At 73.4% G+C, this 56,727-nt stretch carries 53 protein-coding genes and 1 other RNA gene (1 of these 54 cut by a window edge); 22 read left to right on the forward strand and 32 right to left on the reverse strand.

Annotated features, from left to right (window positions below):
• The first annotated feature begins 158 nt into the window (after positions 1-158).
• Positions 159-1,814 carry a monocarboxylate uptake permease MctP gene (mctP, locus tag ABT023_RS07300; RefSeq protein WP_350882670.1) on the forward strand — a complete coding sequence of 552 codons (1,656 nt, stop codon included), beginning with the start codon at positions 159-161 and terminating at the stop codon, positions 1,812-1,814.
• A gap of 59 nt (positions 1,815-1,873) precedes the next feature.
• Here mctP and ABT023_RS07305 read toward each other — a convergent pair whose 3' ends face one another.
• Complete coding sequence (locus ABT023_RS07305) at positions 1,874-2,350, reverse strand: MarR family winged helix-turn-helix transcriptional regulator (RefSeq protein ID WP_350882671.1); 477 nt, start codon at positions 2,348-2,350, stop codon at positions 1,874-1,876.
• 138 nt (positions 2,351-2,488) lie between these two features.
• A complete protein-coding gene (locus ABT023_RS07310; RefSeq protein ID WP_350882672.1) occupies positions 2,489-3,250 on the reverse strand; it encodes a sulfite exporter TauE/SafE family protein in 762 nt (253 codons plus the stop codon).
• 230 nt (positions 3,251-3,480) lie between these two features.
• Here ABT023_RS07310 and rnpB point away from each other — a divergent pair.
• Positions 3,481-3,897, forward strand: an RNA gene (gene rnpB, locus ABT023_RS07315) — RNase P RNA component class A.
• 356 nt (positions 3,898-4,253) lie between these two features.
• Here the strand turns inward: rnpB and ABT023_RS07320 are convergent.
• Positions 4,254-5,528, reverse strand: a complete 1,275-nt coding sequence (locus ABT023_RS07320; protein WP_350882674.1) for an MreC domain-containing protein — start codon at positions 5,526-5,528, stop codon at positions 4,254-4,256.
• Positions 5,521-6,042, reverse strand: coding sequence for a SigE family RNA polymerase sigma factor (locus ABT023_RS07325; RefSeq protein WP_350882676.1), 522 nt, complete (start codon positions 6,040-6,042; stop codon positions 5,521-5,523). Before ABT023_RS07325 ends, ABT023_RS07320 begins: the two co-directional genes overlap by 8 nt.
• Positions 6,043-6,372: 330 nt before the next feature.
• On the opposite strand from ABT023_RS07325, the gene ABT023_RS07335 reads away from it, so the two are divergent.
• The 4 genes from ABT023_RS07335 to ABT023_RS07350 all read left to right on the forward strand — a co-directional run bounded on the left by ABT023_RS07335 (position 6,373) and on the right by ABT023_RS07350 (position 9,257).
• Positions 6,373-6,738: a hypothetical protein gene (locus tag ABT023_RS07335; protein WP_350882956.1), complete on the forward strand. Its 366-nt coding sequence runs from the start codon at positions 6,373-6,375 to the stop codon at positions 6,736-6,738.
• A 465-nt stretch (positions 6,739-7,203) separates the two neighbouring features.
• Positions 7,204-7,422, forward strand: a complete 219-nt coding sequence (locus ABT023_RS07340) for a hypothetical protein (protein ID WP_350882678.1) — start codon at positions 7,204-7,206, stop codon at positions 7,420-7,422.
• 284 nt (positions 7,423-7,706) lie between these two features.
• A complete protein-coding gene (locus ABT023_RS07345; RefSeq protein WP_350882680.1) occupies positions 7,707-8,324 on the forward strand; it encodes a class I SAM-dependent methyltransferase in 618 nt (205 codons plus the stop codon).
• 327 nt (positions 8,325-8,651) lie between these two features.
• The gene (locus ABT023_RS07350; protein ID WP_350882682.1) at positions 8,652-9,257 is read left to right on the forward strand and encodes a hypothetical protein; all 606 of its coding nucleotides are present in this window, start codon (positions 8,652-8,654) and stop codon (positions 9,255-9,257) included.
• A 167-nt stretch (positions 9,258-9,424) separates the two neighbouring features.
• Here ABT023_RS07350 and ABT023_RS07355 read toward each other — a convergent pair whose 3' ends face one another.
• Complete coding sequence (locus ABT023_RS07355) at positions 9,425-9,796, reverse strand: DUF4259 domain-containing protein (protein WP_350882684.1); 372 nt, start codon at positions 9,794-9,796, stop codon at positions 9,425-9,427.
• Between the two features lie 243 nt (positions 9,797-10,039).
• On the opposite strand from ABT023_RS07355, the gene ABT023_RS07360 reads away from it, so the two are divergent.
• Complete coding sequence (locus tag ABT023_RS07360) at positions 10,040-10,414, forward strand: nuclear transport factor 2 family protein (protein WP_350882686.1); 375 nt, start codon at positions 10,040-10,042, stop codon at positions 10,412-10,414.
• A 25-nt stretch (positions 10,415-10,439) separates the two neighbouring features.
• On the opposite strand, the gene ABT023_RS07365 is transcribed toward ABT023_RS07360, so the two are convergent.
• The 7 genes from ABT023_RS07365 to ABT023_RS07395 all read right to left on the reverse strand — a co-directional run bounded on the left by ABT023_RS07365 (position 10,440) and on the right by ABT023_RS07395 (position 16,350).
• Positions 10,440-11,951 (reverse strand): SulP family inorganic anion transporter, encoded by a 1,512-nt coding sequence (locus ABT023_RS07365; protein WP_350882688.1) that lies wholly within the window; start codon positions 11,949-11,951, stop codon positions 10,440-10,442.
• 238 nt (positions 11,952-12,189) lie between these two features.
• The gene (locus ABT023_RS07370) at positions 12,190-12,654 is read right to left on the reverse strand and encodes a hypothetical protein (protein ID WP_350882690.1); all 465 of its coding nucleotides are present in this window, start codon (positions 12,652-12,654) and stop codon (positions 12,190-12,192) included.
• Between the two features lie 110 nt (positions 12,655-12,764).
• Entirely contained in the window at positions 12,765-13,076 is a 312-nt protein-coding gene (locus ABT023_RS07375; RefSeq protein ID WP_350882692.1) for a hypothetical protein, read from the reverse strand.
• A 115-nt stretch (positions 13,077-13,191) separates the two neighbouring features.
• Positions 13,192-14,415, reverse strand: a complete 1,224-nt coding sequence (locus tag ABT023_RS07380) for a S8 family peptidase (RefSeq protein ID WP_350882694.1) — start codon at positions 14,413-14,415, stop codon at positions 13,192-13,194.
• Positions 14,416-14,522: 107 nt separating this feature from the next.
• Complete coding sequence (locus tag ABT023_RS07385) at positions 14,523-15,371, reverse strand: nucleotidyltransferase domain-containing protein (protein ID WP_350882696.1); 849 nt, start codon at positions 15,369-15,371, stop codon at positions 14,523-14,525.
• Between the two features lie 107 nt (positions 15,372-15,478).
• Positions 15,479-15,982 carry a roadblock/LC7 domain-containing protein gene (locus ABT023_RS07390; RefSeq protein ID WP_350882698.1) on the reverse strand — a complete coding sequence of 168 codons (504 nt, stop codon included), beginning with the start codon at positions 15,980-15,982 and terminating at the stop codon, positions 15,479-15,481.
• Positions 15,979-16,350: a hypothetical protein gene (locus ABT023_RS07395; protein ID WP_350882700.1), complete on the reverse strand. Its 372-nt coding sequence runs from the start codon at positions 16,348-16,350 to the stop codon at positions 15,979-15,981. Before ABT023_RS07395 ends, ABT023_RS07390 begins: the two co-directional genes overlap by 4 nt.
• A 465-nt stretch (positions 16,351-16,815) precedes the next feature.
• Here ABT023_RS07395 and ABT023_RS07400 point away from each other — a divergent pair, with 465 nt between their 5' ends.
• The 4 genes from ABT023_RS07400 to npdG all read left to right on the forward strand — a co-directional run bounded on the left by ABT023_RS07400 (position 16,816) and on the right by npdG (position 20,263).
• Complete coding sequence (locus ABT023_RS07400; protein ID WP_350882702.1) at positions 16,816-17,019, forward strand: hypothetical protein; 204 nt, start codon at positions 16,816-16,818, stop codon at positions 17,017-17,019.
• An 82-nt stretch (positions 17,020-17,101) separates the two neighbouring features.
• Positions 17,102-17,929, forward strand: a complete 828-nt coding sequence (locus ABT023_RS07405) for a histone (protein WP_350882704.1) — start codon at positions 17,102-17,104, stop codon at positions 17,927-17,929.
• Positions 17,930-18,047: 118 nt separating this feature from the next.
• On the forward strand, positions 18,048-19,481 hold the full coding sequence (locus tag ABT023_RS07410) for an RNB domain-containing ribonuclease (protein WP_350882706.1): 1,434 nt from the start codon (positions 18,048-18,050) through the stop codon (positions 19,479-19,481).
• 83 nt (positions 19,482-19,564) lie between these two features.
• On the forward strand, positions 19,565-20,263 hold the full coding sequence (npdG, locus tag ABT023_RS07415; RefSeq protein WP_350882708.1) for an NADPH-dependent F420 reductase: 699 nt from the start codon (positions 19,565-19,567) through the stop codon (positions 20,261-20,263).
• Between the two features lie 101 nt (positions 20,264-20,364).
• Here npdG and panB read toward each other — a convergent pair whose 3' ends face one another.
• A complete protein-coding gene (panB, locus tag ABT023_RS07420) occupies positions 20,365-21,210 on the reverse strand; it encodes a 3-methyl-2-oxobutanoate hydroxymethyltransferase (protein ID WP_350882710.1) in 846 nt (281 codons plus the stop codon).
• Positions 21,211-21,362: 152 nt separating this feature from the next.
• Positions 21,363-23,123, reverse strand: coding sequence for an NAD+ synthase (locus tag ABT023_RS07425; protein WP_350882712.1), 1,761 nt, complete (start codon positions 23,121-23,123; stop codon positions 21,363-21,365).
• Positions 23,124-23,357: 234 nt separating this feature from the next.
• Between ABT023_RS07425 and glnA (ABT023_RS07430) the strand changes: the two genes are divergently transcribed.
• From glnA (ABT023_RS07430) to ABT023_RS07445, 4 genes are all read left to right on the forward strand, one after another.
• On the forward strand, positions 23,358-24,707 hold the full coding sequence (gene glnA / locus ABT023_RS07430) for a type I glutamate--ammonia ligase (RefSeq protein ID WP_350882714.1): 1,350 nt from the start codon (positions 23,358-23,360) through the stop codon (positions 24,705-24,707).
• A 103-nt stretch (positions 24,708-24,810) separates the two neighbouring features.
• A complete protein-coding gene (locus ABT023_RS07435; RefSeq protein ID WP_350882716.1) occupies positions 24,811-25,236 on the forward strand; it encodes a DUF350 domain-containing protein in 426 nt (141 codons plus the stop codon).
• A 61-nt stretch (positions 25,237-25,297) separates the two neighbouring features.
• On the forward strand, positions 25,298-25,990 hold the full coding sequence (locus tag ABT023_RS07440) for a helix-turn-helix transcriptional regulator (protein WP_350882718.1): 693 nt from the start codon (positions 25,298-25,300) through the stop codon (positions 25,988-25,990).
• A gap of 194 nt (positions 25,991-26,184) precedes the next feature.
• Positions 26,185-26,553 (forward strand): VOC family protein, encoded by a 369-nt coding sequence (locus tag ABT023_RS07445; protein WP_350882720.1) that lies wholly within the window; start codon positions 26,185-26,187, stop codon positions 26,551-26,553.
• Positions 26,554-26,600: 47 nt separating this feature from the next.
• Here ABT023_RS07445 and ABT023_RS07450 read toward each other — a convergent pair whose 3' ends face one another.
• On the reverse strand, positions 26,601-27,206 hold the full coding sequence (locus tag ABT023_RS07450; protein ID WP_350882722.1) for a TetR/AcrR family transcriptional regulator: 606 nt from the start codon (positions 27,204-27,206) through the stop codon (positions 26,601-26,603).
• Between the two features lie 101 nt (positions 27,207-27,307).
• Between ABT023_RS07450 and ABT023_RS07455 the strand changes: the two genes are divergently transcribed.
• Positions 27,308-28,234 carry an NmrA/HSCARG family protein gene (locus ABT023_RS07455; RefSeq protein WP_350882724.1) on the forward strand — a complete coding sequence of 309 codons (927 nt, stop codon included), beginning with the start codon at positions 27,308-27,310 and terminating at the stop codon, positions 28,232-28,234.
• A 127-nt stretch (positions 28,235-28,361) separates the two neighbouring features.
• On the opposite strand, the gene ABT023_RS07460 is transcribed toward ABT023_RS07455, so the two are convergent.
• Complete coding sequence (locus ABT023_RS07460) at positions 28,362-28,883, reverse strand: hypothetical protein (protein ID WP_350882726.1); 522 nt, start codon at positions 28,881-28,883, stop codon at positions 28,362-28,364.
• Positions 28,884-29,066: 183 nt separating this feature from the next.
• Between ABT023_RS07460 and ABT023_RS07465 the strand changes: the two genes are divergently transcribed.
• Complete coding sequence (locus tag ABT023_RS07465; protein ID WP_350882728.1) at positions 29,067-29,948, forward strand: Vgb family protein; 882 nt, start codon at positions 29,067-29,069, stop codon at positions 29,946-29,948.
• 4 nt (positions 29,949-29,952) lie between these two features.
• Here ABT023_RS07465 and ABT023_RS07470 read toward each other — a convergent pair whose 3' ends face one another.
• Positions 29,953-30,882 (reverse strand): S66 peptidase family protein, encoded by a 930-nt coding sequence (locus ABT023_RS07470; protein ID WP_350882926.1) that lies wholly within the window; start codon positions 30,880-30,882, stop codon positions 29,953-29,955.
• 120 nt (positions 30,883-31,002) lie between these two features.
• On the opposite strand from ABT023_RS07470, the gene ABT023_RS07475 reads away from it, so the two are divergent.
• Together ABT023_RS07475 and ABT023_RS07480 are read left to right on the forward strand one after the other, a co-directional pair.
• The gene (locus ABT023_RS07475) at positions 31,003-31,770 is read left to right on the forward strand and encodes a type 1 glutamine amidotransferase (protein ID WP_350882730.1); all 768 of its coding nucleotides are present in this window, start codon (positions 31,003-31,005) and stop codon (positions 31,768-31,770) included.
• A gap of 3 nt (positions 31,771-31,773) precedes the next feature.
• Positions 31,774-34,911, forward strand: a complete 3,138-nt coding sequence (locus tag ABT023_RS07480) for a bifunctional [glutamine synthetase] adenylyltransferase/[glutamine synthetase]-adenylyl-L-tyrosine phosphorylase (RefSeq protein ID WP_350882732.1) — start codon at positions 31,774-31,776, stop codon at positions 34,909-34,911.
• Positions 34,912-34,935: 24 nt separating this feature from the next.
• On the opposite strand, the gene ABT023_RS07485 is transcribed toward ABT023_RS07480, so the two are convergent.
• Positions 34,936-36,519 carry a hypothetical protein gene (locus ABT023_RS07485; RefSeq protein WP_350882734.1) on the reverse strand — a complete coding sequence of 528 codons (1,584 nt, stop codon included), beginning with the start codon at positions 36,517-36,519 and terminating at the stop codon, positions 34,936-34,938.
• 44 nt (positions 36,520-36,563) lie between these two features.
• Here ABT023_RS07485 and mptB point away from each other — a divergent pair, with 44 nt between their 5' ends.
• Positions 36,564-37,955: a polyprenol phosphomannose-dependent alpha 1,6 mannosyltransferase MptB gene (gene mptB / locus ABT023_RS07490; protein WP_350882928.1), complete on the forward strand. Its 1,392-nt coding sequence runs from the start codon at positions 36,564-36,566 to the stop codon at positions 37,953-37,955.
• A gap of 210 nt (positions 37,956-38,165) precedes the next feature.
• On the opposite strand, the gene ABT023_RS07495 is transcribed toward mptB, so the two are convergent.
• The 3 genes from ABT023_RS07495 to glnA (ABT023_RS07505) all read right to left on the reverse strand — a co-directional run bounded on the left by ABT023_RS07495 (position 38,166) and on the right by glnA (ABT023_RS07505) (position 41,098).
• A complete protein-coding gene (locus ABT023_RS07495; protein WP_350882736.1) occupies positions 38,166-39,164 on the reverse strand; it encodes a hypothetical protein in 999 nt (332 codons plus the stop codon).
• Positions 39,161-39,523: a PadR family transcriptional regulator gene (locus ABT023_RS07500; protein ID WP_350882738.1), complete on the reverse strand. Its 363-nt coding sequence runs from the start codon at positions 39,521-39,523 to the stop codon at positions 39,161-39,163. The genes ABT023_RS07495 and ABT023_RS07500 overlap by 4 nt, the downstream gene beginning before the upstream one ends.
• A 150-nt stretch (positions 39,524-39,673) precedes the next feature.
• Positions 39,674-41,098 (reverse strand): type I glutamate--ammonia ligase, encoded by a 1,425-nt coding sequence (glnA, locus tag ABT023_RS07505; protein ID WP_350882740.1) that lies wholly within the window; start codon positions 41,096-41,098, stop codon positions 39,674-39,676.
• Between the two features lie 253 nt (positions 41,099-41,351).
• Between glnA (ABT023_RS07505) and ABT023_RS07510 the strand changes: the two genes are divergently transcribed.
• The gene (locus ABT023_RS07510; RefSeq protein WP_350882742.1) at positions 41,352-41,768 is read left to right on the forward strand and encodes an RDD family protein; all 417 of its coding nucleotides are present in this window, start codon (positions 41,352-41,354) and stop codon (positions 41,766-41,768) included.
• A gap of 142 nt (positions 41,769-41,910) precedes the next feature.
• Here the strand turns inward: ABT023_RS07510 and ABT023_RS07515 are convergent, their stop codons facing one another.
• The 3 genes from ABT023_RS07515 to lipA form a co-directional block, all read right to left on the reverse strand.
• A complete protein-coding gene (locus tag ABT023_RS07515; RefSeq protein ID WP_350882744.1) occupies positions 41,911-42,600 on the reverse strand; it encodes a DUF4191 domain-containing protein in 690 nt (229 codons plus the stop codon).
• Between the two features lie 60 nt (positions 42,601-42,660).
• Positions 42,661-44,148 (reverse strand): NAD(P)/FAD-dependent oxidoreductase, encoded by a 1,488-nt coding sequence (locus ABT023_RS07520; protein ID WP_350882746.1) that lies wholly within the window; start codon positions 44,146-44,148, stop codon positions 42,661-42,663.
• Positions 44,149-44,254: 106 nt separating this feature from the next.
• Positions 44,255-45,262, reverse strand: a complete 1,008-nt coding sequence (gene lipA, locus ABT023_RS07525; RefSeq protein WP_350882748.1) for a lipoyl synthase — start codon at positions 45,260-45,262, stop codon at positions 44,255-44,257.
• A 458-nt stretch (positions 45,263-45,720) separates the two neighbouring features.
• Here lipA and aspS point away from each other — a divergent pair, with 458 nt between their 5' ends.
• Positions 45,721-47,007, forward strand: coding sequence for an aspartate--tRNA(Asn) ligase (aspS, locus tag ABT023_RS07530; RefSeq protein ID WP_350882930.1), 1,287 nt, complete (start codon positions 45,721-45,723; stop codon positions 47,005-47,007).
• Between the two features lie 462 nt (positions 47,008-47,469).
• On the opposite strand, the gene ABT023_RS07535 is transcribed toward aspS, so the two are convergent.
• The 8 genes from ABT023_RS07535 to sucB all read right to left on the reverse strand — a co-directional run.
• Positions 47,470-47,862, reverse strand: a complete 393-nt coding sequence (locus ABT023_RS07535; protein ID WP_350882751.1) for a VOC family protein — start codon at positions 47,860-47,862, stop codon at positions 47,470-47,472.
• Between the two features lie 52 nt (positions 47,863-47,914).
• Positions 47,915-48,562, reverse strand: coding sequence for a lipoyl(octanoyl) transferase LipB (gene lipB / locus ABT023_RS07540; protein ID WP_350882753.1), 648 nt, complete (start codon positions 48,560-48,562; stop codon positions 47,915-47,917).
• Positions 48,563-48,629: 67 nt separating this feature from the next.
• Positions 48,630-50,459, reverse strand: a complete 1,830-nt coding sequence (locus ABT023_RS07545; protein ID WP_350882755.1) for a DUF6311 domain-containing protein — start codon at positions 50,457-50,459, stop codon at positions 48,630-48,632.
• A gap of 127 nt (positions 50,460-50,586) precedes the next feature.
• On the reverse strand, positions 50,587-51,486 hold the full coding sequence (locus tag ABT023_RS07550) for a TIGR01777 family oxidoreductase (protein ID WP_350882757.1): 900 nt from the start codon (positions 51,484-51,486) through the stop codon (positions 50,587-50,589).
• Between the two features lie 621 nt (positions 51,487-52,107).
• The gene (locus ABT023_RS07555) at positions 52,108-53,058 is read right to left on the reverse strand and encodes an LLM class flavin-dependent oxidoreductase (RefSeq protein WP_350882759.1); all 951 of its coding nucleotides are present in this window, start codon (positions 53,056-53,058) and stop codon (positions 52,108-52,110) included.
• Positions 53,059-53,224: 166 nt separating this feature from the next.
• Positions 53,225-53,737 (reverse strand): hemerythrin domain-containing protein, encoded by a 513-nt coding sequence (locus ABT023_RS07560; protein WP_350882761.1) that lies wholly within the window; start codon positions 53,735-53,737, stop codon positions 53,225-53,227.
• Between the two features lie 203 nt (positions 53,738-53,940).
• A complete protein-coding gene (locus ABT023_RS07565; RefSeq protein WP_350882763.1) occupies positions 53,941-55,278 on the reverse strand; it encodes a low temperature requirement protein A in 1,338 nt (445 codons plus the stop codon).
• A gap of 123 nt (positions 55,279-55,401) precedes the next feature.
• On the reverse strand, positions 55,402-56,727 hold the 3' portion of the coding sequence (sucB, locus tag ABT023_RS07570) for a 2-oxoglutarate dehydrogenase, E2 component, dihydrolipoamide succinyltransferase (RefSeq protein ID WP_350882765.1). Its footprint extends 546 nt past the window's final position; only the last 1,326 of its 1,872 coding nucleotides appear in the window; its start codon lies off the right edge, out of view — the gene reads right to left on this strand; it ends in the stop codon at positions 55,402-55,404.

A 56,727-nucleotide genomic window follows, 5' to 3' on the forward strand; every position in this document is an offset into this window, starting at 1 on the left:
CTGCGAGCCCCGCAGTCGCGAACGAAGGTGATGCAGGTGAGCGCGAGGAGTGAGCCGGGCCTGCGAGCCCCGCAGTCGCGAACGAAGGTGATGCAGGTGAGCGCGAGGAGTGAGCCGGGCCTGCGAGCCCCGCAGTCGCGAACGAAGGTGATGCAGTGATGTGGCGCGACCACCTGACCGAGATCATTGTCTTCACGGTGCTGTTCCTGCTGGTCAGCGCCATGGGCTTCGTCGCGGCCCGGTGGCGGGCGCCGAAGGACATGGCGCACCTCGACGAGTGGGGGCTGGGCGGGCGCAGCTTCGGCGGCTGGGTCACCTGGTTCCTGGTCGGCGGCGACCTGTACACCGCGTACACCTTCGTGGCGGTGCCGGCGCTGATGTTCGGTGCGGGTGCGGCCGGGTTCTTCGCCGTGCCGTACACGATCGTGATCTACCCGCTGGTGTTCCTGGTGCTGTGCCGGCTCTGGTCGGTCTCGCACCGGCACGGTTTCGTCACCCCGGCCGATTTCGTCCGCAGCCGGTTCGACTCGCCGGTGCTGGCGCTGCTCATCGCGATCACCGGCATCGTCGCCACCATGCCGTACATCGCGTTGCAGCTCGTCGGCATCGAGGCGGTGCTCAAGACCATGGGGGTGACCGGGGACAGCGCGGTGGCCCGGCACCTGCCGATCATCATCGCGTTCGCGATCCTGGCCGCGTACACGTACCAGTCGGGGCTGCGCGCGCCGGCGCTGATCGCGTTCGTGAAGGACACGCTGATCTACGTCGTGATCCTGGTGGCGGTGATCTGGCTGCCGCAGAAGCTGGGCGGCTGGGGCAGCATCTTCGACGCAGCCGAGGCGAAGTTCGCCGCGTCGCCGAACCCGAACGACGGGATCCTGCTCAACGCCAACAACCAGCTCCAGTACGTCACCCTGGCGCTCGGCTCGGCACTGGCGCTGTTCCTGTACCCGCACAGCATCACCGGCGTGCTGGCCAGCCGGAACCGGGACGTGATCAAGCGGAACATGTCGGCGCTGCCCGCGTACAGCCTGGTGTTGGGGTTGATCGCGCTGCTCGGCTTCATGGCCATCGCGGCGGGGGTGAAGCCGCTGCCCGGGGCGACCGCCGGCTCCGTGGACAGCAACACGGTGGTGCCGGTGCTGTTCGACCAGCAGTTCCCGGACTGGTTCGCCGGGGTCGCGTACGCGGCCATCGGCATCGGCGCGCTGGTGCCGGCGGCGATCATGTCGATCGCGGCGGCGAACCTGTTCACCCGCAACATCTACAAGGAGTACCTGAAGCGGGACGCCACCCCCGCCCAGGAGGCGAACGTCTCGAAGATCACCTCGCTGGTGGTGAAGGTCGGCGCGGTGGCCTGCATCGTCTTCCTCGACCCGCAGTTCTCCATCGACCTCCAGCTCATCGGCGGCGTGATCATTCTCCAGACGCTGCCGGCGGTGGCGCTGGGCCTCTACACCCGCTGGTTCCACCGGGGCGCGCTGGTCGCCGGCTGGGCGGCCGGCATGGGGCTGGGCATGTGGATGCTCTACCAGATCCCCAACCTGGCGACGAAGCGGGCGCACTTCGGCGGCTCGGCGTTCCCGCTGGGCGAATTCGGCCTGGACACCACGAAGACGATCTACGTCGGCATCGTGGCCGTGCTGGTGAACCTCGTGGTCGCCGCCCTGGTCACCCTGGCCCTGCGGGTTGCGAAGGTGGCCGAGGGCGCCGACGGCACCACCCCGGACGACTACTTCGCCGACGAGGGCGACCCGCGCGTCACCCCCGGTGCCGCCCGGGACGCGGACGCCGCCCCCGAACCCGTCGCCTGAGCGGCGCGGAAGGGCCCCAGGTCGACCTGGGGCCCTTCCGCGTGCCCACTCGGCCGGGATCAGCGGCGGGTGTGGTTCTCCAGGGCCTCGTTGAGCCGGGCGAGCAGGTCGGCGAGGGTGCCCCGGTCCCCGGGCGTCCAGTCGGCGAGGATGTCCCCGTAGAGCCGGGTGCGGGCCGCCCGCACGGCCTCCATCCGGTGCAGCCCCGCCGGGGTGGGGGAGATGACCGTGCCCCGGCCGTCGGTCGGGTCGGGGGACCGGGCGATCAGGGCGTCCCGCTGCATCGCCGATACCTGGCGGGTGACCGTGGAGCCGTCGAGGTTGAGCCGGGCGGCCAGCGCCGACACGTTCTGCGGCCCGGCCACGGCCAGGTGCCGCAGGATCACGTACGCCGCGCGGTCCAGCACCCGGTGCTCGGCGGTGCCGGTGGCCCGCCGGGTCGCCTCGCCGAGGCGCATCAGCATCGCCACCTCGGTCTCGATGCGCGCGAGGGCGGTCTCGTCCGGCCCGCTTCCCGTGGTGTGGTCGTCGCTCATGACTGCATGATACAACCGAATTGTCTGTATCATGCAGCTATGTGGGAGCGGGGTGGAGCAGACCGGCGTACCTCTCGGCGGTCGGCGAGCGTACTGACCCGCCGCTGAGCCCACGTCCTGCCGGCCCCGGTTGCGGCCTCAGCGCAGCGCGCGCCAGAGCAGGTACAGGCCGATGCCGGTGCCGAACACCACGATCAGCGTCTTCAGCACCACCGGAGGCAGCCGGCGGACCAGCCGCGCGCCCGCGTACCCGCCGACCAGGGTCGCCGGGGCGACCACCGCGACGGCGGCCCAGTTGATCGGGCCGAACAGCGCGAAGACCACCAGCGTGGTCAGCCCCACCGTGGCGGAGAGCAGGTTCTTGACCGCCGATACCCGGGCCAGCGTCGCGTCCAGCACCAGGGCCAGGCCGGCCACCAGCATCACCCCCAGCGCCGCGCCGAAGTAGCCGCCGTACACCGCGCCGACCGCGACCATGGCCTGCACCGTCACGGTACGACGGCGCGGCGTCAGGTCGGCCGGGTGCCCGACGAGGCGGCGCAGCGGATCCTGGAAGGCGAGCACGGCGGTGGCCCCGAGCACCAGGAACGGCACCGTCAGCTCGAACGCGCGGGCCGGGGTGGCCAGCAGCAGCAGGCAGCCGACGATCGCGCCGGCGACGGTGGTCGGCAGCAGCAGCCACAGCGCCCGCCCGCGCGGCAGGTCCGCCCGGCTGCCCGCCACGCTGGCCACGTACCCGGGAAAGACCGACACGGAGTTGGTCACGTTCGCCGGCACCGGCGGCAGGCCGATCGCGATCAGGGCCGGGAAGGTGATCAGCGAACCGCCCCCGGCCACCGCGTTCACCGTGCCCGCGGCGAGACCGGCGGTGACCAGGAGCGCAGCGCTGGAGAGATCCACGATCCCCGAGGCTAGTACGTACGGCCACCCCCGGCCCGGCCCCGGTCGTGCCGGCGGGCTCGGTGGCCACGGGGCCGGGGCCGATCCGGACCGGGCTGTACGCCGGGCTGGGCATCGTGACGATCGGCATCCCCTGGCCGATCGGCATCCCCTGCGCGAAGGCGGACACTCACCGACGGGTGCGCGCAATAGACGCGCACGCCCCGTCGTTAGGATGGGCGAGCGACGGACGAGTCGACCGGGCGGTCGCGTCGACGGGCTCCGGCCCGTCGCCGAGGAACGTCCGGACTCCACAGGGCAGGGTGGTTGTTAACGGCAACCCGGGGCGACCCGCGGGACAGTGCCACAGAAAACAGACCGCCGACCCCAACGGGGACGGTAAGGGTGAAACGGTGGGGTAAGAGCCCACCAGCATCCCGGGTGACCGGGATGGCTCGGTAAACCCCACCCGGAGCAAGGCCAAAATGGGCCATCACCGCGAGGTGACGGCCCAGCGCAGACGCTTGAGGGCTGCCCGCCCGATGTCTGCGGGTAGGCCGCACGAGCCTGCCGGCGACGGCAGGCCTAGATGGATGGCCGCCGCCGGCGCGGACCCCGCGAGGGGTACGCGCCGGGCACAGAATCCGGCGTACAGGTCGACTCGTCCGTCGCCCACCAGCTCAGAGCCGTGATCAAGGCTCTGAGCTGGTTCTATGTCCGGGTGTCGATGGTCGTTCATGGTCAGCATCGGCCGACGTTTGACGCCCTGGAGGACGCCCTGGAGACGCCCTGAGCGCGGGTTCAGTTGACCTTGCCTCGGGCCGGGCCGGCTGCCGCCGTCGTGAGGGCCTTTCCGGGGGCGGCGTTCGGTGGTTCCGGAGCGGGGCTGCCGGAAGCCCCGACCACAAGACCAGACCAGCCCCGCCGGCTTCCGTCACGGCCCCTCTGGGCCTGGTTCCTGCCTGCGGTGGTGCGGTGTCCCGGCGGCTGTCGGTGGCTCACCGCCCCGTCGGCGGGGCCGCCGTCAGGGGGCGGATGGCGTCATGATCGACAATCTGGTCAGGTTGGCAAGGCCGGCTGTTGGCGTAAGCTCCACCGTGGTCCCGCCTGCCGCCTTGTCCGCAGATGCTCGCCCGATCGTGACAGCGCCAACCTGATTGCTCCGCTGGGACGGATCCGGCATCAAGACACGGTTGGTCTGGTAAACCTCACCATCTGCGGGAATGCCTTCCATGACCAGCTTTCCGCCGGTGCCACGTACGGAACCCGGAACATTACTGATATTGGTGTACACCTGGCCAGCGAATCCGGTGCTGGTAACGAGGTCGACAGTGGCTTCACCTCGGACGGCATCGACTGCCGTTACGCGTCCGACCAGACCTTCGGCGACAACGGCTAGTTGCCCTTGCCGGACTGCCTGATCCTTCGGAAACGCCACGATAATCTGTTGGCCGTTCCTGCCGACTACCTCAGCGGGTACGGCCCGCGCGTCGCCGTTAACACCGTCCTCACCAGGTACCTCGAACACCTTCGTGAGGCTGGCGAACGGTCGCTTCGGCTTGGTGAACCCCGCGATCGTCGTCGTCTGCGCGGTCACAGCGATCGGGAATCGCTTTACAACAAGACGACTGGTAGGTCCGTCCGGTTCTTGTATCATTTCATCATCGACTGCGGTACTCGACACCCGCACCGCTGTCACGCCCGGCATGGCGAGGGCAATGGCATAGGTTTCCCCGGAGTCATTACTAACCACGCCGGCGGCTCCGGACAACCGAGGACTGACCAGACTTATCACCTGAGTCTCCAGCGGGTCGGGCGCTGGCCGATCAACCCGCATCCGCAAGGCGTCCGCCGCACCGGAATCACCGGTGAAGAACGCCAACCGCGCGTCGCCCTGCTTGTCGTATCCCTGCAGGACGACCACCGTCGAGCGCAGGCGTGGATGGCGCGTCGCGACAAGGGCCCGAACATCAGTGTGTGGGCCGGCCGAGTTGGTACGGTCCCAGACGCCGGTGGCCTCACGTACCAGGCCAGCGTCCACATCTCCCACCGGGGACCAGCCCAGAAACGGGCCATCCGGCGGCGGTGCAGCGAGTTGCGGTGTGGACCCGAATCCGACAACCCGAAACATCGTGACCAGCACCGCCAAGCAGATTGCAGCTGCGGCTCCGGCGGCGATACGCCGCCGCCCGCGACGCCGGTCTGCCCGCCGCATGATCTTGCCTTCATAGCCCTCGGTCGGTACCACCGACTCGGCCAGATCCGCCAGGCCGTCACGCAACTCGGTCGTGTTATGCATAGCGCACCTCTTGATCAGCAACAGGGTCGGCCTCAACCCACTGCTTACGCAGAGTCTGCAGACCCCTTGATGAAAGACTCTTGACCGTGCCAACCGAACAACCCAGTACGCGCGCCGTGTCCTGCTCGGACAGGTCCTCGTAGAAGCGCAGTACGACGGCGGCACGCTGTCGTGCTGGCAGCCCGTCCAACGCCCGGCGGAGCAAGTCCCGCTGTTCCACCCCCACGTACTCGTCGCGTGCCTGACTCTCCACCAGCCGACCCAAGGGCTGTTCCCACCAGGATCGGCGCCGCCTCCAGGTCACGAAGGTGTTGACTAGAATGCGCCGAACGTAGTGATCGACGCCTTCTGAGCGTTGCAGCCGAGACCACGCCACAACCGTCTTGGCCAACGTCGTCTGGACAAGATCCTCGGCTTTCCCTCGGTCTCCGCACAGCAGGAAGGCGGTCCGGAGTAGCGATCCGTAACGCGCCCGTACAAAGGCTGTCACCTCCTTATCCTCGCGATCATGCATCAGCCACCCGCACCCTCAGTTTCAATCTCACGGCCACTACTTACGTTCTCGACCCCAGCAAACGTTGCCGTGACTCCGGAACTTTTTGACGATCGATCATCTCGACCCTTGGGTCGGTGAGGGTGACGACCAGCCCGGTTTCCTCGGTCAGATCCCGGGCCTCGGTGGCGTGGCGGTCACTGCGGCGTCGGCGATCATGGCGGATCGCACTGCGCCTCGCCCCAGTGTCCGAGGCGGTTGCGGCCGTAGCGGACGTGGGCGCGCTCGCCCGGGTTGACCGGCCGGCCGTTGACGACCCGGAACGGGATGGCGGCTGCGGCCTGCCGGGTCGTGCTCCTCGATGACGGAGCCGACGCCCGGATGACCTCCGCCGACGGGGTGAACACCTTGCACGCAATGCTCGGCAACGCGGCGCTTGATTCCGCGATCGAGGCCCCGGTGCTCCGGCGGCTGATCGATGGAGGCGCTGATGTCAACGGTGTCGCCAAGGAGTTCGGCACGCCGTTGCAGGTGTTGTTTGTGCAGTTCAGGTACACCGACGAGATGCTGGCGCCGTTCTACGACGTCCTCTTCTCCTGCGGCGACCTGGACCTGCTGAGGATCGGCGCGTGCGACAAGTCGGCGTACGCCATGGCGGTGAAGCGCGGCGACAGGCGCTCCGGACCCGCATGGAGCAAGTACCTACGGGCCCGGTAGCCCCGACGGCTCGGCGACGGCCCACAGCGGTCGGGGCCGGGCTCCTGTTCCAGGTCAACGGGACCGAACCGTACGGCGGGTGACGTGGTGACACCCGGGGTGACCGTTTGGTTCCAAGGGGTGTGGGATTCGCTGGGTGACGACGTTCATCGCGTGGATGCTCCAGGCCCGCTGTAATTCTGGCAATCCGGATATTGGGGCCACGCGATGCCCTGTCGCGCGGCGGCAGGGCGGCGCCCCGGCAGTTTGCTGTCCGTTGCAAAACCCCAGGTCGGTGGCTACTGACTGTGAGTGTTTCGGCCGCGCGTCAGATGGACCATCGACTGTTCGTGTCGGGCCGCGGACTCTGTGCCGAACAAGCCGGGAGCGGGCGAGGGGTCGGGGTGCGGATGCGGGGGCTCGTCCCGGGCCGGGGGGCAGGGACACGATCCTGGCGGTATCGGCGTCTCCTGGTACGGTCGCGAGGTGAACGTCGAGGAGCATTGGTGGAACGGGGAGGCGACGCCGCGGGGACGTCGCGACATCTACATCCGTACTGATGGTCAGCGCTGGGAAGTTCAGGCGCAGATCGGTGGCGCGCAGGGCCGTTCGAAGGTGCTGGAGTGTTCCAGCCGCAGCTCGGCGAGCATCCTCGCCGGGGCTTGGCGCGGGAGCAGCCCGACCTGGCGCGAGCTGCCGCACTGAGTGTCATTTTCGTCAAACTGGCAGTAGCGGCAGTGGTCGGAGGCCGCACGCGGGGCGGCAGTCCGCAGGCGTGCGGCTGGCCGGCTGTGCGGCACGCAAAGCCGGGATCGTCGGCGTACCCGAGTGGCAGACGGCACTACCTGCCGTCGCTGTGAGCCACCGGCAACGGACGAACCGGCTCACCGGGTAGCCCCCCCGGGCACAGCCGGACGCGTGAGTGGAGGAGCCGAGCCGCCGTAGAAACCGGATCGGCAACCGGCATCGGGACTCGTAGTCTCACCGGGATGGGCGACGACGAGCGGGACCTGGTCCGACGAGGTTACGACGTGCTCTCCTACCACTACCGCGCGGACGATGCCGGCGACGGCCAGTACGCGCCCTGGCTCGTCGACCTGCACCAGCGCCTGCCGGCCTCGGCGGCGGTCCTCGACCTCGGCTGCGGCTGCGGCGTGCCGGTCGCCCGCTTCCTCGCCCACGCCGGGCACCAGGTCACGGGCGTCGACATCAGCGACGTGCAGGTCGAACGGGCCCGCCGTCTGGTGCCCACCGCCACCTTCCTGCGTGCGGACGCCACCCAGCTCGACCTGGCACCGGAGTCGTTCGACGCCGTGGTCTGCCTCTACGCCCTAATCCACATGCCCCTGCCCGACCAGCCGCGTCTGGCCGAGCGGATCGCGACGTGGCTACGCCCCGGCGGCTGGCTGCTGGCCACCGTCGGCCACGACGCGTGGACCGGCACCGAGGACGCCTGGCTCGGCGGTCCCGCCGCCATGTGGTGGAGCCAGGCGGACGCCCCCACCTACCGGTCCTGGCTGCGGCGGGCCGGACTGACGATCGCCGCGGAGGAATTCGTCCCCGAGGGCACCAGCGGACACACCCTGTTCTGGGCACGGCGACCGTGAGCTGATCGGGCGGGCCGGTCGTTCCGCGATCCGGGCAAAGTCCGCTGCGCGCCCCGCCGGCATCGGCACGTGACGCGTGCTCTCCGATCGTGACCTCCGCCGGCAGCGGGGTGGGGGTCGGGTGGTTGTTACGATCTTGCTGTGCCTCACCACCCCACCCCACCAGGCCGAATGCAGCCTGGCCCCTGGCGACCAGTCGACGGGGGAGCCGGCCGGCCGGGGCCGGCCCATCCCCATGCCCAGCCCCATCCCCATGCCCAGCCGCAGCCGTATCCGTATCCGTACGGCGTCGCTCAGGCCGGAGGCCCCCCGACCGGTCGCGTTCCGGTGGCGGGCGCATGGTCGGCCGGCAGGTCGGTCCGGAGGACCCTGCTGGTGGTGCTGCTCGGCCTGGCCGTCGTCGGGCTGAGTACCGCCGTCGCGTACGCCACGGTCGGTTGGCCGAAGGCGGTGCCGATCATCGCCGGCCTCGCCCTCTGCGTCGTCTTCGCGTCGGTCGTGGGTGTGTTGCACCGGGCGGCGTGGCTGGCCTTCCTCGCAATGGTTCCCGCCCTGTTCGTCCTCGTGGGGTCGGTGCAGCTCGCCCCCGAGGCGGTGCTGGAGGCGCGCGGCGTCCGTCAGCAGGTGACCATCGTCAACGTCGAGGTCGTCGGTAAGCGACACGCGTTCAATCTCCGGGGCGAGGACGGGCCGCTCGCCGAGCAAATGATCTATCGGGGCAGCAACCCGGGCTACCGGATCGGCGGCACCCTGGTCGTGCTCACCGATCCGGACGGGGTGGTGCCACTCCGGGACGCCGATCGGGTCGACTCCCGTGGGAGGCTGGTGGCGCTGACCTTCGGTGCCGTGGGCTGGACCGTCATCGCACTGCTCGCCGGCTGGCGCGGACACGTCCGCCGCCGCGAGGGCCGGTTCGAGACCCTGCTCGTCTAGCCGGGGACCTGTACCCGGGGGCCCGCTCGGCAGGCCGGCCGCCGGAAGGGCCGCGACGCCCCACACCGCCGGCCGCCGTCTGCCATCGCCCGAGACGGTGGTGGCACCTGCCAGCCCGGGTTCCGGCGGCCGGCAAGCGGCAGCTCAAGGACCTGTCCCGCTGCGAGTCAGCTCTTGCTGGTCGCCAGCTCGGCCAGCTGGTCGAAGGTCCGCACGAGGACCTCGCGCCGCTGTGCCCGGTACTCCGGGCCGGGCTCCAGGCCGTCGATCGCCTCGTCCCAGACGGCCAGGAACCGGGTCTTCCAGGCGGCGATGGTGGCCGGGTCGGGCAGGACGGCCCCGACGTAGTTCTGCCGCGCGATGAGGTGCAGCAGCTCCAGGTTGCAGGGCACCGCGACGCCCCAGTAGTCGTCCGGCTCGATCCCGGACGGGTCGCCGGCCATCGCCTCGGTGACCTCGGCGATCAGCCGGTTGGTCAGGTCCGACAGGTGGTCGGCCGCCGTGTCGTCGTCGAAGTTCCCACTGCCCCAGGTTCCCATGGTGTCCGCACCCTCTTCGCGCTCGAATCCGACCGGTATCGAAGCAGGTCCCACCGACGGTACTTTCGGACGCCCGTTGTCCCGTGCGACCCGGGCGACTCGCATAGGGTCGTGAGGTCGGGGCCCGGCCGTCCTCCCCAACCTCGGTACGTCGGGGCGGGCCGGACGCCCGGCGGCCGAACGGCGGCGTCTCGGGCAGCGACCGGGCTTGCCGACGAGGTCCGTCCCGAGGAGGATGGCACGATGCCGGACAGCGAACTCGAGGCCGAGCTGCTCGACGCCGAGCGGCGGCTTCAGGCCGCCCAACGGGCCGGGGACGTGGCCGCCTTCGACCGGCTGCTCGACGAGCGCCTGATCGCCTTCGGCCCGGACGGGAACAGGTTCACCAAGCAGGACGACCTGATCGCCCACCGCGACCGGACCTCCGTCATCGACGAGCTGGTGGAGGAAGAACTGGACCTGATCGTCGAGGGGACGACCGGGGTGACGTTCTTCCTGGGCCGGGTTACGGGGACCTTCGGTGGCGTCCCGGTCACGGCGAGGCTCCGGTACACCAGGACGTGGACGTACGGTGATCGCGGCTGGCGGATCCTGGCGGCCCACATCAGCCCGGCCTGAACGCGGCCCGGCCCACGGGACGGGGTCACTCGGTGGCGTCGACCGTCCGGGGCCGGTCGTCCTCGGCCGGGCGCGGCGCGACGATCTGCACGGACACCCCCGCGTTGCCGTTGTGCGTCTCGATCCAGGAGTCCAGCGCCGACCGGCAGGCGAGGTCCACATGCCGCAGGCCACACAGGTCCAGCCGTACGGTCCGGTCGGACGGGAGGTCGCCCAGCCTGGTGAGCAGGGTGGGCAGCCGCAGGAAGGTGGCGTTGCCGGAGATGGCGACATCAACGGGGCCGGGCCCGCGGTCACGAACGGTGACCCGCACGTGGGAGGTCTCCCACGCCGTCTTGACGATGGCCAGGCCGAGGCCGACGAGCACGCCGGTGAACATGTCCATGGTGAGGATGGCCGTGGCGGTCACGGCCAGCACCACAACCTCGCCCTGGTGCTGCCCCCGCCACAGCTGCGGCACCGCCCTTAGCGGCAGCAGCTTCACCCCGGCGTGGACGAGCACGGCGGCCAGCGCGGGCAGCGGGATCAGCCCGAGCAGGCCGGGCGCGGCGGCGGCGAACAGCAGCAGCCACACCCCGTGCAGCACCCGGGACGCCTTCGTCCGCGCGCCGGCCCGCACGTTCGCGGAGCTGCGTACGATGACCGCCGTCATCGGCAGCGCGCCGAGCAGGCCGCAAACGGTGTTGCCGGCGCCCTGCGCCACGAGTTCCCGGTCGAAGTCGGTGCGCGGGCCCTGGTGCAGCCGGTCGACCGCCGCCGCGCTGAACAGGCTCTCCGCCGAGGCGACCAGGGTGAACGTCGCGACGGTGGCGAGCACGCCGACGTCCGCCAACGTGCCCCAGTGCCCGAGCGAGGGCCGTACCGCCTCGATCAGGCCCTCGACGCTGATCGTGTCCACCGGCAGCCCGAGCACGGCGGTGGCCCCGGCCGCCCCGGCGACGGCGACCAGCGCGCCGGGAACCGTCCCCGGCCGGCCGGGCAGGGCGTCCCAGAGCACCATGATCACGATGGTGGCGACGCCGACGCAGAGCGAGACCTGCGCCGTGGTGGACGTGACGAGGTCGCCCACCAGGCCGGGCAGACCGGTGAACTTGCCCGGCCCGGTGTGCGGCGTGGCGGCGCTGGCCAGGACGTAGAGCTGCCCGACGATGAGCAGCAGGCCGATGCCGGCGAGCATGCCCTGCACCACGGCCACCGAGATGGCCCGGAACCAGCGGCCGAGCCGCAGCAGCCCCAGCCCGACCTGGAGCAGCCCGGCGACCAGCACGATCGTGCCGAGGCCGGCCAGGCCGTAGCGGTCCACGGCCTCGGCGACCAGCACGGTCAGCCCGGCCGCCGGGCCGCTGACCTGCATGCTGCTGCCGGGCATGAGCCCCACGAGCAGGCCGCCGACCACGCCGGTGACCAGGCCCAGTTCGGCGGGTACGCCGGAGGCGACGGCGATGCCGACGCAGAGCGGCAGCGCGACGAGGAATACGACGAGCGAGGCGGGCAGGTCGGCACGGAGGGTGCGCCAGGGCTGGGCGGGAAACGGCATGGTTCACTCCGGGATGCGATGGGGCGAGCAACGGAGGCGCGCCACCGTCGGCGTGTGGCCGGGCGCACCGCCGGCTTCGGTCGGCGGTACGGGTCGGTGGGGCGCACGTGGTCGACAGGTGTGCGGGGGCCGCTCCGGCCGTCGGGTCTGCGCCGTCGCCACCGCTGCCGCCCGCCCGGCAGTGGCTCGGGAAGGCGGTGGGTGGGCGGGTGCGGCCGGGACTCGCGGCGCGCGCCGGTCAGCAGCGCAGGACGCTCGACCGGATCGGGTCGGGGCCTGTGACCGTGCTCAGCGGACGCCCGTCGGCGATGTTGGCCCGGCGCAGCGGCGCGTCGGGCGGCGTGCTCGCCTCCTGGCCCACCGGGTCGCGGCGGTCGGTCGTCGGGTTGTTGCGCCCGGAACGGGTGAACGAGCCGCACGCCTTACCGTCGAAGTTCGCCACCACGGTCCGCTGCGGCGACTGCCCGGCCGGCGCGGCGAGGGTGGCCACGGGGAGGTGCGCTTCGAGCCGTACCGAATCGGCCCGCGACGCGACGCCCTCTCGCGTCGTGCGGACCGGCGGATCGGTGCGGGGCGGCGCGGCGCCCGACACCCGGGCGTGGGTCGTGGCGGGTCCGGGGAGCGCCGTGGCGAGGGCGAAGCCGAGATGCAACAGGAGCACGCAGGCGAGCAGCGGGGCGAGGGAGAGAAGTCTGCGCTGCACCGCTCACCCCCAGGCCGTGACGCGTGCCCGCGGGCATTCGCCCACGTCATGGGGATCAACCCGCCGTCGGGGGCGTCGGTTACGCCCGTTTCAGCAGGTGAACCGGGGTGCTATGGGGTCGGCGGGTGGAACGGCTCCCGGGCCGGGCCGGACTCCGCCCAGCACAGCCCGCCCCGGAACTCGACCCCGGGCACACCCTCGACGAGCACGCCAGGGTCCACGGCCGAGGCGAGGCACGAGGTGATGTCGGCCCGCAACTTTTCGACCGCCGTGTCGAGGTCGTCCTCCTCCTGCGACCAGTCGATGTCCGCGTCGCGCAGGTCGGCCACGGCGTACGCGACGAGCGCCTCGGGGTCGGTCACCACGACCTCCGCTCGGCAGTGGACCTGCAGGGTCAGGGGCGGGGCAGGGGTGTCTGTCACCCCGCCATTCTGCCCGCCGGCCGACGCGACCGCGCCCGTCCCGGCCTGACGCCGGACGCGGTGCGGCCCCGGAGCGAGCGGGCGCTCCGGGGCCGTACCAGGGGGGGTGGGAGGATCAGTTGGCGGGGGAGACGTACAGCAGGCGGTTCGGGGAGCCGGCGCCCGGGCTGCCCACCACGTTCGGGGTGGCGGTGGAGACCAGGTACGACGCCACCTGGGCCGGGGTCCAGGTCGGGTTGTTCTGCAGGACGCGGGCGGCGGCGCCGGCCACGTGCGGCGAGGCCATCGAGGTGCCGCTGATGGTGTTGGTCGCCGTGTCGCTGGTGTACCAGGCGGACAGGACGCTGGTGCCCGGCGCGAAGATGTCCACGCAGGTGCCGTAGTTCGAGTACGACGCGCGGGCGTCGTTGCTCTGCGTCGCGCCGACGGTGATGGCGCTGGCCACGGAGGCCGGCGAGTAGTTGCAGGCGTTGGCGTTGGAGTTGCCGGCGGCCACCGCGTAGGTGACGCCGTCGGCGACGGAGTTCGCCACGGCGGTGTTGAGCGACGAGTTGAGCCCGCCGCCGAGGCTCATGTTCGCCACCGCCGGCTGGCCGGCCTGGTGGTTGGAGGTCACCCAGTTGACCCCGGCGATGACGCCGGCGGTGGTGCCGCTGCCGGCGCAGTCGAGCACCCGCACGGCCACCAGCCGGACGCTCTTGGCGACGCCGTAGGTCGAGCCGCCGACGGTGCCGGCGACGTGGGTGCCGTGGCCGTTGCAGTCGGCGGCCGGCAGGGCGTTGTCGACCGCGTCGTAGCCGTCGACGGCCCGCCCGCCGAAGTTGGTGTGGGTGGTCCGGATACCGGTGTCGACGATGTACGCGGTGACGCCGGACCCGGTGCTGGTGTAGCTGTAGGCGCTGTTCAGCGGGAGGTTGGTCTGGTCGATCCGGTCCAGGCCCCACGGCGGGTTGGCCTGGGTGGTCTGGAGGGTGACCTCGTGGTTCTGCTCGACCCAGGCGACCGCCGGGTCGGCGGCCAGCCGCTTGGCGGCGGCCTCGGACAGCCGCGCCTCGAAGCCGTTGAGCGCCTCGCCGTACACCTGGGCGACGTCGCCACCGTAGCGCTTCGCGAGCTTGTCCGCGGAGCTGGAGACGGCGGCGACCCGGGTGCCGGCCTTGCCGCCGACGGCGGCGTCGTTCAGCACGACGATGTAGCTGGAGGGGACGGCGGTGGCACCGCCGGCGGCGCGGATCTCACCGGTCGTCGGTGCCGCGGTGGCCGGGCCGCCGATCATGGCCGTGGCCATCGCCGATACGGTCAGCACGCCGAGGGCAGCGACCTTGCGGGGGAGCGTCATCTGTCGGTCTCCTCTGTCGTCGACCGCGTCGGAGCTGGTCGTACGCGGTCCCGAGATCGTGATGACAGGCTATCGACAGATCCATGAATGGCTATATATCAGTAAGGTCATAGCACCGCGCGCAGCCCGTCGAGGACGGTCCGCTGGAAGGTCCGCGCGGCCTGGCCGCCCGGCGGCGGGCCGCCGTGCCGGGCGGCGATCGCCCGCTCGATCAGCGCCGCCTCGGGATGCCCCCGCTCCACCAGCCGCCGTCCGGCCGCGACCTTGGGCAGCCACACCCCGTCGCGGCAGCGCACCAGTGAGCGGCAGGCGCCGAGCACGGCGTCCTCGGCGCCGGCCGCCGGCGCGTCGCCGGGCGGCGTCGGCAGCGCGAGCCACCAGGTCAGCGCGTCCACCAGCAGCCGGCGCAGGTCGGCCGGCGTCAGGTCGGCGAACGTCTCCACCGCCGGGGGCCCGGCCAGGGCCAGCCCGCCGGAGTGCAGGATGCTGCGGTCCAGCCCGTACCAGAACCGGCCGTCCGCCGCCGTCCGCCCGTCGCCGGACCAGGTCACCCGGAACGGCATCCGGGCGCCGGTGTTCAGCTCGACCTCGAAGCCCGGCTCCGGGGTGCCGGATCGGGCCACCTCCCGCCGGTAGACGACCAGTTCCAACCCGCGCGCGGGGCAGGGCAGCGCCTCGTGCCGCAGCCGGGCCACCAGCTCCCGCTTGCGCCCGTCGGTCAGGGCGTGCGCGCAGACCAGCGCCACGTCGATGTCGCTGCGCCCCGCCTGGTACGCGCCGAGGGCGACCGAGCCGGCCGCGTACGCACCCACCAGGTCGGCGGCGCCGAGCACGTCGCGGGCCGCCCCGACCAGGTCAGCCAGGTACCGCCGTACGTCCGGGTCCATGCCGCATTGTGGCGTGCCGGCCCGGGGCGGGTGGCCCCGGGCCGCCACGAGCGGTTGCGGCGTCGGCACGGCCGGACCGTGGCGGCGCCCCGCCCGCGTGCTCCCGGTCCGGTCAGTTCGCCGGCGGGCGCCGGGTCACTGCTCCCGGTCCGGTCAGTTCGGCGGCGGGCGCCGGGTCACCGTGCCCGGGAGGTCGGCGTCACGCCGTCGAGCAGGGCGGCGAGCCGCTCGGCCACCGGCGGGGCGTGCAGGTGCAGCCGGGCCACGTTGATGGTGTCGCTCCCGACCACGGCGAGCAGCGCCTGCGCGCTGACCGCGTAGACGCTCAGGTAGCCGAGCGCGTTGCGGACCGTGGACTGGTGGAAGTCGCCCTGCCCCAGCCGCAGGCCGACCTGACGACCCAGGCCGTACGTGGTCGCCGCGAGCGCCGCCAGGTCGCTCGGGTCGACGTCGGTCTGCATGTTGTGGGTGATCATCAGACCGTCCACCCCGCCCAGCACGCAGCCGTGCACCCCGGGGATCTCCAACCGCAGCTCGGCCAGCGCCTGACCGATCTGCGGGTACGGCAGCGTCGGATTCCCCGCGAGCGACGGCGGGAGCGACCGGGGTGGTGGCATCCCCTCGGGCGGCCGGGCGGTGCGGCGGGGGAGAGCCGTCCCGGTGTTGTCCAGTCCGCTCACAACTCCAGGCTCTCCTCGATCATGCGTAGCTGGTGACGGGCCATCGCCAGGTTGGCCCGGCTCTTGCTCACCATCAGGTAGAGGAAGAGCCCCTTGCCGGTGCGGCTGGTCACCGGCCGGATCAGGTGGTACTGGCCGCCGAGCGTGATGAGGATGTCCTCGATCTCGTCGTCGAGCTTCAGCATCTCGATGGTGCGCATCTTGGCGCGTACCACGTCGGTGTTGCCGGCGGCGGCGACGGTCAGGTCGATCTCTCCGGTGCCGCCGGCCACGCCGAGCGTCATGCCGCTGTTGTAGTCGACGAGCGCCACCCCGATCGCCCCGTCGATACTCATCGCGCTCTTCAGCGCGATGTCAAGATTCGCCACAGTTCTTCTCCCCAGCTATGGCTGGCCGGCGCCACCGTCTCCGTGCCGAGGGTGACCCCGTGATGACAGGTGGCGCGACGCAGTGAAAATGCTCCGACGAGGCTCGCACACGGGCGGTCCCGGCGCACACGGAGGTCGTCGCATCGACCTGAGCGGACAAAGCTCCTGGTCCCGCCAGTCCCGTAAGTGGGACGCTCCGACGGATGGTTGATCCCGGGTCCAGCTGATATGAAGTTCCCCAGGTCAATCGGCTCCTCCGAGGTCACCGGCCGGTCAGCCGGTCGAACTGACCGCAGGTCGGCCGGAAAGCGAGCCGGTACGTCCGGCGCGGCACGGCAGACGCACCCGGTCCGGCGGGTTTCGCGGTTCCGGCCCGGCCGCTGACCAGCACGTCTACTGTGGAAGCCGCTACCGGTTCTGGTTGAACCGGTGGCGGTCGGGCGGTTCGCGGTGCACAGTGATCCCATGAGCGACAGCGGAAGTGGTGGGCACTACTACTGGTGCACCCGACACCACCGGGTCGAGACCGATGCCGACGTCTGCGCGGCGCGGCACGTGCTCGGACCGTACGCCTCGGCATCCGACGCGGAGAACGCCCTGCAGCAGGTGCGGGAGCGTAACGACGCGTGGGAGGCCGAGGACGCCCGTTGGGCCGGGGAGGACAGATAAGCGGCGCGGGACCGTCCGCGCCGAGGAACTCCGTGCCCCGCGAGGAGGCACGCGAGCGCATGTCCCCAAGGAGGGAACCCAGATGGCCGAAGCACAGAAGGCCACCACCCGCCCGGCCGCCGAACGTACGCCCGCGAAGAAGACCGCCACGGCCGGGCGGGCCGCGGGCGGGACCCGTGCCACGGCCGCGCGCCCCTCGGGGACGGCCGGCGCGGCGGCCCGGGGGTCGACCGTGACCAAGGCGTCCCCCAACGCCTCCGGTGCCGGGGCGGGCCGGGTGCCGGCGAAGGCGGCGGTCGCGAGGAAGGCCGCCACGACGAAGATCGTCACGCGTAAGGCCCCGGCCTCGAAGACCACGGCGAAGAAGGCCCCGGCGAAGAAGACCCCGGCCACCAGGACCACGGCGAAGAAGGCCCCCGCCGCCGCGGGCACGGCGAAGAAGACGACCGCCGCCGCGGGCACGGCGGCGAAGCGGACCACCGCAGCCGCAGGCACCGCGACGAAGGCCGCGGCGACGAAGACCGCGGCGAAGACCGCGGCGGCGAAGGCCACCGCTGCCGCGAGGACCACCGCGAAGAAGGCGCCGGCGGCGAGGAAGACGGGCACGGCGGCGAAGAAGACGACCACCGCCGCCGCCAGGAAGGCCCCGGCGAAGAAGACCACCGCCGCGACGAAGGCCGCCTCGACCCGGCCCACCGGCGGCGCCCGCAAGGCCGCCGCGAAGAAGGCCCCGGCGAAGAAGGCGACGGCCACCTCGTCGAGCACCACCCGCAAGGCGGCGGCGAAGAAGGCCCCGGCGAAGACCACGGCGAAGAAGACCACGGCCCGGACGGCGGCGCCCCGGACGGCGGCGGCCCGCGCGAGCGCGCCGCGCGGCACCCGGGCGACGGCCCGCAAGTCCACCGGCTGAGCATCGCCGCCCGCCGCTGACCGCCCGTCGCCGGCCCGCCATCCGCACCGGTACGCGGCCCGGGCGGCGGGTCCGCGGGGGTGCCGGGAAGCGGATCACCCGTGTCAGGATTGACCCCGTGGTGATCCGACGCGTACTGGCACCCCGCATCGACTTCGGCGCGCTGCGCCGCGAGCTGGGCCTGCCCGAGCAGTTCCCGCCCGCGGCGCAGCGCGAGGCCGAGGCGGCGGCAGCCGCCCCGCCCCGCGCCGCCGCCGACCGCACCGACATCCCGTTCGTCACCGTCGACCCGGCCACCTCGCGGGACCTCGACCAGGCGATGCACCTCGCCCGCCGCCCCGGCGGCGGCTTCCGGGTCCGGTACGCGATCGCGGACGTCGCCGCGCACGTGCGTCCCGGCGGCGCGCTGGAGGAGGAGACCTGGCGGCGGGGGCAGACCGTGTACCTGCCCGACGGCAACGTGCCCCTGCACCCGCACACCCTGAGTGAGGGCGCGGCCAGCCTGCTGCCGGGCCAAGACCGGGCGGCCGTGGTGTGGACCGTCGACCTCGACCCCGACGGCGGCACGGTCGCCGTCACGCTGGAACGCGCCCTGGTGCGCAGCCGCGCCAAGCTGGACTACGCGGGCGTCCAGGCCGACGCCGACGCCGGGCGGCTGCCCGAGCCGATCGCCCTGCTGCCCGAGATCGGCGCCCTGCTCACCGCGCGCGGACTGCGCCGGGGCGCGGTGAACCTGCCGCTGCCGGAGCAGGACGTCGAGGCGGACGGCGACGGCTGGCGGCTGGTGCTGCGCGGGCCGGTGCCGATGGAGGACCACAACGCCCAGATCTCCCTGCTCACCGGGATGGCCGCCGCCGACCTCATGCTGGCCGGCGGGATCGGGCTGCTGCGCACCATGCCGGCGCCGAAGCCGGAGGCGGTGGCCCGGCTGCGCACCGCGGCCACCGCGCTCGGCGTCGACTGGCCGGCCGGTGTGGGCGTGGGCGAGGTGCTCGCCGGCCTGGACGCCTCGAAGCCCCGGGCGGCGGCGTTCGTCGACCAGGCGGCCGAGCTGATGCGCGGTGCCGCGTACACGGCGTTCGACGGCGTGCCGCCCGAGCGGCCGGAGCACGGCGGGGTCGCCGCCGCGTACGCCCACGTCACCGCGCCGCTGCGCCGGCTGGCCGACCGGTACGCCACCGAGGTCTGCCTGGCCCTGCACGAGGGGCGGGCGGTGCCCGACTGGGCCCGGGCCGCGCTGCCGAAGCTGCCGGAGGCGATGGCCGCGACCGACCGGACCGCCGGCGCGGCCACCCGGGGCGCGGTCGAGCTGGCCGAGGCGGTGCTGCTGGAGCACCGGGTCGGCGAGACGTTCGACGCGGCGGTGCTCGACGTGGACACCCCGCCGAACGACCAGCCGAAGCCGGGCCGGCAGCCCGGCGGCACGGTGGCCCTGGACTCCCCGCCGGTGCGGGCCCGCTGCACGGGCGAGCTGCCGCTGGGGGAACGGGTCCGGGTCCGGCTGGTCACCGCCGACCCGGTCGCCCGGAAGGTCCTGTTCGCGCTGGCCTGAGCGCACCCCACCGGCCGTTCCAGCGAAGATTCTCACAGCGGTGGGCGTCCCCGGCGCGGCGGGCCGTTTGCGAGGATGGGCGCATGGCATACGACGCGAGCAGGCAGCCCGACGTGTCCGGGCTGACCGTCGGGATCATCGGCGGCACCGGCGACCAGGGCCGGGGCCTGGCGTACCGGTTCGCCCGGGCCGGGCAGACCGTGCTGATCGGCTCCCGGTTCGCCGAGCGGGCCGCGCAGGCCGCCGAGGAGATCGCCGCCATGCCCGGGGTGCCGTCCGGCGCGACCGTCACCGGCGGCGACAACGACGAGGTGGCCCGCCGCAGCGACGTCGTGGTGATCGCCGTGCCGTGGGACGGTCACGCCGTCACCGTCGCCGCCCTCGCGCAGCCGCTCGCCGGCAAGATCGTCATCGACTGCGTGAACCCGCTCGGCTTCGACAAGCAGGGCCCGTACGCGCTGCCCGTCGCGGAGGGCAGCGCCGTCCAGCAGGCCGCCGGGCTGCTGCCCGACTCCCGGGTCTGCGCCGCGTTCAACCACGTCAGCGCGCCGCTGCTGGCCGACCCGGAGATCGACCGGATCGACCTCGACGTGCTGATCTGCACCGAGGACCGCGAGTTGGTGGACGTCGTGGGGGCGCTCGCGGCCCGCATCCCCGGCATGCGCGGGATCTACGCCGGCCGGCTGCGCAACGCCCACCAGATCGAGGCGTTCACCGCCAACCTGATCGCCATCAACAAGCGCTACAAGTCGCACGCCGGCATCCGCGTCACCGACCTCTGAGTCGCCGGGGCGGGAGACGCCGAGGTCGAACATCCCCCGACTGTGGACGCGGCGGCCGTGCGGTGGGCACCCGCCGGGCGCCCACCGCAACCGCGTACCGGTCAGAAGGTGTGCTCGGCGGCGGGGAACTCGCCGCCGCGGACCTCGTCGGCGAACCGGCGGGTGGCGTCGGTCAGCGCGCCGGCCAGGTCGGCGTAGCGCTTCACGAAGCGCGGGGCCCTCCCGGTGCGCAGGCCGGCCATGTCCTGCCAGACCAGCACCTGCGCGTCGGTGTCCGGGCCGGCCCCGATGCCGACGGTCGGGATCGGCAGCTCCGCGGTGATCCGCCCGGCGACCTCGCCCGGCACCATCTCCAGCACCATCGCGAACGCGCCCGCCTCGGTCACCGCCCGCGCGTCGGCGAGCACGTCGTCGGCCGCGTCGCCCCGCCCCTGCACCCGGTACCCGCCGAGGGTGTGCTCGCGCTGCGGGGTGAAGCCGATGTGCGCCATCACCGGGATGCCGGCGTCGACGATCGCGGCGATCTGCGCCTCGCAGCGCCGGCCGCCCTCCAGCTTCACCGCGTGGCAGCCGCCCTCCTTCATGAACCGCACCGCGGTGCGCAGCGCCTGCGTCGGCCCCTCCTCGTACGAGCCGAACGGCAGGTCGCCGACGATCAGCGCCTGCCGGGTGGCCCGCACCACCGCGCGGACCAGCGGCAACAGCTCGTCGACGGTCACCGGCAGCGTCGTCTCGTAGCCGAAGACGTTGTTCGCCGCCGAGTCGCCGACCAGCAGCGCCGGGATGCCGGCGGCGTCGAAGATCGACGCCGTGTACTGGTCGTACGAGGTCAGCATCGACCACCGCTCGCCGCGCTCCTTGGCGGCGAGCAGGTCGCGGGTGCGGACCCGCCGGGTGGCCGGGCCGCCGTACAGCGCCGTCACCTCGGTCGGGGTGGACTCCACCATGACTGTCTCCTTCCTCGAGGCCGCCTTCGCGGTCCCCGGGTTCCGCCGCGATCGTCGCACCGGGCGGGCGGCGGCGGGAGGAGACAGTGCAGGATCTCACTCCCCGGCGGCGGCGCGGGTCGGCCGCCGGGCAACCGGCGTACCCCGCCGGATCAGCGGTCCTCGCGCCAGCGGTTGGTGATCGGCAGCCGGCGGTCCCGCCCGAACGCCTTCATCGAGATCTTCGTGCCGGGCGCCGACTGCCGGCGCTTGTACTCGGCGGTGTCCACCATCCGCAGCACCCGCTCGACGACCGCCGGGTCGTGGCCGGACTCGACGAGCCCGGCCCGGCCGAGGTCGCCGTCGACGTACCCGATCAGGATCGGGTCGAGCACGTCGTAGTCGGGCAGCGTGTCGCTGTCGAGCTGGCCGGGGCTCAGCTCGGCGCTCGGCGGCTTGCCGATCGAGTTCTCCGGGATCGGCGGCGTCTCGCCCCGGCGGGCGGCGTCCGCGTTGCGCCACTTCGCGAGCCGCCAGACCAGCGTCTTCCACACGTCCTTGATCGGGTTGAACCCGCCGACCGAGTCGCCGTACAGGGTGGAGTAGCCGACCGCCAGCTCGCTCTTGTTGCCGGTGGTGAGGACGAGGTGGCCCTCCTGGTTCGACAGTGCCATCAGCAGCACCCCGCGCACCCGGGCCTGGAGGTTCTCCACCGCCACCCCGGACAGCGACAGGTTCGCCAGGTAGGTGTCCACCATCGGTTGGACCGGCTGCACCCGGTAGTCCAGCCCGGTGCGCTTGGCCAGGTCCTCCGCGTCGGAGCGGGAGTGTTCCGAGGAGTGCTGGCTGGGCATCGACACCCCGACCACCCGGTCCGGGCCGAGCGCGTCGACCGAGAGGGCCGCCACCACCGCCGAGTCGATGCCGCCGGAGAGCCCGAGCACCACCGACGGGAACCGGTTCTTGTCGACGTAGTCGCGCAGGCCCAGCACCAGCGCCTGCCACACCTCGGCCTCGTCGGCCGCCGGCTCGATGATCCCGCCGACCGCCACCTCGCCCGGGGCCGGCGGCAGCAGGTCGCTGACCTCGGCGCGCTCGATCCGCATCCCGCCTTCCAGCTCCCCGGCGCCGCCGACCGGCTCCGGTGCCGCCGGCAGCTCGACGTCGTGCAGCAGCAGGTGCTCGACGAACTGGGGGGCGCGGGTCAGCAGCGTCCCGTCCGCGCCCACGATCATCGAGTCGCCCTCGAAGACCAGCTCGTCCTGCGCGCCGACCATGTTGACGTACGCCACGGTGGCGCCCGCCTCGGCGGCCCGGCGGCGCACCAGCGGCAGCCGGACGTCGTCCTTGTTCAGCTCGTACGGCGAGCCGTTGATGGTGACCACCAGGCCCACCCCGGCCTGCCGGGCCACCGCGAACGGGCCGCCGGCCTGCCACAGGTCCTCGCAGATGGTCAGCGCTACGTCCACCCCGCCGACCCGCACCACGGTCAGCGTGTCGCCGGGGACGAAGTAGCGATCCTCGTCGAACACGCCGTAGTTGGGCAGGTGGTGCTTGAAGTAGGTGGCCACCACCTCGCCACGGTGCAGCACGGCGGCGGCGTTGCGGGCCCCGTGGCCCGGCTGGGCGTCGGCGCTGACCTGCGGTGGGCCGTCCGCGTCCAGGTAGCCGACCAGCACCGGCAGCTCCCCGAGGCCGTCGGCGGCCAGGTCGGCGGCGAGGCGGCGCAGCGCGGCCTGGGACGCGGCGACGAAGGACCGACGGAAGATCAAATCCTCGACCGGGTACCCGGTCAGCGTCATCTCCGGGAACAGGACGAGCTGGGCGCCCGCGTCGGCGGCCCGCCGGGTCCACCGGCGGACCAGACCGGCATTGCCGTCGAGGTCGCCGACGGTCGGATTGACCTGGGACAGGGCGAGGCGCAGGGTGGGCATGCCCTCATCTTGCCTCAGCCGGACGGGCCCGACACGGCGGGCGGCCGGGAGACGGCGGCAACCGGCCCGGGCGTCCCGGGCCCCGTGGGGGCAGGTCCGCCGGCCCGCCCGCCAGGTGGCGGGACACGACAGGACGCGCCCCGGAAAGGTCGCGTAACGTCTGCGTAAAGGACCCGGTGGAGACTGGGCGGTAAGCCCGGCCGGTGATGGGTAACAGTGTCGCGAGGGGTGGAAGTGGACCGTCAGCAGGAGTTCGTCCTCCGTACGCTGGAAGAGCGGGACATCCGGTTCGTCCGGCTGTGGTTCACCGACGTGCTGGGCACCCTCAAGAGCGTCTCGGTCGCGCCCGCCGAACTGGAGGCGGCCTTCGAGGAGGGCATCGGGTTCGACGGCTCGGCGATCGAGGGCTTCGCCCGGGTCTTCGAGTCCGACATGGTGGCCATGCCCGACCCGACCACCTTCCAGGTGTTCCCCTTCGAGGGCGGGGTGAGCGGCGAGAGCGCCCGGATGTTCTGCGACATCCTGCTCCCCGACGGCGGCCCGTCCTGGGCCGACCCCCGGCACGTGCTGCGCCGGATGCTGTCCAAGGCCGCCGAGAAGGGCTTCACCTTCTACACCCACCCGGAGATCGAGTTCTTCCTGCTGGAGAACGGCCCGCAGGACGGCTCGGTGCCCGTCCCGGTCGACACCGGCGGCTACTTCGAGCACACCACCCACGCGGTGGCCCGGGACTTCCGCCGCCAGGCCGTGCTGGCCCTGGAGCGGATCGGCATCTCGGTGGAGTTCAGTCACCACGAGGTCGCCCCCGGCCAGCAGGAGATCGACCTGCGTTACGCCGACGCGCTGACCACCGCCGACAACATCATGACCTTCCGGCACGTGGTCAAGGAGGTGGCCCTCTCCACCGGGGTGCAGGCCAGCTTCATGCCGAAGCCGTTCACCGACCAGCCGGGCAGCGGCATGCACACCCACCTGTCGCTGTTCGAGGGGGAGCGCAACGCGTTTCACGACAGCGGCGACCCGATGAAGCTGTCGAAGGTGGCGAAGTCGTTCATCGCCGGGCTGCTCACGCACGCCCGGGAGTACACGGCGGTCACCAACCAGTGGGTCAACTCGTACAAGCGGCTCTTCCCGCAGGCGCTGCCGGACCGGATCACCGAGAGCCCCGCGTACGTCTGCTGGGGGCACCTGAACCGGTCCGCGTTGGTCCGCGTCCCTGCGTACGGCAAGCCGAACTCGGCCCGGGTCGAGGTCCGCTCGCTGGACTCGGCCACCAACCCCTACCTGGCCTTCGCGATGCTGCTCGGTGCCGGCCTCAAGGGCATCGAGGAGGGCTACGAGCTGCCCCCGGGCGCCGAGGACGACGTCTGGTCCCTGAGCAGCGCCGAGCGCCGCGCCATGGGGTACGAGGCGCTGCCGGAGAACCTGTCCGAGGCGATCGACGTGATGGCCGGCTCCGAGCTGGTCGCCGAGGTGCTCGGCGAGCACGTCTTCGACTTCTTCCTGCGCAACAAGCGGGCCGAGTGGGAGCAGTACCGCCGCGAGGTCACCCCGTACGAGCGGCAGCGCTACCTGTCGCTGTAGGGCTCACCGCCGACGCGGGCCGCCGGGGGTTGCGGCGGGCCGCTATCGTCTCGATCACCGCGCCGGCACCCCCGCCGGGCGGTAGGTGGTCGGGAGGCAGTCGGTGCTGGAGGACCTGCTCAGCGGAGCCTGGCAGAGCGTCGTGTTCGGGGTCGTCGGGGTGGGTCTGATGGCGGCCGGCTTCGGCCTGGTCGACCTGCTCACCCCGGGGAAGCTGCGCGACCTGATCTGGGTGCGGCGCAACACCAACGCCGGGCTGCTGCTCGCCGCGAACCAGCTCGGCATCGCCGGGATCGTGTTCACCGCGATCCTCACCAGCTACAGCGACTTCGCCAAGGGGCTGGCTTCCACGGTGATCTTCGGGCTGATCGGCCTGCTGGTCATGGCGCTGGCCTTCTTCGTGCTGGACCTGCTCACCCCGGGCCGGCTCGGTGAGGTCATCTGCTCCGACGAGCCGCACCCGGCGGCCTGGGTCAGCGCCGCCACCCACTTCGGGGCCGCGCTGATCGTCTGCGCCTGCATCGCCTGACGCGGCCCGGCCTCGCCCCGTCCGGCCCGGCCTCGTCGTACCCGGCGGCTAGCCTGCGGGCGTGAACCGGACGGACCGCCTCTACGCCCTGGTCGAGGAGCTGCGGGCGGTGTCGCCCCGGCCGCGCAGCGCCCGCTGGCTCGCCCACCGCTTCGAGGTCAGCTCGCGCACCATCGAGCGCGACATCGGCGCGTTGCAGCAGGCCGGGGTGCCGATCTGGGCGGAGACCGGCCGCACCGGCGGCTACGTGGTCGACCGCGCGCACACCCTGCCGCCGGTCAACCTCACCGCCGCCGAGGCGGTGGCGATGGCCGTGGCGCTGCACCGCCTCGGCGGCGGCCCGTTCACCGAGGCGGGCACCACAGCCCTGCGCAAGCTGCTCGCGGTGATGCCGCCCGCCGACGCCGCCGAGGCCCGCCGGCTCGCCGGCCGGGTGCACCTCATCGGCGGTGGGCCCGCCGCGCCCGTCCCGGCCGCCGTCGCCGGCGCGGTCACCGCCCGCCGGGTGCTGCGCCTCGGGTACGCCGACCGGGCCGGGGCCGCCACCGAGCGGGTCGTGGAGCCGCTGGGCTTCCTCGGCAACCCCTGGCACTGGTATCTGTTGGCCTGGTGCCGGCTGCGCGACGGCCTGCGCGCGTTCCGGGTGGACCGGATCGGCTCGGTGACCACGCTGCCGGAGCCGGTCACCCGGGAACTGCGCCCCGGCGAGCTGGACATTCCACAGCACATCGTCCGCCAGCTCACCCTGGCCTGAGCCGGCGACGGCCGGGTTCGGACCCGCGACCGCCGGGCGGCGGGGGATCGGCGGCGGGGCGGGACACCGCCGGACGGGCCGGTCGATCCCGGCCGACCGCCGGGAAACACCGACAGGACGGTGTCGCGGGACGGGTCGAGGCTGAGCTCCGACGGCGCCGGTCGACCGGCCGGCGCGGCGCACAGGAGGCAGACATGACCACGACCAACGCGATCACCTGGTTCGAGATCGGCACCGACCGGCCCGAGGAGGCGGAGCGCTTCTACGGGGAACTGTTCGGCTGGGCGTTCGAGGAGCAGGGGGCGCCGGGCCGGTCGTACCGGGTGACCGACGGCCGGGACGGGGGGATCGGCGGGGCGATCCGCGCCTCCGACGGCAGCACGCCGAACTACGCGATCTTCTACGCCCAGGTCGCCGACGTGGCGGACGCCTGCCGGCGGGCCGGGGCGGCCGGCGGGAAGGTGCTGGTGCCGCCGCGCGGCGCGCCGAGCGGGCTGACCTTCGCCCACCTGACCGACCCGGCGGGGAACCACTTCGGGGTGTTCACGCCGCCCGCCCCGTGAGCGGCGTCAGGACGCCGGCCCTCGGCCAGGCTGCTGATGTTGGCCCGCTACGACGCCGGAGGCAACGACCGTTTCTCTCGGCCCACCCCTGATGGGGGGCTGACTCCCGCGACGGTCAGGCCGAGGAGCCGGTGCGCCTCGGTGGCGGGGTCCGGGTGGTGTTCCGTGGCCAGGGCGATGCCGGTGATCAGCGTGAGCAGGTCGGTGACGGTCACGCCCGATGCCACCGCGCCATCCCGCACGGCGCGGCGCACCAGCGGGTCGCCGGCCTCGGTGAGCTGCGCCGAGGCGCAGTGCTCGTGGGCCACGCCGGGGTCGGTCGCTCTGTCGCGGGTCAGCGCGATGGCCAGTCCTCGGATGGTGGAGGCGTACGCGGTGACGGCGCTCAGCCACTCCAGCAGCGCGGCCCGGGCGTCGGCCGCGTCGGCCAGATCGCGGGCGTGGGCGCTCAGGGCCTCGATCCGTTCGCGGAAGACCGCTTCCAGCAGTGCGTGGCGGTTGGGGAAGTGCCGGCGCACGGTGGCCGATCCGACTCCAGCGACGCGGGCGATCTGTTCCAGGGACGCGTCGGCGCCGTGCGCGGCGATCTCCTCCTCGGCCACGGCGAGCAGGAGCGCGTAGTTGCGCCGGGCGTCCGCTCGCTGGGCGGGCATGGCGTCACCTCGGGATTGCTAAGTGGCGGGGTCCGCCGTATCGTACCAAGCATTAAACGGCGGGCCCCGCCGTTTAATGCCCGCACTCCAGGAGGAGCCTCATGCCCACCGATCCCGCACCCGTCCTGGTCGTCGGCGCCACCGGACAGCAGGGTGGTGCCACCACCCGTGCCCTGCTCGCGGCCGGCGTTCCCGTCCGGGCGCTGGTCCGCAACCCCGCGACAGGCCGGGCGAAGACGGTGGAGGCGCTCGGCGCCGAACTACGCACCGGCGATCTCCACGACCGTGACTCGGTGATCGGGGCCGCGCAGGGAGCCCGAGCCGTCTTCTCCTTCCAGATGCCCCAGATGAAGGGAGACGCCTTCGACTACGACGGCGAGCTGACCCAGGCCGTCAACCTGATCGACGGCGCGCTGGCCGCGGGCGTGCCGCAGTTCGTGCACTCGTCCGTCTCCGGCGCCGGGCGGCAGACCGAGGCCCCCGGCTGGGCCGAAGGCCGCTGGGCGCCCCTGGAGCCCTACTACACCGTCAAGGTCGGCATCCAGGACCGGGTACGCGAGGCGGGCTTCACCCACTGGTCGCTCATCAAGCCGGGCTTCTTCATGGAGAACTTCCTGCCCTCCACGGCATACCTGCTTCCCCGCGGTGTCGAGGGCGGCCTGGCGACTGTTCTGAAGCCCCAGACGCGGCTCTCCCTCGTCGCGGTCGACGACATCGGCAAGGCGGTCGCCGCAGTCATCGCCGCACCCGATCGGTTCAACGGGGTCGAGCTCGAACTGGCGAGCGACTACCTGACGCTGACGGAGATCGCCAAGATCCTCTCCCGCGCTCTGGGCGCCGAGCTGACCGCGCCCGACATGACCGAGGAGGAGGCGATCGCCGCTGGAATGCCGGAGTGGGCGGGGATCTCGCACGAATTCATGAACGTGGCCGGGCAACCCGCCCGCCCGGAATACGCGCGGGCCCTCGGTGTGCCGCTCACGACCTTCGAGGAATGGGCGCACGAACACCTACGGGCCGCAGCCTGACTTTGCCCGGAACCAGTCGCGCTGTCCGAGCCGGCAAGGTGCGGGATCCCCTGAATGTCGGGACCCCGCACCTTGCCGGCGCACCGGTGCGCGGCCCCACCCCGGCAGGGGCGGGGCCGCGCGGGCGTCACTTGCCCTCGGACTGGTCCTTGGCCTCGTCGCCCTTGGCCTGGTCGTCCTTGGCCTGGTCGCCCTTGCCCGGGCCGCCGTGGCCGTGACCCCGGTCGCCCCCGCCGGGGAACACGCCCGCCTCGGCGGCCTTGGTGATGGCGTCGGCCTGCTCCTGGGTCAGCTTGCCGTCCTTGACGGCCTGGGCCAGCCGCTCCTTCAGCGCGGCCTGCCGGTCGGCGGCGTCGGGACGCTCGCCGCGCTCCGGCCGGTCGTTCTTCTGCTGCTCGCGCACCTTGTCCAGGGCCGCGGTCACCTTGTCGGTGGAGACCCCCAGCTCCTTGGCGAGCGCCTCGGCGAACTCGGACTGCCGGTCGGCCCGCTGCTGCTGCCGGTCGGTGCCCTCGCTGCTGCTCGCGCTCGGGGTCGAGGTCGAGCTGTCTTCGGCGAACGCGACGGCCGGCGCCGCGATCCCCACGGTGAGTACGCCCGCCGCCGCGAGGCCGGCCAGCAACTGCTTCTTGGAAATCGTGCGGGACATTCGTTCTCCATTTCGTTGCTCGGGTGCGATGACATCACCGACAGTGACGGGTCGAGCTGGGTAAGGGCCGTGGCGACCCTGTCAGCGAGCTGATAATCGGGTTTCGTATCGGGGACAAACCGGTTGCCACGGGACGGTCCGGAATGCAGGGTGGGGACCGGTCGAGCAGAGGAGCGGGCCCCCATGACCACCCCCACCATCCGAGAGACCGTCCTGCCGGACCCGGGCTCCGGGCCGTACGGGATCACTGCCGGGCCGGACGGCGCGCTGTGGCTGACGCTGGTCCGCACCGGCGGGATCGCCCGGGTGGCCGCCGACGGCGGGGTGCGGACCCACCCCGGCGACCCGGCGAGTCGCCCGCTGGTCATCGCGGCCGGCCCGGACGGCGCGCTCTGGTTCACCCGCTCCGGGGACGACCGGATCGGCCGGATCACCACCGACGGGGCGGCGACGTCGGTCGCGCTGCCGGCCGGCGCCGCGCCCTGCGGCATCGCCGCCGGCCCCGACGGGGCCCTCTGGTACGCGGGGATGAGCAACGACACCATCGGTCGGGTCGGCACCGACGGGATGGTCACCGCGTACCCGCTGCCCGTCAGCGGCGGGTACCCGTCGATGATCACGGCGGGGCCGGACGACGCCCTGTGGTTCACCCTCAACCAGGCGAACGCCGTCGGCCGGATCGCGCTGGACGGCGCGGTGCGCCTGCACCCGCTGCCCACCGACGCCGCCGGGCCGGTCGGCATCACGCTGGGCACCGACGGGGCCCTCTGGTTCGTCGAGATCGCCGCCGGTCAGCTCGGCCGAATCACCCCGGACGGCCGGATCGAGGAGTACCCGCTGCCGGACCGGGCCGCCCGGCCGCACGCGATCGTCGCGGACCCGGCCGGGGGCTGCTGGTTCACCGAGTGGGCGGCCAACCGCATCGGCCACGTCACCCCCGACGGCCGCGTCGACGCGTACGACCTGCCCATCCCGGGCTCGGAGCCCCACGGTCTTACGGTCCTGCCCGACGGCACGGTCCACGCCGCCCTGGAACGCGGCGCGGTCGCCCACCTGACCCCCTGAGGGATCAGCGGACGGCGGGCGCGACCGTGAGGGTGCCGGCGTCGGCGTCGAGGGTGGCTGGGACGCCCACGCCGACCGTGAGCTGGCCCTGGCCGTGGCCGATCGGGAGGCCGCCGAGGACCGGGACGCCGAGGTCGCCGAGGCGCTCGGTCAGCACGTCGACGACGGTGGTGTCCCACTCGTCCGCGCAGCCGGTGAACTGCCCGACGGCCACCCCGGCCAGGCCGTCCAGGGCGCCGGCCCGGCGCAGCTGGGTCAGCATCCGGTCCACCTTGTACGGGGGTTCCTGCACGTCCTCGACCAGCAGCACCGCCCCGGTCAGGTCCGGCATGTCGGGGGTGCCGAGGGTGGCGACGAGCAGGCAGAGGTTGCCGCCGAGCAGCGTCCCGGTGGCGCGGCCGGGAACCCGCACGCCGAACGTCTCCTCCCCGGCGTCGGCGGCGACGGTGACCGGCTCGGTGGTCATCAGCGCGGCGTGCAGCGACTCGGCCGAGCGCAGCGGGGTGCGCTCGTCCAGCCAGGCAGCCCCGGGGCCGTGCACGCCGGCCAGCCGGGCGCCGCGCCAGAGGGCGAGCTGCAAGGCGGTGATGTCGGAGAAGCCGGCGACCACCTTCGGATCCCGGCGCACCGCCGCCATGTCGACGGCGTCCACCACCCGCTGCGCGCCGTAGCCGCCCCGGGTGCAGATCACCCCGCGCACCGACGGGTCGGCGAACGCCGTGTTCAGGTCGGCGGCACGCAGCTCGTCCGACCCGGCCAGGTACCCCTGCCGGGCGTACGCGTTCGGCGCGAGCACCGGGCGCAGCCCCCAGCCGGTGAGCAGCTCGACGCCCCGGGCCACCCGCTCCGGCCGGATCGGCCCGGACGGGGACACCAGCATCACCGTGTCCCCGGGGCGCAGGACCGGTGGGCGCAGGACGGCGTCGTCGGCGATCACAGCCGCAGAGCCTAGCCGCCGGCCGGGGGCCCGCAGTCACCCCGGCCGCCGCCGTCTCGGGAACACCGCGCCGAGGCGTTCCGGGCCGCGGCCGGCGTACCCGATAGCCTCGACGGCGTGGCAACCGCGCTGGTGATCGAGAACGACCCGACCGACGACGTCCGCCGCCTGGGCGAATGGCTGGTGGAAGGAGGCCTGGAACTGCGGGTGCTGCGCCCGCACGCCGGGGACGAGCTGCCCGCCGACCTCGACGGGTACGTGGCCCTGGTGGTGCTCGGCGGCGAGCAGAAGCCGTACCCGCTGCCCGACGGCACCCTCGGGGCCCCCTGGTTCCCGAAGCTGGAGGGGCTGCTGCGCAAGGCGGTCCGGCACCGGGTGCCCACCCTCGGCATCTGCCTCGGCGCGCAACTGCTGGCCACGTCGCACGCCGGCATCGTCGAGCTGAGCCCGTCCGGGCCCGAGGTCGGCCCCACCGTGGTCGGCCGGCGGGACGCCGCCGAGACCGACCTGCTGTTCCGGTACGTGCCGCTGATCCCCGACGTGTTCCAGTGGCACGTCGACGAGATCACCGAGCTGCCGCACGGGGCGACCCTGCTGGCTGCCTCCACCCGCTACCCGCACCAGGCGTTCCGGCTCGGCGACCGGGCCTGGGGGCTCCAGTTCCACATCGAGCCCGACACCGCGATGATCGCCGACTGGGCCACCGACTCCGCGCTCATCGACCAGCTGGGCTACGACCCGGAACTGGTGGTCGCCGCCTGCGACCGGGTGATGGCCGACATCGAGGAGGTGTGGCAGCCGTTCGCCATCCGGTTCGCCGCCCTCGCCCTCGGTGAGCTGGGCGGCGACGACTTCCGGCGCGACCTTCCCCTGCTCGGGCACTGACCGGTGAACAGCAGACCCGCCCGGGGCCGGCTGGCCCGCTACGGCTTCGGCACCGCCGCCGGCGACGGCGGCTCCCGGGCCGCCGACCTGCTCGGCCCGGCCGGGCTCGGCCTGTGGCTGCAGGAGGAGCAGGAACCGGTCGACGAGCGGGCCGCCGAGCTTTTGGCCGCGCTGTCCCGGGCCGCCGACCCGGACCTGGCGCTGCGCCAGCTGCACCGCCTCGCCGAGGCCGAGAGCCGCGCGGCCGGCGGCACGGGCGGCGGCGGGTCGACGGGTGCGCGCCGGGCCGCGGGTGCCACCGGAGCAGGCGGCGGGCCGACGGACCCCGCGCGCCGGGCCGCCGGCAAACCCGCCGACTCGGCGCTGCTGGACGCCCTGCACGCCGACCCGGGGCTGCGCCGGCGGCTCATCGCCGTGCTCGGCGCGTCGTCGGCGCTCGGCGACCACCTGGTGGCCAACCCCGACCAGTGGCCGGTGCTCGCCACCGACCCGGACGGGCTCGCCCCCGCCGCCGACGGGCGGCTGGACCTGACGGCGGCGGCCCGGGTCACCGCGTCCACCCAACCGATCGCGGTGCTGCGCCAGGCGTACCGGCTGGCCCTGCTGCGGATCGCGGCGGCCGACCTGACCGGCAATCGCGCCCTGGAACAGACCATGGCGGCACTCTCCGCGCTGGCCGACGCCACCCTCGGCGCGGCCTACGACATCGCGGTGGGCGAGCTGCCCGAGGGCACGCCACGGCCCCGCCTCGGCGTGGTGGCGATGGGCAAGTGCGGCGGCGGCGAGCTGAACTACGTCTCCGACGTCGACGTGATCTTCCTCTGCGCCGAGGACGACGAGCTGCCGGCGGCCACCACGGTCGCCACCCGGCTGATCCACATCTGCGGGCTGGTCGCCTGGCCGGTCGACGCCGCGCTGCGCCCCGAGGGAAACCGGGGCCCGCTGGTCCGCACCCTGGCCAGCCACCTGGCGTACTACCGGCGCTGGGCGCGGACCTGGGAGTTCCAGGCGCTGCTGAAGGCCCGCCCGGCGGCCGGCGACCTGGCGCTGTCCCAGGAGTGGATCGACCAGCTCGCCCCGCTGCTCTGGCGGGCCGCCGAGCGGCCGGAGGCCGTCGAGGACGTCCGCTCGATGCGCCGCAGGATCATCGACAACATCCCGCCGAAGGAGCTGGACCGCGAGATCAAGCGCGGGCCGGGCGGGCTGCGCGACATCGAGTTCGCCGTCCAGCTGCTGCAACTGGTGCACGGCCGGGGCGACGAGGCGCTGCGGGCCCCCGGCACCATCCCCGCCCTGCGCGCCCTGGTGGCCGGCGGCTACGTCGGCAGGGCCGACGGCGAGGCGCTGCTGCGCGGGTACCGCTTCCTGCGCGGCGTCGAGCACCGCCTCCAGCTCCAGGGACTGCGCCGCACCCACACCGTGCCGGCCGACCCCGCCGGGCTGCGCTGGCTCGCCGCCGCGCTCGGCCACGCCGCCACCCCGGGCCGCAGCGCCGTCGAGGAGTTCCGCGCCGAGTGGGTCACCCACGCCACCGAGGTACGCCGGCTGCACGCCAAGCTGCTGTACCGGCCGCTGCTGGAGTCGGTGGCCCGGGTCCCCGCCGACGGGCTGCGGCTCACCCCGGAGGCGGCCCGGCACCGGCTGGAGATCCTCGGCTTCGCCGACCCGGCCGGGGCACTGCGTCACCTCCAGGCCCTCACCGGCGGGGTGAGCCGCACCGCCGCCATCCAGCGCACCCTGCTGCCGGTGCTGCTCAGCGAGTTCGCCGACGCGCCCGAGCCGGACCGGGGGCTGCTCAACTACCGGAAGGTCTCCGACAAGCTGGGCGGCACCCCCTGGTACCTGCGGCTGCTGCGCGACTCCGGCCCGGTGGCCCGCCGGCTCGCCCGGGTGCTCTCCTCCTCCCGGTACACGGCCGACCTGCTGGCCCGGGAGCCGGAGGCGCTGCGGCTCCTGGCCGAGGAGAACGAGCTGACCCCGCGCCCCCGCGACGTGCTCTGCGAGGGCTTCTCCGCCGCCGCGGCCCGGCACGCCGACCCGGTCGAGGCGACCCGGGCGGTCCGCGCGCTGCGCCGCCGGGAACTGGTCCGGATCGCCTGCGCCGACGTGCTCAGCCGCGCCGGGTCGCTCGCCCCCACCCCGACCCGCCCCGACCCGACCGGGCGGGCCGCGCTCGGCCTCGCCGACATCACCGCCGTCGGCACCGCCCTGGCCGGCGTCACCGACGCCACCCTCGCCGCCGCGCTGCGCGCCGCCCGGGCCGCCCGGCCGGCCCCGCCCGGGCTGCGGTTCGCGGTGATCGGCGTGGGCCGGCTCGGCGGGTACGAGTCGAACTACCTCTCCGACGCCGACGTGCTGTTCGTCCACGACCAGCCGTCCGGGGTGGAGGAGGGCACGGCCAGCGCCGCCGCCCACGCCATCGCCGAGGAGCTGCGCCGGCTGCTCTCGGCCCCGGCCCCGGACCCGCCGCTCGGGGTGGACGCCGACCTGCGCCCGGAGGGCCGGCAGGGCCCACTGGTACGCAGCCTCGCCGCGTACGCCCAGTACTACGCCCGCTGGTCGAAGGTGTGGGAGTCGCAGGCGCTGCTGCGCGCCCGGTTCGTCTGCGGCGACGCCGACCTGGGTGCCGAGTTTGAGACGATGGTCGACCCGGTGCGCCACCCGGCCGACGGGCTGACCCGGGAACAGATCATCGAGATCCGCCGGATCAAGGCCCGGGTGGAGACCGAGCGGCTGCCCCGGGGCGCCGACCCGGCCACCCACACCAAGCTGGGCCGGGGCGGCCTCGCCGACGTCGAGTGGGCGGTGCAGCTGCTCCAGCTCCGGCACGCCGGCCGGCTCCCGGCGCTGCGCGGCACGCGTACCCTCGACGCGCTCGCGGCGGCGGCCGAAGCCGGCCTGGTCGATTCGGAGGACGCCCGCGAGATGGCGGCCGGCTGGACCCTGGCCGCGCAGGTACGCAACGCGCTGATGCTGGTGCGCGGCCGGGACGGCGACCAGTTGCCCCGGCACGGCGTGGAGCTGGCCGGGGTGGTCCGGCTGCTCGGCCGGGACGACCCGGGCGAGTTCCTCGACGAGTACCTGCGCACCGGCCGCCGCTCCCGCGCGGCGATGGAACGCGTTCTCGACGCCGGGGTCTGAGCCCCGGCAGGGCGGGGCCGCCGGTCAGCGGATCGTGTACCGGCCGGTGGTCGGCACGGTCATCGTCGTCCACTCCCCGGCGCGGGACAGCCGCGCGGGGGGATCGGTGGTCAGCCAACGGCTGTACCGGATCCGGATCGGCACGGGGGTCCCGGCGGGAGCCTCGACCGTCATCGAGCCGGCATCGTGCCCCGTCAGCATGCCCGGCGGCGCGACCAGCGGCGTCGGGTCGGACACCGCGTAGAGCCGCCAGTGCCGCTCGGACCAGACCTCGGTGAGGTACGGCAGCCCGCCGTCGACCAGTTCCGCCTCCGCGCGCCCCACCCAGGACAGGTCGGCGTCGGGCACGGCGACGTACTGGACGGCGTTGTCGGCCAGCCAGGCCCGGTAGCTCTCGGCGGTCAGCGGAACGCCGGTGCCGGCGGCGCCCGGCACGGTCGTGAAGAAGAGCGGGTTGCGGGCGATGTCGGCCTGCCGCAGCCAGCCCCGCGCCAGCGGGACGTCCCCGAGGAGGGCGGCCTCCCAGTAGTCGCGGGTCGGCGGCACCTCGACCCGCCCGGTGAGCCCACGCCGGGTCAGTTCGGCGCGCAGCGGGGCGAAGTAGGCCGGCTCGGTCGTCGGGCCGCCGACGCCACGCAGGTCGGCCGGCACCACCGGGGGTTGCCACCAGCAGACGGCGGCCAGCAACGCCGCCAGGGCGGTGCCGGCCGCCCCGCCCCGACGCAGCGCGGCCGGCAGCCGCCAGGTGGCCCGCTCCGGCAGCCGGGCGGCGGCGGCCAGCACCGGCAGCGCGAACATCACCACCAGCCGGGTCGCGTTCAGCCCGACCGGCGTGTGCACCAGCGCGGCGATCAGCACCCCGGCCGCCGACAGCAGCGCGCCCACCCGGACCGGCCGGTAGGCCACCAGCGCGGCCACCACCAGGCTGGCCAGCGCGGCGCGCAGGGTGTCGGTGCGGCTGATGTTCATCCAGCCGCCCGCGCCGAACAGCAGCCCGGTCACGGCCAGCGGGGCCGCCGCGGCGACCCCGAGCAGCAGGCCGTCGCCGTACCGGCGGGTGAGCAGCAGCGCGGCCCCGGCCAGCCCGACGAACAGGCCGGCGACCGGGCTGGTCGCGGAGGCCAGCAGCGCTGCGGCAGCGGCCAGCCCGACACGCAGGCAGCGGCGGCCCGGGGGCCCCTTCGTCGGCAGGGTGAGCGCGAGCAGCGCGGCGAGCCCGAACGCCACGCCGAGGCCGTAGGTGACCCGGCCGGAGACGAGGTTGCCGGCGATGGCGACCACCCCGACCAGGCCGCCGAGCAGCGGGCGGGGCACCCCGGTACGCACCAGCAGCGCAGCGAACGCCGCCGCCGCGCCCACCAGCGCGAGGACGCCGGTCACCCGGACGCCGAGGACAGCCATCACCGGCGGGGAGACCAGGCTGTAGCCGAGGGGCTGGATGCCGCCGTACCACCGCAGGTCCACCAGGGCGGGGCCGTGCGCGGCGAAGAAGTCGGCGCGGGCCACCTGGGCCGAGAGGTCGGAGCCCATCCTCGGCAGGAGCAGGTACCCCGCGCCCAGGACGGCCGCGAACCCGGCGGACACCGCCACCACCGCACTGCGTCGCATGCCCACCTCCGTACCGCGACCACCGTACTGGCAGCATGGCGGGTGTGCCTCACCACCTCGCGCGCTGGACGGGTCTGACCGGTTCCCTGCTGCTCGCCCTGTCCGCGTACCTCGGCGGGGCTTTTCCGAAGGGTGACCTGCGCCCCACCCCGGTCAGTATCTGGCAGGGGCCGCACGGGCCGCTGATCATCGCGGCCTGGCTGGTCGGCACCGGCCTGATGGCCTGGGCGTGGTGGTCGCTGCGGGACGGGCCGCCGTCCGCGCGCTGGGCCCTGGTCACCGTCGGCCTCTGGCTGCTGCCGCTGCTGCTCGTCCCGCCGATGGCCAGCCGGGACGTCTACGCGTACGCCTGCCAGGGCGCCAGCTACGCGAACGGGATCAGTCCGTACGAGCAGGGCGTGTCCGCGTTGCCCTGCCCGTGGCTGGACTCCATCTCGTACATCTGGCGGGACACCCCGGCCCCGTACGGGCCGCTGTTCGTGATGCTCGCCGGGGCGGTGGTGAAGGCGACCGGTTCGCTGACCGCCGCCGTCGTCGCGTTCCGGCTGCTCGCGGTCGCCGGGGTGGCGCTGACCGCCGCCTGCCTGCCGGTGCTGGCCCGCCGCTGCGGGGTCCCCGTCGGGCGGGCGCTCTGGCTGGCCCTGGCCAGCCCGCTGGTCGGCGTGCACCTGGTGGCCGGTGCGCACAACGACGCGCTGATGGTCGGCCTGCTGGTCGCCGGTCTGGCCGTGGTGGCCGCCCGGCCCGGGCGGCCCGGCCCGCTGCTGGCCGGGGGAGCGCTGCTCGGGCTGGCGGTGTCGATCAAGATCACCGGCCTGGTGGTGATCCCGTTCGCCGCACTGGCCGCCTCGGTCGGGCCGTACCGGATCCGGTCGCTGGTCCGCGACGGAGGCCCCGTGGTTGTCGGGGCCGTCGCCGCCGTGATCGGGGCGACCCTCGCCGGTGGGCTGGACTTCGGCTGGGTCGCCGGGCTGGAGAGCGGCGGCGACGTGATCGCCTGGACGTCGCCGTCGACCGCCGTCGGGCAGACCGTCGGGTACCTCGCGGTGATCTTCGGGGCGCACGTCGACGCGTTGCCGGTGACCCGGGCGATCGGCCTGGTCGCGCTGGCCGTGCTGCTGGTCTGGCTCTGGTGGCGGGCCCGCACCCGCGACCCGCTCTTCCACGCCGGTCTGGCGCTGGCCGCCACCGTCGCGCTTTCCCCGATCGTGCACCCCTGGTACTGGATCTGGCCGCTCACGGTGCTCGCCGCCACCGCCCGGCGGGGCACGTGGTTCGCCGGGATCGCGCTGGTCGGATCATTCCTGGTGCTGCCGGACGGCACCGGCCTGGCCCGGTACACCAAGGTGCCCGGTGCGCCGCTGATGACGCTGTTGCTGATCTGGGTCGCCGTGCGGTGGGCGCGGTCGGCGAGGGCGAACCGCGCGCCGGTGTGATGGTCGGGGGCGTCAGCCGGCCCACGAACAACTTCCCCAGCTGACTACCCGACGTGCTGAGCCCCCTGGAGCTGAGTCGTTCGGAACAAACGAGGGCGACGACAGGATCCGCCTCGTGCTGTGCCAGGGCCCGTACAGCCGGGAGGTCGAGGCGGACGCCCGGGAAGGCTGGGCAGTTCCTTCGGCAAGCTGGACGCCCTGCTCGGCCGTTCAGCGCGACGCGCCGCAGGTGGGGCAGCAGCCGCCCGCCCTCTGCGGGAGATGCCGGCCGCGGCGAGCCGCCAGCGCGAACAACACCAGGGCGGGGCCGAGCAGGGTGACGGCCGCGGCAATGCTGGCCAAGGCCGCCCAGTACGGGTTCCGCCCGACGAACTGCTCGGCCAGCTCCCGCACCGAGAGCAGGCCGGCCGGGGTGAGCAGCACCAGCAGCGCCCAGGCGCCTCGGGTGTCCCGGCGGAGGGCCAGGGCGAGCGCGAGCGCCAGCGCGACGATCAGCAGCGCGCCCCCGACGGCGCCCAGCGACCCCAGGGCGAAGCTGTGGTAGCTGACGTAGCCGTCCTCGGGCGCGAGCCGACGGACGGCGAGCACGGCGGCGAGGGCGGCGACGGCCGCCGGGGCGAGGCGGACCCACAGGGGCAGCCGGTCCGGCAGGGTGAGCGCAAGCAGGCCCAGCGCGAGCTGCGGCACCAGCACGGACAGCGGCGGCCGGGGCGCGCCGGTCAGCGCCGCCGCCGGCACCACGAGCGCGGTGAGCAGCACGGCCAGCCCGATCAGTGAGCGCGCGTGCCGGGCCGGGGCGAGCGCATGGGTGACGGCGGCGACCAACCAGACGGCCCAGGCCACCACGCCGATGCTGGCGAACGGGCCGAACGTTCGCAGCTGGAATACCGGGTCCGGCGGGTGCGATTCCAGCACCGACCACCCGGCCGCGAGGGCGGTCGCCGTGGGGAAGGCGAGGACGGCCGCGAGGCGTACCCCGGAAAGCAGGCCGGCGGTGCCGGCGGCCCGCAGCCGCTCGCGGAGGCCACCGCCCACGAGGTCGGCGGCGTCGGCGAGCGAGGGGCGACGCCGGCCCTCGCTCGCGAGATCGAGGTACGTTCCGACAAGCTCGGCGCTCCGGTCCCGCCGGTACGCCGACGGGTACGCCCACAGCAGCCGCTGGTAGCGGCGCTCCAGCTCGCCCGTGTGAACCCCTTCACTCTCGCTCATGCGAGCCCTCCCGCCAGGCGTGCGGTGCCCGACCGGGCGGCGGCCCGGCGGCTCAGCCGGGCGGTGGCCGCCTCGACGTTGCGGCGCAGCCGCCCGGTCTCGGCCGTGAGGGTGGCGTCGCCGGCGGGGGAGAGGCGGTAGTAGCGGCGCAGTCGGCCGTCCACGATCTCCTCCCGGTCGACCTGCACCAGGCCGGCGTCGACCAGCCGGTCCAGGGCGCCGTAGAGGGTGCCGGGGCGCAGCGAGACGCGCCCGTCGGAGATGGCGGCGACTTCGCCGATCAGCCCGTAGCCGTGCATCGGCTCCCCGGCCAGTGCGGTGAGGATCAGGAACGTGGGTTCGCGTAGCGGTGTGTCCATGTCCTCAATGTATCGGACGCGAAGTTATATCGGGGGGCGGTCTATCTGAGGGGCGGCGCATCGGGCGGTGGGCGAAAGGCGGCCGGGCCGGCCCCGCGCGCTGCGGAGCCGGCCCGGCCGGTGCTTGAGGAGCGTGCTGACCCGAGGGGCTCAGCAGTCGAAGTACATCGCGAACTCGTGCGGGGTCGGGCGCAGGCGCACCGGGTCGACCTCGTTGGCCCGCTTCCAGCCCACCCAGGTGGAGATCAGGTCCGGCGTGAACACGCCGCCGTCGAGCAGGTAGTCGTGGTCGGCCTCGAGCGCGTCGAGCACCTCGGGCAGCGAGCCCGGAACCTGCTTGACCGAGCCCCACTCCTCCGGCGGCAGGTCGTACAGGTCCTTGTCGATCGGCTCCGGCGGCTCGATCTTGCTCTTGATGCCGTCCAGGCCGGCCATCATCATCGCCGAGAAGGCGAGGTACGGGTTGCTCGACGGGTCCGGCACCCGGAACTCGACGCGCTTGGCCTTCGCGTTGCTGCCGGTCACCGGGATGCGGGTGCAGGCGGACCGGTTGCGCTGCGAGTAGACCAGGTTCACCGGCGCCTCGTAGCCGGGCACCAGGCGGCGGTACGAGTTGATCGTCGGGTTGGTGAAGGCCAGCAGCGACGGGGCGTGGTGCAGCAGGCCGCCGATGTACCAGCGGGCCATGTCGGACAGGCCGGCGTAGCCGGTCTCGTCGTAGAACAGCGGCTCGCCGTTCAGCCACAGGCTCTGGTGGGTGTGCATGCCCGAGCCGTTGTCGCCGAAGAGCGGCTTCGGCATGAACGTGGCGGTCTTGCCGTTGACCCAGGCCTCGTTCTTGATCAGGTACTTGAAGAGCTGGAGCTGGTCGGCCGACTGCAGCAGGGTGGAGAACTTGTAGTTGATCTCCGACTGACCGGCGGTGCCGACCTCGTGGTGCGACCGCTCCACGGTGAAACCGGCGTCGACCAGGCGGCGGACCATGCCGTCGCGCAGGTCGGCGTAGTGGTCGACCGGCGGCACCGGGAAGTATCCGCCCTTGTACGGGGTCTTGTACCCGCGGTTGCCGCCCGGCTCCTCGCGACCGCTGTTCCAGGCGCCCTCGATCGAGTCGATGTAGTAGAACGACTGGTGCGCCGAGGTCTCGTGGCGGATCGAGTCGAAGATGTAGAACTCGGCCTCGGCGCCGAAGTACGCGGTGTCGGCGATGCCGCTCGCGGCGAGGTACGCCTCGGCCTTCTTCGCCACGTTCCGCGGGTCCCGGGAGTACGCCTCGCGGGTGAACGGGTCGTGGACGAAGAAGTTCAGCGCGAGGGTCTTCTGCGCGCGGAAGGGGTCGATGAACGCGCTGGCGACATCCGGGAGCAGGAGCATGTCCGACTCGTGGATCGTCTGGAAGCCGCGGATCGACGACCCGTCGAAGGCGAGACCGTCGTTGAAGACGCTGTCGTCGAAGGACTCCACCGGCAGGTTGAAGTGCTGCATCACGCCGGGCAGGTCACAGAAACGTACGTCGACGAACTTTACGTCCTCGTTCTTGAGGTATCGCAGGAGTTCCTCGGGATTGGCGAACACACGTCCTCCTGGCACGTCCACGGGGTGGCTGGCTCCTGGCGACGCTATGACCGCGCGGTTGCCCGGCCGTATCTTGAGTGTTTCTGTCGTGTTACGTCGCTCGCGCTGCGTCATCTTCGCCGGTCAGTCGCCATCCGCTGTCCGTTCGGACGATACTCGGCGCGGCGTTGTACCGCAGATTACCGCCTTTGGTCCGATTCGACGGCCGGTGCCGATCCGACCATCCCGGCGTGCCTGACTACCCTTGGCGACTGTGACCACGCCGCAGCAGCCCGCGCCCCCCGCCACCGACCCCGGTTTCGTCCCGCCGGCCCTGGGCCGCCGGTTCGGCGCCCTGGTGATCGACTGGGTGCTCTGCCTGCTGGTGTCCAACTTCTTCGCCGACCCGGTCCGCGACGGCTGGGCCCCCGTCGTGGTGCTGATCGCCGAGTACGCCCTCTTCCTCGGACTGTTCGCCCAGACCCCGGGCATGTACATCACCCGGATCCGGTGCCTGTCCTGGGCCGACGGCGGCCGGATCGGGTTGGTCCGCGCGCTGCTGCGCGGCGTCCTGCTGGCCCTGGTGGTCCCGGCCCTGATCATGGACGAGCACCGCCGCGGCCTGCACGACCGCCTAACCGGCTCGGTGATCACCCCCGCCCCCCGTCCGGCCGCTCCTCGGCCCCGGTGATCTCGCCGCGCCACTACACGGAACAGAGCGCTATTTCACGGAAAGAGTGGCCTCCCGTCGACGGGAGGCCACTCTTTCCGTGAAATAGCGCGTCTTGCAGGGCCAGGGGTGGGCGTGCGGCCCACGGGGGGCAGGGAGAGGGTCAGCGGCCTCGGGTCTGGCGGAAGGCGCCGCGCTGTGGGCGCATGTTCTTCGGGATCGCGCCCTTGGGCATCTGTGGGCGGGCGGTGAGCGCCTTGAGCCGCTTGTCGAGGGCGTTGACGTCCTTGCCGCTGAGGCTGCGCGGCAGCCGCATCAGGGTCATTCGCAGCTTGCGGATCGGCAGCTCGCTCTCGGCCTGGCCGATCACGTAGTCGTAGAGCGGGGCGGAGCCGATCACCTTGGTCAGCCGGCGCTTCTCCTGCCCCAGCAGGCCGCGGACCCGCTGCGGGTTCCCCTCGGCCAGCAGGATCACGCCGGGACGCCCGATCACCAGGTGCACCATGTCCATCTGGGTGGTGGCGCTGACGGCGGGGGTGACCCGCCAGTCGCCCCGCATGTTCTCCATGATCTGCGCCGCCGCGCCGGGCTGCCCCTCGGCGGCGTTCATCATCGCCTTGTTGGATCGCAGGTTCAGCACGATCAGCACGGCGAGCAGGGTGATCAGGATGCCCAGCGGCAGCCAGAACCAGCCCCAGAGGATCACCGCGACCACGGTCAGCGCGAGCGGGATCAGCACCGCGCCGGCGGTCAGCGGCGCGAACCACCGGTCCTGCTTGGCGGTGAACTGGAACACCATCCCGATCTGCTTCAGCCGCTGGCCGAACGAGACCTTCTCCTGGGGCTTTGCCATGTCGCAGAGTCTAGTGGTCGCCGTACAACGGGGTTGATCCGCGCCCGATGCTCCGGCCGGTCAGGCCCGGCGGGGCAGGACCGGTGCGGCGCGGCCGGTGCCGTGCCGGCCGGTGGACCCGGCTGCCGGGGAGCCGCCGGCCTGCTCGTGGTACTCCTCCTCGACGTTGACCGTCCACACGTCGTGCTCGCCGCCGTCGAGGATGTTCTCCACGGTCAGCATCGCGGTGAGCATCGAGTGGTCCTGGTTGTTGTAGCGGTGCATGCCGTTGCGGCCGACCGGGTGCACGTTCGGCACCGCCTCGGCGAGCCAGGCGCGGACGGTCTCCACGGCCTGCTCGTACCCGGTGTCGTAGAGCGGGTACGCCTTCGGCATCCGGACCACGTACCCGGCGGAGACCGCACCGGCGTCGACCAGCCCGAGCGCCTCCAGTTCGGCGGTGCCCAGGGCGATCAGTTCGTCGTCGGCGGCGTCCCACAGGTCGTCACCGACGTCGACGAAGTACTCCAGCCCCAGGCAGGTGAACCCCTCCCGCACCAGGTACGGCGACCAGGAGCCGAAGTTCTGCACCCGGCCGACCCGTACCCCCGGGGTGTGCACGTAGATCCAGTTGTCCGGGAAGCCGGCGGCGGCCGGCACCACCAGGGCCACGGTGAGGAAGTCGCGGTGCCGCAGCGCGTCGGCGGCGGCCAGCACCTCCGGCGGCGCGGGCGGGTCCACGGCCCGGACCAGCGCGGGCAGCGGCATGCTGCTGATCACGTGGTCGGCGGCGACCCGGCGCGTGCCATCCGGCCCGGCCACGGTCACCGCGACCGCCCGGCCGTCGGCGCGGTGCACGGTCGCCGCCCGGGCCCTCAGCGTCACCACGCCGCCGGCCTTGGTGACCAGTTCGGCGCAGCGTTCCCACATCATCCCCGGACCGAGCCGGGGGTACTGGAACTCCTCGATCAGGCTGGTGATGTCGGCCCGGGCCCGGCGGGGCAGCAGCGCGTTGCGCACCGCCCCGGCCAGCGACAGGTTGCGGATCCGCTGGGCCGCCCAGTCGGCCTGCAACTCGGTGGCCGGGATGCCCCAGACCTTTTCCGTGTACGTCTTGAAGAACATCCGGTACAGCCGGGTGCCGAAGCGGGCCGACACCCAGCCCTCGAAGTGGCTCTGGTCCGCCGGCGGTCGCATCCGCGCCCACAGGTACGACCCGACGCAGCGAACCGCCTCGACGACCCCCAGGTTGCCCAGCGCGTTGCCGGCCCGCAGCGGGTAGTCGAACAGCCGGCCCCGGTAGTGGATCCGGCTCATCCTGGGACGCAGCAGGAAGTCGCCGTCGGGCAGCACCTCGTGCCAGAACGCCTCGACCCGGGCCACCTTGGTGAAGAACCGGTGCCCGCCGATGTCGAACCGCCAGCCGTCCCGTTCGACGGTGCGGCTGATCCCGCCCACCACGTCGTCCGTCTCGATCACCTCGACGGGGGCGTTCCGCCTCGTCAGTTCGTAGGCGGCGGTCAGGCCGGCCGGGCCGGCGCCGATGATCACCGTATGTGGCAGGGGCATGACTTAATTCATCATCTTCGACGTCTCTCGGCAAGAGCCGCCCCGCTGGGTGGGACGGGGCGGCCCGCGTACGTCCGTCCGGCCCCGGCGCGCGCGGGCCGACGGGTCAGGCGCGAACGGCGTCGCGGGCGTCCAGTGCCTGCCGGTAGAGCCGGCCGGCCCGGTACGACGAGCGCACCAGCGGACCGCTCATCACCCCGGCGAAGCCGATCTCCTCGGCCTCCTCGCGCAGCTCCACGAACTCCTCCGGCTTGACCCAGCGGGTCACCGGGTGGTGCCGGGGCGTCGGGCGCAGGTACTGCGTGATGGTGATCAGCTCGCAGCCCGCCTCGTGCAGGTCGCGCAGGGCCTGGGACACCTCGGCCCGCTCCTCGCCCATGCCGAGGATGAGGTTGCTCTTGGTGACCAGGCCGTCGGCGCGGGCCTGCCGGATCACGTCCAGCGAGCGGTCGTAGCGGAACGCCGGCCGGATCCGCTTGAAGATCCGCGGCACCGTCTCGACGTTGTGCCCCAGCACCTCGGGGCGGGAGCCGAAGACCTCGGCGAGCTGCTCGGGGACCGCGTTGAAGTCGGGAATCAGCAGCTCGACGCCGCAGCCCGGCTGAAGGGCGTGGATCTGGCGGACCGTCTCGGCGTACAGCCAGGCGCCGCCGTCGGGCAGGTCGTCGCGGGCGACACCCGTGATCGTGGCGTAGCGCAGGCCCATCGACACCACGGACTCGGCCACCCGGCGCGGCTCGTCGGCGTCGAACTCGGCCGGCTTGCCGGTGTCGATCTGGCAGAAGTCGCAGCGCCGGGTGCACTGGTCGCCACCGATGAGGAAGGTGGCCTCCCGGTCCTCCCAGCACTCGTAGATGTTGGGGCAGCCGGCCTCCTGGCAGACGGTGTGCAGCCCCTCGCGCGAGACGAGCCCGCGCAGCTGGGTGTACTCCGGCCCCATCTTGGCCTTGACCTTGATCCACGGCGGCTTGCGTTCGATCGGTGTCTCGGCGTTGCGCGCCTCGATCCGCAGCATGCGCCGCCCCTCGGGGGCGACCGTGGCGGTACGCGCAGCGGGGCTGGTCGGCGGCTGCTCGGTCGGGGGCGTCGTCGGCGCGAAGTGCTCGATCGTCACGAATTGAGCCTACGCCGGACGGTCGCTGTCGATGGAGGTGAGGCGACGGCCATCACCCCCTGATCCCTGTGACGCCGCCCACCGCCAGCGCCGAAAATCCCGTTACCTGCCCCCGCCCGGGGTGTTAGCTTGCGGCAAAGCTGTGACGGAGCCGAGTAGCGCGCCGCCCGCCAGTCGAGAGAGCCGCCGTTCGCTGCGAGGCGGTCTGGCGTCGGCGCGCGAAGACCCTCCCGAGCTGCGGGAAGAACGGCGTGCGCGGCGACCCTGCCGGCGTCCGCCCAGTAGAGCCCGCCCGGCTGGCCCCGGTCACCAGGCGACGAACGAGGCCCCCGCGCGAGCGGGGGCGAAGGTGTGGTGGCACCGCGAGGACCCGCTCGCCCACACCTCCCGGGGCTGAGGCGACGCTTCGCCGCCCTGCGGCGGCGAAGGCGTTGCGATTGATCGAGGAGCAGCCCGCCGTGCAACGCATCCTGTCCACCCAGCTCCCCGCCCACGCCGGCGCGACCGTCCGGGTCGCCGGCTGGGTGCACCGCCGCCGGCTGCTCAAGTCGGTGACGTTCCTGATCGTGCGGGACGCCGCCGGCCTGACCCAGGTCGTGGTCACCGACCCGGCCGTCCGCGCCGCCGTCGGGGCGCTCACCGAGGAGACCGTCGTCGAGGTGGTCGGCACGGCCACCGCGAACCCGGCGGCCCCCGCCGGGGTCGAGCTGACCGACCCGACGGTACGACCGCTCGGCCCGCCCGCCGTCCCGCCCCCGTTCGACCTGTACCGGCCGGCGCTGACCGCGAGCCTGCCCACCCAGCTCGACCACGCGCCCGTCGCGCTGCGCCACCCGGCCCGCTCGGCGGCGCTGCGGATCTCGGCGGCGGCGGTGGCCGGCTTCCGGGCCGCCCTGGACGCCCGCGACTTCGTGGAGATCCACACCCCGAAGGTGGTCGGCTCGTCGACCGAGTCCGGCGCCAACGTCTTCGCGCTGGACTGGTTCGGTCGGCCCGCGTACCTGGCCCAGTCGCCGCAGTTCTACAAGCAGCTCATGGTGGGCGTCTTCGAGCGGGTGTACGAGGTCGGGCCGGTGTTCCGGGCCGAACCGCACGACACCGTCCGGCACCTGGCCCAGTACACCTCGCTCGACGCCGAGTTGGGCTTCGTGGCCGACCACCGCGACGTCATGGCCGTGCTGCGGGACACCCTCGCCGGGATGCTGACGACCGTGGCGGACCGGGCCGGCGTCGCCCTGGCCGCGCTGGGCGTGACCCCGCCGGAGGTGCCGGCACGGATCCCGGAGGTGCACTTCACCGAGGCCCTGCGGATCGCCGGCGCCCCGGCCGACGAGCCGGACCTCGCCCCCGCCCACGAGCGGGCGCTGGGGGAGTGGGCCCGCGCCGAGCACTCCTCGGAGTTCGTCTTCGTCACCGGGTACCCGATGGCGAAGCGGCCGTTCTACACCCACCCCGACCCGGCCAGGCCGGCGTACTCCAACGGGTTCGACCTGTTGTTCCGGGGTGTCGAGCTGGTCACCGGCGGGCAGCGCCTGCACCGGTACGACGACTACCTGGCCGCCCTCGCGGCGCGCGGCGAGCCGGTCGGGCCGTACGCGGGCTATCTCGACGCGTTCCGGCACGGCATGCCGCCGCACGGTGGCTTCGCGATCGGCCTGGAACGCTTCGTCGCCCGCCTGGTCGGCGCGGCCAACGTCCGCGAGGTCACCGCGTTCCCCCGCGACCTGCACCGGCTCACCCCCTGAGCGGCGGATTCCTGCTCGGCGCCTACGCGGCGTCACGGACCGGCCGGTCGCGCGTCCCCGTCACCCACCGTCAGCCATGGCGGGCTGGCGGCCCCAGGCCACCCCGCCGCGGCCACCCCTGACCTGGGCCGACCCCGCCCACCTCAACCTCCACCCCGCCCCTTTGCTCTGCACCCACCGATGCAACAGGCACGTGCAGTAACTGTTGCGCCGGCGGGTGCAGAGCAAAGCGAGTGGGGGGAGGGGTGGGTGCTGGGGGCAGGTGGTGACGGTGCGTCAACGGAGTGCCGGTCGCGTTGTCGAGCACCCGACGGGCAGCGTGCCCGGGTGCGTCCGGCCGGGAGGGCGCGAGGACTCCGGAGGGAGCGCAGGGGGGCCGGTGGAGTTGGAGGGCGGACTGCACAGTGCCGGGGCAGGTCGCTCCGGGGCAGGACGCGCCGGGGCAGATCGGCCCGGGTCGGGTCAGGCCGGGCCGAGGAGGTCCCAGGGGTTGCCGGCGATGTCGCGGAAGACGGCCACCCGGCCGTACGGCTCGGCGCGCGGAGGCCGGACGAACTCGACGCCCGCGTCGACGAGGCGGCGGTGGGTGGACTCGAAGTCGTCGACCCGGAGGAAGAAGCCGACCCGGCCGGCGGTCTGGTCGCCGACCGCCGCCTCCTGCCGCTCCCCGTCGGCGCGGGCCAGCAGCAGGCCGGTCCCCGCGCCCGGCGGGCGGACCACCACCCAGCGCTTCGGGCGGCCGTCGTTGGTCAGCGAGGGACTGTCCTCGACCAGCTCGAAGCCGAGCAGCTCGGTGAAGAAGGCGATGGCCGGGTCGTACTCGGCGACGACGAGGGTGACGAGGTCGATCTGCATCCGTCGAGCCTAGAAGGCCGTCGAGCCTAGAGGGCCGCCGAGCCTGAGCGGCTCAGGCGGGCAGGGCGACCAGGGTGGGCAGTCGGCGCTCGACCACCGGCAGCACGTCGGCCACGGTGATCGGGCGGCCCAGTTCCGCGGCGAGCGAGGTGACCCCGGCGTCGCGGATGCCGCACGGCACGATCCGGTCGAAGTACGCCAGGTCGCAGTCGCAGTTGATCGAGAAGCCGTGCAGGGTGACCCCCCGGGCGACCCGGATGCCGATGGCGGCCACCTTGCGGGCCGGGCCCCTCGCGTCCTCGGGCACCCAGACCCCGCTGCGCCCCTCGACCCGGCCGGCGGCCAGCCCGAACTCGGCGCAGACGTCGATCAGCAGCTGCTCGGTGCGGCGCACGTACGCGACGACGTCCACCGGGTCGGGCAGCCGCAGGATCGGGTACCCGACGAGCTGCCCCGGACCGTGCCAGGTGATCTTGCCGCCCCGGTCGACGTCGACGACCGGGGTGCCGTCCATCGGCCGGTCCCACGGCTCGGTGCGCTTGCCCGCGGTGTAGACGCTCGGATGCTCCAGCAGCAGCACCGTGTCGCCGCGCTCGCCGGCCACCACCGACTCGTGCAGTCGCCGCTGCTCGTCCCACGCGGCCTGGTAGTCGAGCACCCCTGCACGTACGGCGGTCAGCCCCGGAATCGTCGCGGTCACGCCCACCAGCCTAGTCCCGTACCCGCCGGTCACCTGCGGTGAGCCGGCTCACCGCCGACGTGTCGGGTCAGGCCGGGGGGACCTTCCACAGCCAGACGTCGTCGACGCGCTGCGGGGGGCCGAGCAGGGCGGTGGCGGTGCGGCGCAGGGCCTCCTCGTCGAGGTCGTACTTGGCGCCGTGCACCCGGTCGGCGAGCACCACCACCTCGACGCCCCAGTACCGCAGGTCGGCCAGGGACTCCTCGATGCTGCCCTCGGTGATGATCGGCACCAGCCCGGTCCGGCCGGCCTGGTCCATCAGGGTGTCGAAGGTGCGCGGTGGCGGGCCGATCCGGCCCCGGCCGTCCGGGCCGCCCGGGCCGAGGAAGAACCCGGCCGGGATGCGGAACTCGCCCTGCCGGTGGGCCAGCGCGTACGCCTGCCAGCGCTGCCCGTCCGGGGTCACGTCGAGGGTCAGCGGCAGCGGGGTGAGCACCCCGCCCGGGGAGACGTACTGTCGCCAGGTGCCGGCCGTGACGAACGCCGGCACCGGCTCGCGGACGCTGGTCAGCAGCGGGGTCGGCAGCAGCGGCAGCAGCGCCGCCGCGAAGCCGAGGCCCCAGGCGGCGGACGCGGCGCGGCGCCGGGGCGGGTCGGCCCGGAGCCGGTCGACGGTGTACGCCAGCAGCAGCCCGATCACCGGGGCCACCACCAGGGCCAGCCGGGACGGCAGGGCGGCGTTGACCACCGGCAGGTTGTCCAGCAGCAGGAACGGCAGCGGCCGGTCGGTGCGCTCGCCGTTCCACTTGGCCCGGGGGCCCCAGGACAGCACCGCGAAGACCACGCCGGTGACGCCCAGCGCCCACACGGTGGCCCGCCGGGCCCGGTCCCACCGCCACAGGTAGCCGAGGCAGACGGCGGCGAGCAGCAGCAGCGGCACCCCGAAGAACGAGTTCTCCTCGGTGGGATTGGGCGCGAGCGAGGTGCCCAGCCCGGCCTCGCCGGCCAGCGACCGGCGCGGGTACGCCCCGAACGCCGCGACGTCCTCGGAGTGGACGATCGGGTCGAAGCCGGTGCCGTGGAACCGCTGCGGCCCGGCGAAGTGCAACCACAGCGGGTACGCCAGCAGCACCCCGGCGGTCAGCGCGGTGACGCCCAGCCCGCGCAGGAAGGTGGGCAGCGCGGCCCGGGCGGCGGCCCGCCGGCTCGGGTGCAGCGCCCAGACGGGCAGGAGGACGCCGAGCGCCAGGGCGGTGAAGAACAGCCCCTCGGCGGCGATGGAGAAGGCCACCGCGACGGCGACGCCGAGCACGATCCCGTTGCGCAGCCAGTGCGCGGGGCGGCGCAGCGCGAACAGCCGCCAGACCAGCAGCGGCACCAGCCAGCCGGCCGTCCAGTTCAGGTGGGCGTTGGCGTGCGACACCATGCCGGGGGAGTACGCGACGAACAGCGCGCCGACCGCCGCCGCGAGCCGGCTGTGGACGAACTGCCGGGACAGCAGCAGGTACCAGGCCACCGCCGTGGCGGCCAGGTTGAGGGTGAGGATCACCAGGAACGTCGCCGGCGGCCCGACCAGGTACGTCAGCGGCGCGAAGACCGCGGCGTACACGGTGATCGAGGTGTTCACCGCGAGGTTCACCCCGTCGGGGACGTTGATCAGGTACGTGAACAGCGGGTTCTCGCCGTGGGTGAGCGCGTGCCCGCCGAAGGCGAGCAGCCACTCGAACAGCGCCTGGTCGCTGGAGTTCACGGTGATCGCCCGCTGGTCCGGGTCCCGCCACAGCCCACTGGTCACCCAGACCGCGAGCGCCAGTGCGACGAGGACGAGGGTCAGGTCGGCCCGCCGGTCGCGGCTGCGTGCCGGGGTGGCGGCGGGGGCGGGCGTCGGTCCGGTGGCCGGGGACGGGGAGGACGGCACGCAGCGGACGTTACCAACCGGACCTGGACACGCCGGTCAGACACGGAGGCTTGACCGCTTGCAGTCCCCGGAGCTGCGCAACTGCTGACGGGGGCCGGGGCCCCTCGACGTCGAGGGGTCCCGGCGCTCAGTCGTGCAGGGCGGCGTGCAGGGCGCCCGGCAGGTCGGGATGGCGGTAGGTGAAGCCCGCCCGGGTCAGCACCCCCGGGAGGACCCGGGCGCTGGTCAGCGCCTCCTGGGCGAAGCCGCCGAGGGCCACCTTGAGGGCCAGCGCCGGGATCGGCACGACCGCCGGGCGGTGCAGCTGGCGGGCCAGCTCCCTGGTGAACTCGGCGTTGGTGACCGGGGCCGGGCCGACCCCGTTGACCGGGCCGGCCACGTCGTCGCGGTCCAGCAGGAACTGCACCACGCGCAGCCAGTCGACCATCGAGATCCACGGCAGCCACTGCCGGCCGCTGCCGAGTCGCCCCGCGACGCCCAGCCTGAACGGCAGGAGCTGCGGCTTGAGCAGCCCGCCGTCGCGGTGCAGCGGAAGCCCGGTGCGCAGCCGGACCACCCGCACCCCGGCGTCCTCGGCCGGTCGGGTGGCCGCCTCCCAGACCCGGCAGACGTCGGCGAGGAAGCCCTCGCCCGCCGGGGCGTCCTCCTCGACCACCCGGTCGCCCGTGTTGCCGTACCACCCGACGGCCGAGGCGTTCAGCAGCACCGCCGGGCGATCGGCGGCCGGCATGCCGGCGATCGTGATGGCCAGCGTGGTGGTGGTGTCGACCCGGCTCGACCGGATCAGCCGCTTGTACCCGTCGTTCCACCGCTTGTCGCCGACGCCGGCGCCGGCCAGGTTGACCACGGCGTCGGCGTCGGCGACCACCGCCGGGTCGAGCTGCGCGCCGGACGGGTTCCACCGGCGCTCGTCGGGGGTCCGCGCCGACCGCCGGACCAGGCGGGTGACCTGGTGCCCGTCGGCTTTCAGGCGGTCGACCAGCCGGGTGCCCAGGAAGCCGGACGCGCCGGCCATCAGGATGCGCATACCCCCATCTTCGAGCACGCGACCCCGATCGGACGCGGGGAGCGGATCTCGATCACACCGCCCGGGCACGTCGTCGGCATCCAAGATCACGCTCGAACCCGCTTGTAGTGGTGGCCCGGGTCAGGCGGTCTCCGCTCCTACGCCGACTGGGCGTCCACGTCCGGCGTACCGCGAGAGTTCTTCAACCTCGACCCGGAGGCAACCTCGCGGTTGTCGTTCTTCGAGATCGACTTCATCGAATCGGGTGTCCGGTATACGTGCGGCTTCGCGCTGGATCAGGGAACAAGATCGTGCTCGATCATGGAAGGTGTGGCCTCATTGCGAGTAGGAGGCCACACCTTCCGGGATCGAGCAAGATCTTGTACGCCTGGCCGATCGCCGGCGGTTCCCGTTAGGCCGCCCGGCCCCGGAACGCTCCGGAACTGGTAGGTCTCCGCTCATCGTCGGGTCAGCGGTCGGATTCGGTTGGTGTCGATCAGCCCGCGTCCGAGGGCTTCACCACTCACGGTCGGACAGTTCTTGTTGCATGGCCTCGTCGAGGTCGGCCCCGGAAAGTGGCAGGGTCGAGGACAGGCGCGGTGGCGAAGGCGGCGACGACCTCGGCGCGCGTTACCGAAGGTGCTACGCGGATCGCTCCTGCGGCGTGGCCTCGACCAGTGGCGCGAGGCGGCGCAGCACCGGGGTGAGCGGGTCGAGGGCGTTGGTGCGTACCACGAAGCGGGTGACGCCCCAGCGGCGCTCGTGCTCGGCGACCGATGCGACGATCTCGTCCTCCGTGCCGATCAGCACGAACGGCGTGGCCAGCAGTTCGGCGACGGTGAGGCCGGTCCGGGCGGCCTGCTCGGCGGCGGCGGCCTCCGCGTCGTCGGTCACCAGCACCGTCTGTACCAGCGCCTCCAGGGCCGGTGGCGCGTTCCGGCCCGCCGCCCCCTCGGCGACGCAGGCGAGCTGCGCCTCGATCTGGTCGGCCCGCCACCGGGCCTCGTGCTGGTGGCCGTCTTCGAGGGTACGACCGAAGCCGGCCAGCCCGACCACGTCGGCGTGCGCCCCCGCCCAACGCAACAGCGTCGAGTTGGACGTCCCGACGGTCAGCGGGACGCGCCGCTGCACCGGCCGGGGCGAGGTCAGCCGGGCGGCGCGCACGGTCAGGTCGGGGGAGTCCACGGTGACCTCCTCCCCGTCGAGCAGGGCGCGGACCGCCTCGGTGACGGCGAGGCAGCGCCGTACCCGGCCGGCCACGTCGGGGCGTTCCCGGCCGACCGCCCGCCACTCGGCCGGGGTGTGGCCGGCGCCGACGCCGAGGCGGGCCCGCCCGCCGGAGACCACGTCGAGGGTGGCCACGTCGGTGGCGAGCAGCATCGGCTCGCGGACGCCGAGGTTCGACACGTACGAGCCGAGCCCGATCGTCGACGTCACCGACGCGGCGGCGGCCAGCGCCACGAAGGGGTTGCCGCAGGAGCCGGGGTGGTCGGCGGCGAGCAGGGCGTCGAAGCCGGCGGCCTCGGCCCGGCGGGCCAGGTCGAGCCAGCTCGCGGCGTCGGTGGGGGTGGACTGGAGGGAGAAGATCGCCATCGCCCCAGGGTGCGGCGTCCACCCGCGTCGGGCCAGCGCACCGGGCCGGATTCTGCCGACCGGCGAATCAGCCGACCGCTGAAGCCCCTGCCCATGCGCCGCCTGCCTGGGCCGTCGGGCAATCGGTGCTGCTCAGCAGGGCACGCCCCAAGCCGCACGGACGGTGTCACCAGGCCGGTGGGGCGAGGCCGAACAGCTCCTCGGCGGTGCCGGCGTCGGCGCGCAGCGCGTCGAGCGCGGCGATGATCGTCCGTTCCTCGAAGCCGAAGTGCGACTCGACGATGGCGGCGAGGCCGTCCAGCTCGGCGAGCACCCGGGCGGCGGCGGCCGGGTCGGCAGCAGGCGGGCCGGCGGCCAGCTCCTCGATCCGGCGCACGATGCCGTCGATCATCCGGTGGTCCTGGGCGAGCTTCTCCAGGACCGGGCGCAGCCGTGGCTCCTCCTCGGCGAGCACCCGGAACGCGCCGGCGTCCTCGCCGGTGTGGTGCGCCGTGAGGGCGGAACAGAAGCTGAGGCAGTGGGCCCGCAGGCTGCGCAGCCGGTCGCCGCCGGTCGGCGTCGCGCCGGGTTCGAGGCTCTCCCGCAAGCGGGCCAGCTCCTCGCGGAGCCAGTGGTGGATCTCGATCAACTGGGTGCCGAGCGCCGTGAGGCGGTCGCCCGGCCCTGGGGAAGGGTGCACGTCAGTCCCGTACGTCCCGCGCCTCCATGCCCTCGGCGGTCTCCTTGCCGGGTGCACCGCGACGCTGGCGATGATCCTACCCACCACGGCCGTCGCGTGCCGGCCCTGCGAGCCGCACCACAGTACGCCGCCGCGCTACCGGTCCTGCCGGCCCGCGCCGGGCCCGGTCGGCCGGCGAACGGCCACGGTCGGCCGGGGAACGGTCACCGCAGGTCGGGCCGCTGCTCCCCGGAGGCGTTCTCGCGCCACCGGGCCCGCCAGGCGGCCTCGCTCGCCTCGTGGCTGTCGCGCTCGCGGATGACCTCATCGTGCAGGGCCTGCCGGCCCTCCGCCATGATGATCACCTCGGCCGCGACCAGGCCCACACAGATCGCGGTCAACAGCCCCATGGCGGCCAGCCCGGGCAGGCGCACGCCGACCGGGATGCAGGCGGCGAGCACCACGACGGCGGCGACCCGGGTCCAGGACAGCGTGCGCAGCGTGCGGAACTGGAACAGCATGTTCCCGCACAGGTAGCAGGCCACCCCGCTGAAGAGCAGGGGCACGGCCGGGCCGTGGGCCGCCTCGCCGACGGGCACGTCGGGGCTGGCGATCTCGCGCACGATCTCCTCGGAGCCCAGGGCGAACAGGATGATCCCGGCGATCATCGGCAGGTAGAGGTAGGCGAAGGCGTCGCGGGCCATCGTCGCCCGGGGGCGGTCCTTCGCGGCGTGCAGCGCGATCCGGGCGGCCGGCCCGATGACGTCGTAGTGGGCCCACCACAGCGCCGCGGTGAAGAAGATGCCGAGGACGGCCGCGGCGATCGCCGGCCAGGTGGGCGGCTGGCCGAGCAGGTTGCTGCCGACGCCGACCGAGATGACCGACTCGCCCAGCGCGATGATCAGGATGAGGTCGTAGCGTTCCGTCCAGTGCTCCGCGGACGGCACCGCCCACCCCTCGGTGCCGAAGAGCCCCGTGCCGTACTGGAGCAGCACCACGGCCACCCAGAGCCCGTTGCGGGTCAGGGTCGCCCAGCCCAGATCGTTGATCAGGGAGGGGATCAGCGCTGCCGCGAGCAGCAGGAGCGTGCTGAGCACGACCTCCGGGGCGAACCGGAGAAGCTGCCGGCGCTCCTCCGGGCTTTCCCGCGCGGCGTACAGGTAGAGGAGGAGCATGTGCACGCCGCGGATGACCACGTAGCTGACCGCGACGATCACCGGCCCTGCTGAGCCCTCGCGCGGATCGTCGAAGGCCTGGGGCAGCGCCAGCGCGAAGCAGAAGAGCGCGGCCATCCCGACGACCATCAGCACCGGGACGAAGCCCTGGCCGAGCCGGATCCGGGTGGCCACCACGCTGTGCACCACCCAGGCCCACCAGAGCACGGCGAGCACCAGCATGGCGTGCAGCAGGGACGAGCTGGTGATCTCGGCAGCGGTCGCCCGGGTGATGATGAAGAACGAGAAGACGAAGACCAGGTCGAAGAAGATCTCGAACCTGTCGACCCGGGCGCCCGGGGCGATCGCCACGGCCGGGCCGAGCCTTCGCCGCCGGTTGCCGCCCACCCGTCCACTCTCGCAGCGCGCGGCGGGCCCGGGGTCGATTCGGCTCAGGGTACTTCGAGGAGTACCGGCGACGGGCGCCCCGGTCGGTGTGACCGGGGCGCCCGTCGCGTGGGACAGCGGGAGTTACAGGCCGAGCTCGGCCTCGAAGTTGCCGGCCTCCAGCCGCTCCTTGACCGCGACCAGGAAGCGGGCCGCGTCCGCGCCGTCGATCAGCCGGTGGTCGTACGACAGGGCCAGGTACACCATCGAGCGGACCGCGACGACCTCGCCCAGCTCCGGGTCGCTCACCACGACCGGGCGCTTCACCACGGCACCCGTGCCGAGCATCGCCGACTGCGGCGACGGCACGATCGGGGTGTCGAACAGCGCGCCCCGGCTGCCGGTGTTGGTCAGCGTGAACGTCGCCCCGGCGATCTCGTCCGGGCTGATCTTGTTGGTCCGGGTACGCTCCGCCAGGTCGGCGATCCGCTTGGCGATCCCGCCCAGGTTCAGGTCACCGACGCCGTGGATCACCGGCACCATCAGGCCGCGTTCGGTGTCCACCGCGATGCCGAGGTGCTCGGCCTCCGGGTAGGTGATCGTCCCGGCGTCGAGGTCCATGCTGGCGTTCACGATCGGGTACGCCTGGAGCGCCTCGACCGCCGCGAGGGCGAAGAACGGCAGGAACGACAGCTTCACCCCGTGCCGCTGCTGGAACGAGTCCTTGGCCCGGGCCCGCAGCTTGGCGACCTTGGTGACGTCCACCTCGACCACGGTGGTGAGCTGCGCCATCTCGTGCAGCGACTGCTGCATCCGCTTGGCGATGGTCGCCCGGATCCGGGGCAGCTTCTCGGTGGTGCCGCGCTTCGCGCTCGGCTGCGGCTTCGCGGCCGGCTTCGTCGGGGCCGCCGGGGCGGCCGGCTGCTCCGCCGGGGCCGGGGCGGCCTTCGCCGCCTTGGCCCGCTCCGCCGCCTCCAGCACGTCCTGCTTGCGGATCCGGCCACCCACACCGGTGCCGCTGATCGAGGACAGCTCCACCCCGTGCTCGCCGGCCAGCTTGCGTACCAGCGGGGTCACGTACCCGGCAGCCTCCTCGCCGCCGCCCTCGGCGGGTGCCGACGGGCGCTGCGGGGTGGCGGTCGGGGCCGCGGGCTGGGCCTGCTGCTCGGCCTGCACCGGCTTGGCCGCGGTCTCGGCCTCCGCCGCCGGCTCGTTGTACGACTGGCCCGGGGTCGGCTCCTGCACCTTCGGCTCCGGCTTGGCCTCGGCCTTCGGCTCCGGCTTCGCCTCGGGCTTGGTGGCCTCCGCCTTCGGTTCGGGCTTGGCCTCTGCCTTCGGTTCGGGCTTCGGTTCGGGCTTCGCCTCGGCCGGGGCGGCACCGGCCGCGCCGACGATCGCCAGGTCGGCGCCGACGGCGGCGGTCTCGTCCTCGGCGACCTTGATCTCCAGCAGGGTGCCGGCGACCGGCGA

Source organism: Micromonospora sp. NPDC002296, assembly GCF_040296145.1.
GTDB lineage: Bacteria > Actinomycetota > Actinomycetes > Mycobacteriales > Micromonosporaceae > Micromonospora.

Excerpts from the sequence above, each read along its gene's own strand:
- mctP (WP_350882670.1), top strand. The coding sequence starts at position 159 with ATGTGGCGCGACCACCTGACCGAGATCATTGTCTTCACGGTGCTGTTC.
- ABT023_RS07305 (WP_350882671.1), bottom strand. The coding sequence starts at position 2,350 with ATGAGCGACGACCACACCACGGGAAGCGGGCCGGACGAGACCGCCCTC.
- ABT023_RS07320 (WP_350882674.1), bottom strand. The coding sequence starts at position 5,528 with ATGCATAACACGACCGAGTTGCGTGACGGCCTGGCGGATCTGGCCGAG.
- ABT023_RS07325 (WP_350882676.1), bottom strand. The coding sequence starts at position 6,042 with ATGCATGATCGCGAGGATAAGGAGGTGACAGCCTTTGTACGGGCGCGT.
- ABT023_RS07345 (WP_350882680.1), top strand. The coding sequence starts at position 7,707 with ATGGGCGACGACGAGCGGGACCTGGTCCGACGAGGTTACGACGTGCTC.
- ABT023_RS07355 (WP_350882684.1), bottom strand. The coding sequence starts at position 9,796 with ATGGGAACCTGGGGCAGTGGGAACTTCGACGACGACACGGCGGCCGAC.
- ABT023_RS07360 (WP_350882686.1), top strand. The coding sequence starts at position 10,040 with ATGCCGGACAGCGAACTCGAGGCCGAGCTGCTCGACGCCGAGCGGCGG.
- ABT023_RS07365 (WP_350882688.1), bottom strand. The coding sequence starts at position 11,951 with ATGCCGTTTCCCGCCCAGCCCTGGCGCACCCTCCGTGCCGACCTGCCC.
- ABT023_RS07380 (WP_350882694.1), bottom strand. The coding sequence starts at position 14,415 with ATGACGCTCCCCCGCAAGGTCGCTGCCCTCGGCGTGCTGACCGTATCG.
- ABT023_RS07400 (WP_350882702.1), top strand. The coding sequence starts at position 16,816 with ATGAGCGACAGCGGAAGTGGTGGGCACTACTACTGGTGCACCCGACAC.
- ABT023_RS07405 (WP_350882704.1), top strand. The coding sequence starts at position 17,102 with ATGGCCGAAGCACAGAAGGCCACCACCCGCCCGGCCGCCGAACGTACG.
- npdG (WP_350882708.1), top strand. The coding sequence starts at position 19,565 with ATGGCATACGACGCGAGCAGGCAGCCCGACGTGTCCGGGCTGACCGTC.
- panB (WP_350882710.1), bottom strand. The coding sequence starts at position 21,210 with ATGGTGGAGTCCACCCCGACCGAGGTGACGGCGCTGTACGGCGGCCCG.
- ABT023_RS07425 (WP_350882712.1), bottom strand. The coding sequence starts at position 23,123 with ATGCCCACCCTGCGCCTCGCCCTGTCCCAGGTCAATCCGACCGTCGGC.
- ABT023_RS07445 (WP_350882720.1), top strand. The coding sequence starts at position 26,185 with ATGACCACGACCAACGCGATCACCTGGTTCGAGATCGGCACCGACCGG.
- ABT023_RS07450 (WP_350882722.1), bottom strand. The coding sequence starts at position 27,206 with ATGCCCGCCCAGCGAGCGGACGCCCGGCGCAACTACGCGCTCCTGCTC.
- ABT023_RS07455 (WP_350882724.1), top strand. The coding sequence starts at position 27,308 with ATGCCCACCGATCCCGCACCCGTCCTGGTCGTCGGCGCCACCGGACAG.
- ABT023_RS07460 (WP_350882726.1), bottom strand. The coding sequence starts at position 28,883 with ATGTCCCGCACGATTTCCAAGAAGCAGTTGCTGGCCGGCCTCGCGGCG.
- ABT023_RS07465 (WP_350882728.1), top strand. The coding sequence starts at position 29,067 with ATGACCACCCCCACCATCCGAGAGACCGTCCTGCCGGACCCGGGCTCC.
- ABT023_RS07485 (WP_350882734.1), bottom strand. The coding sequence starts at position 36,519 with ATGCGACGCAGTGCGGTGGTGGCGGTGTCCGCCGGGTTCGCGGCCGTC.
- ABT023_RS07495 (WP_350882736.1), bottom strand. The coding sequence starts at position 39,164 with ATGAGCGAGAGTGAAGGGGTTCACACGGGCGAGCTGGAGCGCCGCTAC.
- ABT023_RS07500 (WP_350882738.1), bottom strand. The coding sequence starts at position 39,523 with ATGGACACACCGCTACGCGAACCCACGTTCCTGATCCTCACCGCACTG.
- ABT023_RS07515 (WP_350882744.1), bottom strand. The coding sequence starts at position 42,600 with ATGGCAAAGCCCCAGGAGAAGGTCTCGTTCGGCCAGCGGCTGAAGCAG.
- ABT023_RS07520 (WP_350882746.1), bottom strand. The coding sequence starts at position 44,148 with ATGCCCCTGCCACATACGGTGATCATCGGCGCCGGCCCGGCCGGCCTG.
- ABT023_RS07535 (WP_350882751.1), bottom strand. The coding sequence starts at position 47,862 with ATGCAGATCGACCTCGTCACCCTCGTCGTCGCCGAGTACGACCCGGCC.
- ABT023_RS07550 (WP_350882757.1), bottom strand. The coding sequence starts at position 51,486 with ATGCGCATCCTGATGGCCGGCGCGTCCGGCTTCCTGGGCACCCGGCTG.
- ABT023_RS07555 (WP_350882759.1), bottom strand. The coding sequence starts at position 53,058 with ATGGCGATCTTCTCCCTCCAGTCCACCCCCACCGACGCCGCGAGCTGG.